Source organism: Micrococcus sp. iso_229 (assembly GCF_058072725.1).
Genome location: NZ_CM176514.1, coordinates 114,199 through 168,332 on the forward strand (window position 1 = coordinate 114,199; position 54,134 = coordinate 168,332).

Here is a 54,134-nt window from a genome sequence, read left to right on the forward strand (position 1 = left end):
ACGCACAACATGCAGCAGGCCGCGCGCGTGGCGGACAAGACCGCGTTCTTCAACATCCAGGGCGTCGGCAAGCCCGGCAAGCTGATCGAGTACGACGACACCAACGTCATCTTCAACAACCCCTCGAGCCAGCAGACCGAGGACTACGTCTCCGGCCGCTTCGGCTGAGCCGCCCCGCGCTCCGTCCCCGACCCCGTCCGGCCCCACGCCGGGCGGGGTCGCTCCGTCTGCGGGGCCGGGCCGCCGTCGTCGGGCGCGGCCTCAGGCCAGCGGGACGAGGGCCAGGGTGCCGAGGAGACCGAGGAGGGCGCAGGCCACCGGCGTGAGCAGCCACCAGCCGACCACGCGCAGCACGGTGGGCCAGCGCACGGACGCGTAGGTCTGCGTCTGGCCGGCACCCACGATGGCCGCCGTCGCCGTGTGGGTGGAGGACAGGGGCAGGTGGAACACCAGGGAGCCGACGAACAGCAGGCCCCCGGGGATGACGGCGGCCACGGACGCCCGCAGGGGGTCGAGGCGCACGAGACGCTCGGTGAGGGTCCAGGCGATCCGCCAGGCGCCGCCCAGCGTGCCGAGCCCGACCGCGAAGGCGAACAGGAACGCGCCCCCCACGAACTCGGCCGTCAGGGCGTCCGGCGCCAGGACGGACCCGGACCCCACCAGCACGGCGGCCCACAGCACCCCCATGCGCTGACCGGCCTGCAGGCCGTGGCCCATGGCCATGGCGCTGGCGGAGATGCCCAACGCGACGCGGGCCCGATGCTGGACGTTGACCGTGGTGCCCCGGGTGGCGAGCCGCATGGCGGGGGCGGTGAGCAGGCGGGCGAGCGCCCACGCGATCAGGGGCGAGAGCAGCAGGCTGAGCAGCACCTCGGCGCGGACGAGGTCGAAGATGGAGTGGGCGACGTCGACGTCCAGACTCAGGCGCACGGCGAGGTGGCTGCCCGCCAGCGCGGAGATCAGCGCGTGCGTGCTGGAGCCGGGCAGGCGTCGCCACCACAGCAGCAGACCCCACACGAGGGTCACCGCGCAGGACACGCCCACAGCCAGGGGGCCGATCTCGCTGCGCACCGCGGGCGAGGTGAAGTAGTGCACGCTCAGCGTGATGAGCCCGATGCCCAGCAGCGCGCCCACGGTGTTGACCGCCCCGGTCAGGAGGAGGGCCCCGCGTGGGGTCAGCGCCCGGTACCGGACAGGCAGCGCCGCGGCGTTGGGGGCGTCGCGGAACCCCATCAGCGCGCCGACGGCGCACAGCAGCACGAGGACGACGGCGAGCCCCGCGGTCACGGCGCCTCCACCGGCTCAGGACTCACGGACGAGCACCATGCCCAGGTCCATGTTCACGCGGGAGAGGGCCTCGAGCGCCGCGTGCAGCGCCCAGGCGACCTCGCGCTGGCGGTTGTAGTCACGCTGCAGCAGGTCCATGCCGAGGTCGGCGAGCCACTCGACCATGATCCGCTCCGTGCGGCGGGAGGCGCGCAGCAGCTGCATCCACGTGGCCTCCAGGGCATCGAGGTCGCGCATCTCGGCGGCGCCGCGGGCGAGCAGCTCGGCCTGCCGGCCCACGGTCTCCAGGACGTCGAGGGCGTGCGTCGGCAGCTCCTCGAGGTCGGCCCGTTGGATCAGCACGCCCGCCGACACGACGCGCCGGGTGGTCGCGTGCACGCCGCTGGCCAGCCGGTAGAGGTCCTGACGGGGCAGCGGAGTCACGTAGGCGCTGCGCAGCGCGGTGAGGAAGGCCATGAGGGTGGCGCTCGAGGACGAGTCGAGCTCCTCAAGCTCACGGGCGGCACGGTCCGCCTCGGGTCCGCGCGTCCCCGCGACCTGGGCCACCAGGTGCACCGCCCGGTGCAGGGCCTCGGCGAGGTCCGCCATGTGGCGCAGCGCCGGGGTGTCGCGCGTGACGAGCCAGGGCATGCGGGGGGACATGGGCAGCGGTCGCTCTCTCGTCGACGGGTGGCGAAGGGGTCGACGACGACGCCGGACCGGGAACGCCTCTCGGCGGAAGGCCGCTCGCAGCGGCTATGTGTTGGAGCCCGGGGTTACCAGCGGCCCGGCGCCGTCCCCATCAGTCTAACGACCCGTCCCGAAACGCTCGACCCGCCGCCTCCAGGGCGTCGGCGGTGCTGACCAGGCGCGCGGCCCGGCGGGTGAGGGCGGCGGCGCGGTCCGGGGCGGCGGCCTCGGAGCCCTCGGCGTGCTCGACCTGGCCCAGGGCCACGACGCGGGCGTAGGCCGCGGCGCGCTCGAACGCGACGTCGATCTCGGAGCGGTAGGCGCCCGTGAGGATCGTGTCCGTGAGGCGGCGCAGCTCGGCCGGCCCCGGCGGCTCGACGGCGCCCGCCACGACGCGCGAGGCGTAGGCGGCGTGCCCGGCGCGGTACCAGGCGGCCCAGCGTTCGCCGTCGCGGGCCGTCGCCTCCTGGAGCGCGTACAGGCGCCACAGGGCGCCGGCGAGCGAGACGGGCGGGGCGTCCGCCCACAGCTCGGCGAGTGTCTCGACGCCGAGCTCGCGGACCAGCCCGACCAGCCGCTCGACGACGGCCGGGTCCTCCTCCGCGCGGCCGCCGGCCACGAGGGCGTGGGCCAGGCGTGAGGCGGCCGCGGCCACCTCCTGCGGGTCTTCGCCGCCGGCGAAGTGCGTGAGCTCCTGCGGTTCCGAGAGGCGGGGCCGGTGGGGGCGCAGCACACCCGAGGCGCTCGAGCTGGCGCCGCGGCCGGCGGGCAGGCGGTGACGTGCCATGGGCGGGCTCCCTTCGAGGGCGCATCGGGGTGAGGATGTGGTCGCCGGAGGCGGCGGCCCCGTCCACGGTAGTGCCCCGGACGCCTGGGCTACCATCGGAGGACGCCCGCGAGGGTCGCCGTCGTCGGCCGCACGCCGTCGTCGCCGGCCGCGGGCGGGGGCCTTTAGCTCAGCTGGCAGAGCATCGGACTTTTAATCCGCCGGTCGCGGGTTCGATCCCCGCAGGGCCCACCCGAGAACGGCCCCTGACTAGGCATGACGCCCGGTCAGGGGCCGTTCTGGTGAGGGTCTGGTGGCCACGATCCACCCTTTACCCACCCGATTCACTCCGTCGATTGGCTGGCCTCGTCGGCATCCGATGGCACGACTTTGTGAGCGACGTACCCGGCCACGCCAGCCCCCTCCAGCGTTCTTGTCGCCAGATTCCATAGCCAGTTCACGAGTGATGGGTCGGGGGCGGTCATGGCGACCGGCAGTGCAACGGCGAACCATGCGATGGTGACCGCCGCGAATATTCCCAGGCGGAGGGCCTCGGGTGATAGGGAGGAGTCCCCCTCAGGCGGAACACTGGCTATGACCAAATTAGCCGCGGCGGAGAGGTCATCACTGCTCGAACCGGCCTGGTTCAACTCGCGGGCGAGGTCGGGCCTGCTGGCGATTTCCTGTCCCACGGCCGCAAGGGCTGAGAGGTCCAAACGCCCTACCAGGATATGAGTCTTTGCCTGAAACTGTGCGAGCACCTCTGCGGCATTGCCCAGCGTCGGCGCGAGTTGCTGATTCAGTTGGGCGGTGACCTCCGCCATGGATGCGAGGCTGGGCGCGAGTTGCTGATTCAGTTGGGCGGTGACCTCCGCCATGGATGCGAGGCTGGGCGCGAGTTGCTGATTCACCTGCGCCATAACTTCAGTCAATTGAACGGTCAGTTTAGGGCTCAGGGATGGCATTGCCGTCGCAAGTGATTTACCCAATGTGGCCGTGGCTTTCAACATTGAATCTTGTAATGGATCAAGCGCCTTGCGCAGTCTTTCCGCCTGCTCAGGTGAGAGTCGGAAATCATCATCATCGGGGGAAAAACCCGTTGTAGTCATGATTGCTCCTCGTCATAGGTCTCCCAGAACCCGGCCAGCGCCGCCGTCATGTCCGCCGCCTCCGGTGCCTTGGCCCGGTAGTGCGTCCGCGTCACAGCCTCCCCGGAGTGGCCCAGGTACGCCGACGCTGCGGCCAGGCCCTCCGCGTCCGCCAGCCGCGTGGCAACCGTCTTGCGGAACGTGTGCGGGGTGACCCACTCGAATCCGATAGCCTCCCGCGCCGTCCGCCACTGCTTCCGGTAGTTCGACGGGTCCCGGACAGTCCCCGTGGACGACGGGAACACCATCGGGGACACCAGGTCCAGGTCCATGGACCGTTCCCACCGGCCGCGGAGCATGTCCGCCGTGTGCGCGTCCACGGTGTAAGTCTGGACGGACCCGGCCGACTTGGGATGATCCTGGCGCACCGCGCCCCCGCGGCCCGCCACGACGACGGCACCCGTGATGGCCACCTTCCGGGCGTCCAAGTCCACGTCCTGCCACCGCAGGGCCAGCGCCTCCGAGATACGGCACCCCGTCGCCAACATGACGTCCACGACGTCCAGCAGATCGTCCGGCCGCCGACGCCTCCCGTTCACCGGTGGCTCCGACTGCCAGGCCGCCAACTTCCGCCGCAGGACCCGGACGTCCGCCGGCGACAGGGCGCGCACCTCCTTCCGTGGGACGGAGATGGGGGACACCTCTCGGAGTGGGTTCCCCTGGATGGCGTCATGCCGGGCAGCCAGACCGAGGACGCCGGACATGACCGTCCGCGCCACCTTGGCCGAGGGTGCCCCGTGGTCCCGCGCGATGCCGCGGAGGAACGCCTCCATCCGGGACGTGGTGCATTCCCTCACCCGGAGTTCCCCGACGCCGCCGCGGGCCTTGCAGACGTGCAGGTCCACGGTGATCCGGTACCGCTTCACGGTGTTGGCCGCCCGGCCGCGGGCCTCCACCTCTGCCAGCCATAGGCGGGCGACGTCGCGGACGCGGGTGTCCGGGGTGACCTCGCCGGCGGGCGGGGCTGTGCGGGCGCGGAGGCGGGCCTCCAGGGCGCGCCGGGCGCGCTCCTTGGAGGACGCCCGGGCCTCCACCTTGCGCGTCACCCCGTCCACGTCCCGGACCTTGGCCATAGCGCGGAATACCCCGGGGGCCACCTCCTTGGGGTCACTGATGCGTCCCCAGGTGCCCACAGCCAACGGCGGGCGCGGCATGATCAGCCCTCCCCGTCTGTGGCGTCGCCCTCGCCCAGGTCCAGAACCTCGTTGAGGGGCCGAAGGGATGCGGGTTCCGGGTGGTCCATGTACCGAACGGCACGGGCATGGACCATCTGAACGACGGGGGTAAGTGGGTGCCTGTCGTCCGCGACCTCCGCGCGGTCCCGCCCGGACAGGGCGCGCCTGGCCTCATCCACCAACCACGTCATGGTCTGCACCCGGGTATTGAACTCCCCCTGGAGGCGGTATAGGCCACGCACGGCCGCGGCGGCCCGCTCCAGGTCCGCCCCTCCGGTGAAGTTGTCCTCACCCGCGTGAATCATCTGATCCACGGTGACGTTGAGGGCCGCCGCGATCCCCTGGGCCTCCCCGAGTCTCACCGGCCGCTCTCCCTTCTCGATCCGGGAAATCGTCGTCTGGTGGAAACCCTTCCACCCCAACTCCGTCATGCGTCGGGCCATCTCCCCTTGTGACCACTCGCTCTCCTCTCGGAGGCGCTTCATGGCGGCCACGAAGCGAGCCTCCGTCTCCGCGCCGGGTGGTTCTGGTGTGTTCGTCATGCCTCCAAGGTGCCACAAATCGTGGTTGACCGTAAAGCACTAGGCGTGGTTACATGGTTTCGTGTTTACAACGGTAGAACACCACGTTGGACCCATTGAGAGGACCGCACCCATGAACACCACCCCCGTCACTGTCACGACGCCGCGCCCCGTCACCCACCTGTCCCCCCAGGACCTTGCCGCCCGCGTGGGCGTCCCGGTCGCCACCGTCTACAACTGGCGATCCACCGGCTACGGCCCCCGCGGGTTCCGCGTCGGGAAGTGCCTCCGGTACCGCCTGGCCGACGTGGAGGCATGGGAGGACGCCCAGGTGGCTGCCGAGGACGACCGATGAGCGCCCCCGACCGCTACTGCCTGGACCCCGCCGTCCTAGACGTGGAGGCCCGCACCCCGGCCGCCGGCGCTCGCCTCCCGTCCGGATGGGTCCGCGCAGCCACAGCAGCCGCCCGCACCATGGGGGAGCCGTTCACCCCGGCCCGCCTCCGCGCCGCGCTCCCGGAGCCGGTTCACCCGGCCCACTTCGGGGCCGTCGTCCGTCACCTCCACGCGGCCCGTGTGATCCGTCCTGCGGGCTTGGCCCTGGAGCGGTCCCCGGACGGGTCCGCGCGCCCTGTCCGCGTCTGGGAGGCCGTCCCCGTGGGGGCCGAGGACCCTGCGGAGGACACCGCCGCTCCCGCCGCATGAGCGGCACACCCACCACCCGCATCACAGGCCTGGAAGGAGGGCACCCATGGGCGCGAGCAACGTCATAGCCGCCTATACCTACTGGCGCGGCCGCCTCTCGCACCGGGACCTCCACGCGCTCGTGTTCATGGCCGTGACCGCCCTCGATTCTGACCGCCCGCCGGTCTACTACGGCGGGTGGGAGGCCGTGGCCCGGGCGCTAGGCCTGGACCTGGAGGGCAACCGCGCCTCTGCCAAGCGGACCACCGTGAAGGCCTTGACCGCGCTCACCGAGGCCGGGGCCATCACCTCCAGCGGTACGGCCCGCGCCGGAATCCGTGCGGAATACGCCCTGAACCTCGCGCCTGGGACCACCTACGTCCCGTCCGGCCGAGGGCGGAACGTCACCTGGACGGCGCGGCCCGCGACTGCCAGGGGGACCGCCATGGACCCCCAGGTAGGGACCGTGGTGGACCCCCAGAGGGGGACCGTCGTGGACCCCCTCCAGGGGGACCGTGGTGGACCTAGGAGGGGGACCGCCGTGGACCCCCCTAAGAGAACCCAGGAACCACACGGAGGAACACGGGAGGAACCACCAGAGGAACCACCCATCACCTCCCAGCCCAACTCCGGTACGCGCGTGCGCGAGTCCGACGCCATGAATGACGACAGGACCCCCTCCAAGGCAGAACAGGAGGCCCGCCTCCTGGCATGGGCCGCCGAGCACTACACCGAGGACCCCGACGCCCTCACCGCCTGACCCTCCCCGCACGACCGCCGCCCCACCTACCACGCACCCCGTGGCCCCGATCCATCCGCCTCTACGCCTGGAGGCCCAGCACCTAGGAACTGACCATGGTCACCACCGCCACCAGACACCACCGCCGCATCCCTGCGGGGACCCTCCGCACCGCAGCCCCGTTCTTCGCTGTCCTGGCCGCCCGCCACGGCATCCCCGCCCCCGATGCCCCCACGCCAGCCAGAACGCCCGCAACGGCCTCGAGCGCGGCGCAGGACGCCCGCCCGACGCTGGACCGCCTCCCCAGCCTGGAGGACCGCCGGTGATCCGCACGCACCCCGCCGAGGACCAGCACGCCAGCGGCCGCTACCTGGACACCGCAGCCAGAAATGCCGAGGACTTGGCAGCCGTCGCCGACGCCGCGGCCAAAGACGCCGAAGCCATGGCCCGCATCGTCGCGGACATCGTGGCGCAGCACGCCGAGGACTTGGCCGGCATCACCGCCACCACGGCCGACGACTCCCAGGCCCACACCTGACCACGCCCACCCTGTTCCACCGCGAGGAGCACACCATGAGCACCACCACCACCCACCCGGCACAACCCACCCCCGCCGACCTCCGCACCATGCTGGCCGTCAACGTCGCCGCCCTGGCCGCCCGCCTGAACCTCGCCGAGGCCGACTGGGAGGACCGCGCATGAGCCGCCAGCCCGCCTCTGTGCCCCTGACCAGTGCCCTTGACGCGGCACCGTTCGGGCGTGAAATGCGCGCACTCCGCCGCGGCGCGGGTCTTACCCAGGCTCAGGCCGCGGACCGGATGGGGGTCTCCCTCCGCTGGCTCAAGTACCTGGAGGCGGGCACCCGGACGCCCCGCTTGCAAGACGTCGGCCGCGTGGCCGTCATGGACCCGCTCACGGGCCGCATGGCCGCCAGTGTCCTCCAGGCCCTCACTCCGGCCGGGAAGATCACCCCGTCTGGCCCGCGGCTATCTCTCGCGCACCTGGCCCGCCTCGCCGGCTGGCCAGTGGAGCCCATGGACCCATCCGTATCCGCTGCCCTCACTCCGGAGGCTCTGGCTGTCGTGGCCGACGTCCTGGATGCCGCGCACGCCCTCCTGGACCAGGCGGACCCGCACATGGAGGACCTGGACGCCTTGGCCGCCACCCGCAACGTCTCCGCCGTGGTTCGCCGCCTGGATCACGTCTACGCCGCTCTCGCTGCCGAGGACGCCCGGTGACTGCGCCGAGCCCCAGTGAACGGGCACCCCCGCGCGGCCCCGTCCCTGCTCCTCACCCCTACTCGAAAGGACCCGCCGGCATGACAACCACACAGACCATCACCGCCAACCTGACCGCAGTCCGTCACGCCTACTACGCGGCCATGCAGACGGCCCGCACCTACCAGGACCCGGACCTCACCCCGGAGGCCCTGACCCGCCAGCGCCAGGACCGCGAGGCCGCCGCCCGTGCGGCCTACGCCCAGGCCCTCCGCCCGATCCGTGACGACTACGAACGGGCGGCCCGCCTGAACGCCATGGCCTTGGCCAAGGTCCCTGGCCCCACCGGCTCCACCGCCGACGTCTGGCGGCGCGTGGAGATGCGCCTGGGCGCGGGGGCTACCCTGGACCAGATCGTGGCCACCGCCGACGTCCCAACCCTCCAGGCGGTCCGTGAGTGGGCACCCACCTACCTGGCCGTGAACGGCGGGGACCCGGCCGCCACCCCCGCGCTGGGGGACCGCCTGGAGCGCGCCACCCTGGCCCGCTACGCCGCGATCACCGAGGACACGGACATGGCCGCCGCCCTGGCCGAGGCCCCCACGCTGGCCGGCCTCGCCGTGACCCTGGACGATGCCGAGGCAGAGGCCCAGGGCATCCCGGGGGCCGGAGGCCTGAACGGTGCTGTGGCCGCTGCCTTGGCCGTCCAGGCCGCCGGGTCCACCACCGTGGACCCCGACACCACCGCCTGACCGACCTACCGGCCACCTGCGGCCCCGTTGCCCCTCACCGGGCGGCGGGGCCGCCGTCGTCCTGGGGCTGATAGCCGTGGACCTAGGAAACTCCGAACAGCGACGGGAGGACGCTTAGGACACCGCCCGAGGAACTCAGGATGAGGCCCCAACTTGTCAGACGCTGGGCCTTGCGCTGAATGTCCGCGCCCTGGCCCGGCTCCATCTCGTTGTGAAATGTCGCGGTGCCATCCCCGTTGTCCTCGAAGTAGACCGGCGGGGCCGCTCTTAGGCCGAGCACACCGAGCACGAGGCCGCCCACGATGAGGAGGATGCTAAGAATCAGTAGCCACATGCGATGAGTATGGGGGCTGGCCGTTGCCGGGTCTGCGGCGGGTCAGCGGTGACGGTTCGGCCCCCACTCGGCCTTGGCCCGGGAGTCTCCATGGGCGGGCGTGTAGGTGCACGTGCGGGTGTAGGACTGGGGGGCCATGCTCTGCGCGTCTCTACTTCCAGTCGGCTGGGTGCTGTAGTCCGCTGTGGCGTTGTAGACGGTCACGGGAGGGTGGCCTGGCGCGTATCCCTCTAGGAATGGCCCCTGGAACTTGACGTCCAGCAATGCGAACTGGCCTGGGCGGCCCGCGCTGTTCCGCTCCTGAGCGCGTAGGAGGTCCATGCACGTAGCCCGGGCGGCCTGTTCCACGGCCGCGGGGGCAGGGGTGGGAGTCGCGGAGGTAGGGGCGGCGGAGCGTGGCCCCGCGTCATCGCCCCCGCACCCGGAGAGGGACAGGGCGGCCAACCAGGCAAGGGCGGTGAGCGTGGCGGAGCGCGGGCGCGTCGTCATACGGGGAGTCTCCCATGGTGCCGCCGAACACCTGTGAACAGCCCACCCTTTACCCACCCTAAACGTCCGGAAACAACGTGTTCCGACAGGGCCAACAGCGGAGGGCGGGGCCGCGGAATCCGCGGAATCGTGCGGGGCACGGGACCCCGTGCGTACTGTCCAGGACCAGGCCTCGAGAATCCGCCGGTCGCGGGTTCGATCCCCGCAGGGCCCACGCGAAAACGGCCCCTGACCAGGCATGACGCCCGGTCGGGGGTCCTCCCTAGGATGGAGCCATGAGCCCCACGCCCCCACCAGTCACCGAGACGATCAGTTCCGGCCACAGCGTGGTGTGGTCGCGCCCGCCGGCGGAGCGCGCGGGCACGGACCTGGTGCTCGTGTTCCACGGCTACGGCTCCAACGAGGTCCGCGCGGCGCGCCGCCACTTCCCGATGCTCCCGGAGCGGTGCACCGGCCTGGCGGTGCGCGGCGGCTTCGAGATCGACGAGACGGCCTCCGAGGGCCCGGGCGACCCCGGCGCGCACGGCTGGTTCCTGCTCGACCTGCTGCTGCAGTCCGACTTCGCCCAGGTGCTCGCCGCCGCCCACCGCGTGTTCGACGTGCTCTCCGCCGAGGAGGTCGTGGCGGCCGGCTTCCGCACGGTCTCGGTGCTCGGCTTCTCCCAGGGCATGGCCATGGCGACGACGGTCCTGCGTCTGCGCCCCGAGGCGTTCACCTGCGGTGTGGGCCTGAGCGGCTTCGCCGTCGACAACGAGCTGCTGGCCATGCTCGACTCCCCGGCCGAGGGACCGGGCCCGCGCCCGTTCTTCTGGGGCCGGGACGCCGAGGATCCCGTGATCCATCCGGACGCCGTCGCCCACACCCGCGCGTGGGCCGAGGAGCACACCCGCCTGACCGTGCGCACCTACCCCGGGATCCTGCACGGGACCGGCCCCGACGAGGTCCGTGACGTGCGCATCTTCCTCGAGCATTCCCTGCGCGCGGCGACGCCCGGGTCCTGACCGCGGGGGTCGCGCGCCGATACTGTGGCGCGCATGGCAAAGAACTCGACGATCGGCCGGTACGCGTCCGGGAAGGTGAAGGACTTCGGGCTGAAGTCGGCACTCGATGAGAACGGCGAGCCCACGGAGGGCTTCGAGAAGGCCCTCTCCACGGTGTTGGCGGTCCAGCGCCCCCTGGTCCTGAAGAACATCCAGCGCTTGACGGCGAAGCACCCGGGGGAGAGCCCGGAGCGTCTCGCCGAGCGGCTCGGGCAGCAGTACCTGACCACCGTCACGGGGGCCGGCGCCGCCGTGGGCGGCACCGCGATCGTCCCGGGCATCGGCACCGTGGCCGCGCTCGGCCTGTCCGGTGCCGCGGTCGTCGGCTTCATGGAGGCCACCGCCCTCTACGCGCAGTCCCTCGCCGAGCTGCACGGCATCACCACGCAGGACCCGCAGCGCGCCCAGGCCCTCGTCATGGGCCTCATGCTCGGCGACGACGCCAAGGAGCTGCTCCGCGAGGCCGCCGCCAAGGCCGGCCGTCCCTACGACCCGCAGTCCAGCCTCAACGCGCTCGCGGGCACCGCATCGGGCACCGGCATCAGCGCGTTCGTGGTGGATCGCCTCAAGAGGACGTTCATGCGCAAGATGCTCCTGCGGCAGGGTGCCGGCTTCGTGGGCCGCGCCGTGCCGTTCGGCGTGGGCGCCGTGATCGGCGGCGTGGGCAACCGCGCCATGGGCAAGGCCGTGATGGAGAACGCCGCGGAGCTCTTCGGCCCCCTGCCGATGGTGATCCCCGGCGAGATCCGTGAGGGCGCCGCGCAGGGGCGCGCCGATGGCACCAAGGACGACGGCGGCGTCTTCGGCGCGATCCGTCGCGCCCTGCCCGGCGGCAAGGACGAGAAAGACGACAGGCAGAAGAAGGGCAAGCCCGCCGCCTGACGGCCCCGCCCCCGCGCGTCCGTCGCCCCCGCCCCCGCGCTGTCGAACGTGAGAGAGGCCCTATCTCACGTTCGAAAGCGCCCATTCGCCCCATGTCACGTTCGAAAGTGCGGGGCAGGGGCCGCGTCTCAGAGGAACAGTGTCGCCACCCCGTGGATCGCCAGGCCCGCGAGCGCGCCGACGACCGAGCCGTTGATGCGGATGAACTGCAGATCCTTGCCCACGAACAGCTCGAGGGTGCGCGCGGTCTGCTCGCCGTCCCAGCGGGCGACCGTCTCCTCGATCACCCCGGTGAGCGCCGGGCCGTAGGAGCTCAGCGCATACGCCGCGGCGCGGCGGGCGTGGCCGTCCACACGGTCGCGCAGCTCGGGGTCCTCCTGCAGGCGGGCGCCGAGGTCGCGCAGGGCGGCCACGAGCGCGCGGTGCAGGTCGGAGGACGGGTCCTCGAGCGCGTCCAGGAGCGAGTCCCGCAGGGAGACCCAGGCCCGCCCGGCCCACGCACGCAGCCGTTCGTCCGCGAACAGGTTCCGCTTGAACCGCTCCACCGAGGCGCGGGTGGCGGGCTCGTTCCGCATCTCGTCGGCGAGGCGGTCGAGCCAATCGTCGACGGCGCGGCGGGCCTCGTGCTGCCGGTCGCGGCGGATGCCGGCGAGATACTTGAGGGTCTCGGCGTGCAGTCTCTCGGCGAGGAGGCGGTCCACGAGGTCCGGGCTCCACTCGGGGGAGCGACGGCGCACCGTCTCGACGAACAGCTCGGGGTGGGCGGCCACCCAGTCCCCGGTGTGGGCGACCACGAGGTCCACCACGCGCTCGTGGTGCCGTCCGGCCACCACGTCCTCCAGCACGCCCGCCAGCGTGGGGGACCAGTCCGGGGCCACCATGTGGCGTTCCATCAGCTGGCGCAGCAGCTCCTGGACGGCGTCGTCGTCGGCCGCGGCCATGGCGCCCCGGGCCGCCGTGGCGATCTCCCGGGCGGTGCGGGCCGCGTTCTCCTCACGGCGCAGCCAGCCGCCGGCGGCCTCGGCCACCTTCAGTCCGTCGACCTTCTCGTGGGCGACCTCCGAGTCCAGGAAGTTCTCCTGCACGAACTCGGTCAGCGCGGCGCCGAGCTGGTCCTTTTTCCGCGGGATCAGGGCGGTATGCGGCACGGGCACCCCCATCGGGTGGCGGAACAGCGCCGTGACCGCGAACCAGTCCGCCAGCGCGCCGACCATGCCGCCCTCCGCGGCGGCGCGCACGTAGCCCCACACCGGGTGGGTGTCCTGCAACGGGAACGCGACCACGAACACCACGGCCAGCAGGATGAGCAGCCCCAGGGCGACGGCCTTCATGCGCCGCAGGCCCGCCGCGCGTTCGAGGGCGCCGGCGCTGAGCAGCTGCTGGGCGGGGTCGGGGGAGAGGGACACGGAAGGCTCCTGATCGCGCGCACCGAATGGTCCCCACCAGTTAACCAGCCGGGCACCCTGCGGTGACGTGGCCGGCACACGCGCTCCCTAGCCTGGCGGCGTGCCCGCCCTCGTGATCGCCCACCGCGGCGCCTCCGCCGCCTTCCCCGAGCACACCCGCGCCGCCATGCTCCACGCCCTCGCCGTGGGCGCGGACGGTCTCGAATGCGACGTCCAGCTCACGCGGGACCGCGAGGTCGTCTGCTGGCACGACCCCACCGTGGACCGCACCTCGGACGGGCGCGGCGCCGTCGCGGAACACACGCTGGATCGTCTGCGCGGCCTCGATGTCGTCTCGTGGCACGCCCGGCGTCCGGGGGCCGAGCCCGCCACGACGACGGCGCCGCCCGCCGTGTACGGCGGCGCGGGGGAGCAGGTGCTCACCCTGGCCGACCTCCTGGCGATCGCGGCGGCCGCGGACCGGCCGCTGCGCCTGGCCGTGGAGCTCAAGCACCCCTCCCCGTTCGGGCATGAGCTCGAGGAGCGGGTGCTGCGGGAGCTGCTGCGGGCCGGCTGGGACCCGGAGACCGGCCGACTGGGTCAGGTGCAGGTGTCCCTCATGAGCTTCCATCCGGACGCGCTGCGCCACGTGGCGCCGCTGGCCGGCACGGACCCCCTCTGCCCCCTGATGGACCTCATGCCGACGGAGCTGCCGACCCGGCTCGCGCGGGGGCCGCTGAGCCGGGCGGCGGTGCGTGCGGCGGCGCGTCAGTCGCTGGCCGGGTCCGAGGCGCTCGTCTGGCGCGGCCGGGCCGGGATGGCGGGGCCCTCCGTGGCCTACGTGCGGGAGCACCTGGCGGACGTGAAGGCGTGGCTGGCGGCGGGGCGGCGGCTGCGGGTGTGGACCGTCGACGAGCGCGAGGACGCCGATTTCCTCCTCGCCCAGGGGGTGCAGGAGCTCACCACCAACCGTCCGGAGGACGTGCTGCGCTGGGTCCGCGAGCGGGCCGCCGCGCGTCGGGAGCGGATGCCCACCGGGGCCTGAGGGCGCCGTGCCGCACGCGCAGACGCGGCCTGCGTTGCGTTCCTGCCCGCGCTTGTGGCTATAGTCACGTCCAGGAGCGTGCCCGAGGTCACACCCGACGGCGCGGTCCCCTCGCACCCGCGTCTCGGCTGAGACCTCTCCCGGAGGAGCCCCCATGGCCACCCGTCTGCGTCACCGACTCCTGTCCGCCGCCGCGCTCACCGCGGCCGGCGCCCTGCTCGTCACCGGCTGCGCCCAGAGCCAGCGCGACGACGGCGGCTCCGGCGGCTCGGGCGGGGGCGACGCCGCCCAGGTGGACGGCTCGTTCATCTTCGCCGCGTCCTCGGACCCGAAGACCCTGGACCCGGCCTTCGCCTCCGACGGCGAGACCTTCCGGGTCTCCCGCCAGATCTTCGAGGGCCTCGTGGGCACGAAGCCGGGCACCGCGGACCCCGCGCCGCTGCTGGCCGAGTCCTGGGAGTCCTCAGAGGACGGCCTGACCCACACGTTCCAGCTGAAGGAGGGCGTGACCTTCCACGACGGCGAGCCGTTCAACGGGGAGGCCGTGTGCGCCAACTTCGACCGCTGGTACAACTTCACGGGCATCCAGCAGTCGGAGACCCTCTCGTACTACTACGGCAAGCTGTTCCGCGGCTTCGCGGACAAGCCCGAGGACGCCGTCTACCAGGAGTGCGAGGCCACCGGCGAGCACGAGGCGAAGATCACGCTGGCGCAGCCGTTCGCGGGCTTCATCTCCTCCCTGTCCCTGCCGGCCTTCGCCATGCAGTCGCCGAAGGCGCTCGAGGAGTACAAGGCGGACGAGGTGGGCGGCACCGCCGAGTCGCCGCAGATGTCCGAGTACGCCCGGGCCCACCCCACCGGCACCGGCCCCTACACGTTCGAGTCCTGGAGCGTGGGCGAGGACATCAAGCTCACCGCCAACGAGGACTACTGGGGCGAGGGCGGCGAGGTCACGGACATCACCTTCCGCGTGATCGACGACCCGGTGGCCCGCCGTCAGGCGCTCGAGGCCGGGGACATCGACGGCTATGACCTCGTGGCCCCCGCGGACACCGCGGCCCTGTCCGAGGCCGGCTTCAACGTGGTGGCCCGCGACCCGTTCACCATCCTCTACCTGGGCCTGAACCAGGAGAAGGAGGAGCTCCAGGACGTCCGGGTGCGACAGGCGATCGCCCACGCGATCGACAAGGACGCCCTGATCGCGCAGACCCTCCCCGAGGGCACGGAGCCCGCCACCCAGTTCATCCCGAAGTCCGTGAACGGGTACAGCGAGGACGTCACCACGTACGAGCACGACCCCGCCAAGGCCAAGGCGCTGCTCGCCGAGGCCGGCTACCCGGACGGCTTCACGATCGACTTCAACTACCCCACGGGCGTCTCGCGCCCGTACATGCCGACCCCCGAGCAGGCGTTCTCCAACCTCTCGAGCCAGCTGGCCGAGGTGGGCATCACGGTGAACGCGAAGCCGGCCAAGTGGAGCCCGGACTACCTCGACCAGGTGCAGGGCTCCGCGGACCACGGCATCCACCTGCTCGGCTGGACCGGCGACTACAACGACACGGACAACTTCGTGGGCGTGTTCTTCGGCCAGGAGAAGCCCGAGTTCGGCTTCACCGACGAGGAGCTGTTCTCCGCCCTCGAGGAGGCCCGCCAGATCCCGACGCTCGAGGAGCAGACGCCGAAGTACCAGGAGATCAACGAGCAGATCTCCGAGATCGTCCCGGCGGTCCCGCTCGCCCACCCGGCCCCGTCGCTGGCCTTCGACAAGCGCGTGGCCTCCTACCCGGCGAGCCCGGTCAACGACGAGGTCTTCAACGAGATCGACCTGACCGAGTGAGCCCGCCGGGCCGGGGACGACCCGCCCCACCGGCGACGACGGCGCCGCGCCCCGGCGCCGTCGTCGCGGGCCCGCCCGCCACCGCCCGTCCCTCGCACCGACCGGCCCGGCCCCCGCGCCGGCATGGAGGCCCCTCGTGCTCAGACTCATCGGCAAGCGCCTGCTGCTGCTGATCCCCACCCTGTTCGGACTGTCCGTCCTGCTGTTCGTGTGGGTCCGCAGCCTGCCCGGCGGCCCCGCCACCGCCCTGCTCGGCGACCGCGCCACCCCCGAGGCCGTGGCCCGGGTGAACGCGGCGTACGGCTTCGACAAGCCCCTGCTCGAGCAGTACGTCACCTACATGGGGCGGCTGCTGCGCGGCGACTTCGGCACCTCGATCATGACGAATCGGTCCGTGGTCGAGGAGTTCGCGGACCGCTTCCCGGCCACGCTGGAGCTCTCGATCTTCGCGATCGTGTTCGCGGTGGTCATCGGCATCCCGCTCGGCTACTGGGCCGCCCGCCATGTGGGCCGGTGGCAGGACGACGTCGCCGTCGTGCTGTCCCTGATCGGCGTGGTGGTGCCCGTGTTCTTCCTGGCGTTCATCCTCAAGTGGGTGTTCGCGGTGAAGCTGGGCTGGCTGCCCACGGACGGCCGGCAGGACCCGCGGATCGACGCCACCCACTACACGAACTTCTACGTGTGGGACGGCATCATCACCGCCGAGTGGGACGCGGCCCTGAACGCGTTGACCCACCTGGTGCTGCCCGGCATCGCGCTGGGCACCATCCCGCTGGCGATCATCGCGCGCATCACCCGCGCCTCCGTGCTGGACGTGCAGGACGCGGACTTCGTGCGCACGGCCCGCGCCAAGGGCCTGGCCCCGCGCCTGATCCGGGACCGGTTCATCATGCGCAACGCCCTGCTGCCGGTGAGCACCACGCTCGGCCTGCAGCTGGGCCTGCTGATCTCCGGGGCGGTGCTCACCGAGACGGTGTTCGCGTTCAACGGGATCGGCCGGTTCCTCGCCCAGGCGATCTTCCAGCTCGACTTCCCGGTGCTGCAGGGCTTCATCATCTTCATCGCCCTGCTCTACTCGCTGATCAACCTGGTCGTGGACGTCTCCTACGGCCTCATCGACCCGAGGGTGCGTGTCTCATGAGCGTGAACCTGCCCCCCAGCCCCGGCGGCGGACCCACCGAGCACGCCGTCGACCACGCGCTGGCGCCCGTTGAGGCCGGGGCCACCCAGGCGACCACCGAGGCCGCCGCGGACGCGCGCGGCACCTCCGTGTGGGGCGCCGCGTTCCAGCGGCTGCGCCGCAACCCGGCGGCGATCGCCGGCGCCGTGATCGTGCTGCTCTTCGTGCTCGTGGCCGTCCTCGCCCCGGTGCTGGCCCCGTACGCGGGCACGGCCACGCCCGGCATGCGCGAGATCCGCCCCACCCACGTGCCCGGCCCCGGCGAGGTGGCCGGCTACCCGCTGGGCCTGGACCGCTTCGGCGGGGACGTGCTCTCCAAGCTGATCTGGGGCGCGCAGGCCTCGCTGCTCATCGGCGTCATCTCGACGGCGTTCGGCCTGGTCGGTGGCATGCTGCTCGGCCTGCTGGCCGGCACGTTCGGCGGCTGGGTGGACTCCGTGGTGATGCGCGTGGTGGACATCCTGCTCTCGGTGCCGAATCTGCTGCTGGCGGTGTCCATCGCGGCGATCCTCGGGCAGACCCCGTTCGCGGTGATGATCGCGATCGGGGTGGCGCAGGTGCCCGTGTTCGCGCGGCTGCTGCGGTCCTCGATGCTCACGCAGAAGGGGTCGGACTACGTGCTCGCGGCGCAGACCCTCGGCCTCTCGCGCGGGCGGATCACGATGTCCCACGTGCTGCCGAACTCGCTGGGCCCCGTGATCGTGCAGGCCACGCTCACCCTGGCCACGGCCGTGATCGACGCGGCCGCCCTGTCCTTCCTCGGCCTCGGCGGCGGCCGCCCCGAGACCGCCGAGTGGGGCCGCATGCTCACCTACGCGCAGGCCGAGCTGGGCATCAACCCGTGGCTCGCGTTCCTGCCCGGCCTGTGCATCGCCATCACCGCGCTCGGCTTCACCCTGCTGGGCGAGTCCCTGCGCGAGGCCCTCGACCCGACCTCCCGGAGGCGCTGACCATGGACCCCAAGCACGACGACGGCGCGCCCGGCCCCGGCGCGGCGCCCGCGGTCCCCGCGGCCGGCGCCCCGCTGCTGGAGATCCGCGACCTGGACGTGGAGTTCACCACCCAGCAGGGCACCGTGCAGGCCGTGGAGGGCGCGTCCCTCACGCTCCCGGCCGGGGGCACGCTGGCGATCGTGGGCGAGTCCGGCTCGGGCAAGTCCACCACCGCGATGGCCGCGATCGGCCTGCTGCCCGGCAACGGCCGGGTCACGGCAGGCTCCGTCCGCTTCGCGGGCGAGGAGCTCGTGGGCCTGCCCGAGTCGCGGATGCGCGGCATCCGCGGCCGCCGGATCGGGCTGGTGCCGCAGGACCCGATGTCCAACCTCAACCCCGTGACCCGGGTGGGGCAGCAGATCGGGGAGACCCTGCTGACCCACGGCATGGCGACGAAGAAGGACGTGGGGGCCGCCGTCGTCGAGGTGATGGAGCGCGCCGGCATCCCCGAGCCGGCGCGGCGGGCCAAGCAGTACCCGCACGAGCTCTCGGGCGGCCTGCGTCAGCGCGTGCTGATCGCCATCGGCCTGGCGTGCCGGCCGCAGCTGCTGATCGCGGACGAGCCGACCTCCGCCCTGGACGTGACGGTGCAGCAGGTGATCCTGGACCAGATCGACGAGATGACCCGCGAGCTCGGCAGCTCCGTGCTGCTGATCACCCATGACCTCGGCCTCGCCGCCGAGCGGGCGCAGCAGCTCGTGGTGATGCACCGCGGACGCGTGGTGGAGTCCGGCGACGCGCGGGCCATCCTCGAGGACCCGCAGCACGCCTACACGCGCTCGCTCGTGGCGGCCGCGCCGTCGGTGGCGGCGGCCCGCCTGCTGCCCGAGGCCTTCGATCCCGCCCCGGCCGACCTGGCCGAGGACGACACCGCGGCTCTGACCACGGTGGCCCTGGCGAAGCAGGACCTCACCCCGCTGGTGGAGATCCGCGACCTCACGAAGGTCTACCCCGTGCGCGGGCACGAGGACTTCACCGCCGCGAAGGACGTCTCCCTGAAGATCCCGCGCGGCAAGACCGTCTCGATTGTCGGCGAGTCCGGCTCCGGCAAGACGACGACGGCGCGCATGCTGCTCAAGCTGATCGAGCCGACCTCGGGCGAGATCAGCTTCGAGGGCAAGGACGTGCTGGCGCTGAAGGGGGAGGGGCTCAAGGACTTCCGGCAGCGTGTGCAGGCCGTGTTCCAGGACCCCTTCTCCTCGCTCAACCCCTCGTTCACGGTGGGCCGGATCATCGAGGAGCCGCTGCAGACGTACCGGCGGGGCAACGCCAGGCAGCGGCGGGCGCGCGTGCTCGAGCTCATGGACCAGGTCGCCCTGCCCTCCCACTTCCACCGCCGGTACCCGGCCGAACTCTCGGGCGGACAGCGCCAGCGCGTGGCGATCGCCCGCGCGCTCGCGCTGAACCCCGAGCTGATCGTGTGCGACGAGCCGGTCTCCGCGCTGGACGTGCTCGTGCAGGACCAGATCCTCACGCTGCTGCGCCGCCTGCAGGACGAGCTGGGGCTGAGCTACCTGTTCATCTCGCACGACCTGGCGGTGGTGCGGCTCATCTCCGACTACGTGTGCGTCATGAAGGACGGCCAGGTGGTGGAGGCGGCCAGCTCCGAGGAGGTCTTCACCAACCCCCGGCACCCGTACACGCGGCGGCTGCTCGCCTCGATCCCGGGCAACGAGCTGGGGATCGCGGTGGAGGCGGACGGGACGCACGTGTGAAGCACCGCGGAAGGATGTGAGCGGCGTCGCTTCCATGCGTGATACTTATTGCACCACTCGCATCACTCGCATCACTCGCATCCCCGATCGCAGGAGCATCCCATGGCCCACGCCGTCGACCCCGGGCGCCCCGTGCACAACCCGGACATCGTCGGGTTCACCGACGCCGAACTGAACGAGACGCCGATCCGCCCGCGCTGGAACTCCCTCGGCCCGGGCATCGTCGCCGCGGCCACGGGCGTGGGCGCGGCGGACCTGGTGGCCACCCTGACCGCCGGCTCCCGCTACGGCTACATGCTGCTGTGGGCCGTGGTGCTGGGCGTGATCTTCAAGATCGTGCTCGTGGAGGGCGTGGGCCGCTACTACCTCTCCACCGGCAAGACGATCTTCCAGGGCTGGCGCACCCTCGGGGCCTGGACGTCCTGGTACTTCGGCCCGTACATCCTCATCTGGGGCATCGTGTACGGGGCGACGGCGATGTCCTCCACCGCCCTGCCGCTCGCGGCGCTGTTCCCCGGGGTGGACAGCAAGGTGTTCGCGATCGCCGCGGGCCTGATCGGCCTGGGGCTGGTCTGGCTGGACAGGTACCGCCTCATCGAGTGGCTCATGACGGTGCTGATCGGCGTCATGTTCGTGACCGTGCTGCTCTCCGCGGCCCTGACAGCCCCGAACCTGGGCGCGATCCTGGCCGGTCTCGTGCCGCAGCTGCCCTCCGGCGACCCGGACGTCATGTTCTACGTGCTCGGCCTCGCCGGCGGCGTCGGCGGCACCATCACGCTCGCCGCCTACGGCTACTGGCTGCGCGAGAAGGGCTGGAACGTCCCGAAGTACCTGAAGGTCATGCGGTTCGACAACGCGACCTCGTACATCCTCACGGGCATCTTCGTGATCGCCACCATGATCATGGGCGTCGAGCTGCTGCACTCGGCGGGGTTGGCGATCTCCTCGGGTGACAAGGGCCTGCTCGACGTCGGCGACGTGCTGGCCGAGCGCTACGGCTCGGCGTGGTCCACGGTGTTCCTCGTCGGATTCTTCGCCGCGTCCTTCTCCTCCCTGCTGGGCGTGTGGCACGGCGTCTCGCTGATGTTCGCGGACTTCTGGACGAACTTCCGCCGGCCCGCCGAGGAGCTGGACCAGGACGACGCGCCGTCGCTGTCCTCGAAGCCCGGCCGCTTCTTCCTGCTGTGGCTGACCCTGCCGCCCATGGCGCTGCTGTTCCTGGACCGGCCGATCTTCCTGATCCTGCTCTACGGCACGCTCGGCGCCCTGTTCATGCCGTTCCTGGCCGTGACCCTGCTGTTCCTCAACAACACGAAGGACGTGCCGCGGCAGTTCCGCAACGGCTGGGTCCGCAACACCCTGCTGGGCCTGACCGCGGCCGTGTTCGTGGCGATCGGCGTGAACGAGCTGCTCAAGGCCCTGCAGCCGGTGCTCGGGGGGTGAGCCGGCGGCGGGAGCGAGGCACACTGGTGCCATGATCGTCGCCTTCTCCGTCGCCCCCTCCGGCCAGCCCGCCGACGCCGAGCACCTGCCCGGTGACGCGGACACCGCGTCCGTGCACCGGGCGGTCGCGGCCGCCGTCGCCGTGGTGCGCGCCTCCGGCCTGCCGCACCGCACCTCCTCGATGTTCACCGAGATCGAGGGGGACTGGGACGAGGTGATGGAGGTCGTGCGTGCCGCCGTGGACGCCGTGTCCCCGTACGGCTCCCGCGTCTCGCTCGTGCTGAAGGCGGACATCCGCCCCGGCCACACCGGCGAGCTGGACGGCAAGCTCGAGCGCCTCGAGTCGGCCCTCGCCGAGGATGAGGAACGGCGCGCCGCCCCGGCCCCGCGCGACGGCGACGCCGGGTGACCCCCGGACGCTTTCGTTCGAGAAACGGCGGCGTGTCGAGACGCTTTCGTTCGAGAAATGGTCGCCGCGCCGGCGGCCCAGAGGAGCAGTCCGTGCCTGAGTCCGTGACCGTGCGCCCCGCCGCCCCCGGGGACGTCGAGGCGCTGCTGCGCGTCAAGGCGCGGTCGTGGCGGGAGGCCTACGGCGCGCTCCTGCCGTCCGCGTACCTGGACGCGGTCGAGGCCCGGATCCCGGAGGACGTGCCCGCGTGGACCGCGCTGATCGGATCGGACCGGGACCTCTGGGTCGCCGACGACGGCGGCCGGCTGCTCGGCGTGGCGCTCGCGGGCCCGCGTCGCTCGGCGGCGGAGACGGGCCGGACGGGTGCGGACGACGCGGCCGCATCGCCCGCCGACCTGCCCGAGGTGGAGCTCATGGTGCTCTACGTCCTGGCCGAGGCGTACGGGACCGGCCTGGGAGCGCGCCTGCTGGACGCCGTCGTCGGGGACCGCCCCGCGATGCTGCGCGTCCTCGCCGAGAATCCGCGGGCCGTGGCGTTCTACGCCAAGCACGGGTTCGCGGCCGTGGGGGCGCCGGAGCCGATGACCGGCCCGTGGGCCGGCCTGCACGAACAGCTGATGGTGCGCCGTCTCCCGCACGACGGCGGTGCGGCGTGAGCCGCCGGTCGTCGGCGCGCCGGGGCCGGGTCGCGGGAGGATCCGCCGGCCCCGCTGGGATCGAGCCGGGCGTCCACGCGATCACCCACGGCACCGCCGAGATCCGTGAGGACGCCTTCGAGCCGGGCGCGTTCATCCTCTACGTCAACGGCGTCGAGTCCTCCCCGCTGGACCCCGAGCGCCCCGAGCGCATGGCCTTCGAGTACATGCGCTGGGCTGCCGCGGCCGTCCGGGCGCACTGGCCGGAGCCCACGCCGCTGCGGGCCCTGCACCTGGGCGGCGCGGGCTGCGCGCTCGCCCGCTGGGTGGACCACGCGTACCCGGGCTCCCACCAGACCGCGGTGGAGATCGACGCCGGCCTGGCCGCCCTCGCCCGCGAGCGCTTCGGCCTGCCCCGCGCCCCGGCCCTGCGCATCCGCGTGGCCGACGCCGCCGAGGTCCTGGCCACGGCCCACCCGGCCAGCCGCGACCTGATCATCCGCGACGTCTTCGCCCCGGACCCCACGGACCTGACCGGCGCCCGCCACATCACCCCGCCGGGCCTCACCGGCCTGGACGCGGCCCGCGCCGCCGCGCGGGTCCTCGCCCCGGGCGGGCTGTACGTGCTCAACGTGGGCGGCGGGCCGGACCTGACGTCGGTGCGGGCGGACGTGGCCGCCGTCGTCGCCGCGTTCGAGCACGTCGAGGTGATCGCGGATCCGCCCATGCTCAAGGGGCGGCGCCGCGGCAACGTCATCGTGGCGGCCTCGAACGCCCCCGTGGCCCGCCCCACCGCGGATGCCCCACCCGGCGCCGACCCCCGCGACCGCCTGGCCCGCGCCCTGCGCATGGACGCCTTCCCGGCCCGGCTCGCGGAGGATCCACGCGGCTTCCCCGCGGGCGTCGCGCCCGGGATCACGGGACTCGTCCCGGGCCCCGAGGCGTAGACTGGAGGCACTCGGCCGGGTCCGCCCGGGGCCCGTCGAGTCCGACTCGAGGAGGTCGCCATGTCCGCCCAGACCCAGCCCGCCGCCCCCCGCCGTGAGGACGCACCGCTCGGCGTCCTGGTGGGTGTGGACGGCTCCGACCAGTCCGTCTCCGCCGCCCGCTGGGCCCAGCGCGAGGCCGGCCTGCGCGGCGAGCCGCTGACCCTCGTCACCGCCTACTCGATCCCCGCGTACTGGGGCTACGGCGCGGACGCCGGCGGCGCCGTCCTGGACGACTCCCGCCTCCGCGAGGGCGTGCAGGCCCTCCTGGAGGAGGTCGCCGGCAAGCTCGACGCCGATGGGGTGCGTCCGGAGCTGCGCGTGGAGATCGGCGACGCGGCCGGCGTCCTCGTGGAGCTCTCCGCCGACGCCTCCCTGCTCGTCTCGGGCGCGCGCGGCCGCGGCGGCTTCATGGGTCGCCTGCTCGGCTCGGTGGCCGCCGCGCTGCCCGGCCACGCGCACTGCCCGGTGGCCCTCATCCCCGCCGGGGTCGAGGCCAGCCGCGCGGGGGACAGGACCGCCGTCGTGGTGGGCGTCGACGGTTCCGAGCAGGGCCGTGCCGCCGCTCTCGAGGCCGCCGAGGAGGCCCGCCTCCGCCAGGCCCCGCTGAAGCTCGTGTGCGCCGTCCCGCCCCTGGGCGCGAACGCCGCGTGGCTGGCCGTCAGCCTGGACGAGGAGGCCCGCGAGCGGGAGCTGCGCGAGCGTCTCGACGCCGGCGCCGCGTGGATCAGCTCCGAGTTCCCCGGCCTCGAGGTCCTCACCGAGCTCGTGGACGGCACCCCCGTGGACGTGTTGGTGGACCAGACCGCCACCGCCCGCCTCACCGTGGTGGGCACGCGCGGCCTGGGCGGCTTCGCCGGTGCGATCGTCGGCTCCACCAGCCGCGGCGTCGCGGACCACGCCAAGGGCCCGGTGCTCGTCGTCCCGTTCCGCGAGGACGTCCGCCTCGGCCGCCGCGCCTCGTTCGGCCCGGTCCACGACCAGCCGGAGTCCTGACCGGCGCTCAGCCCCAGCCGAGCTCGTGGAGACGCTCCTCGGAGATGCCGAAGAAATGCCCCACCTCGTGCATGACGGTGACGGTGATCTCGTCCTCGAGCTCGGCGCGGGAGGTGCAGTGGCGGGTGAGCGGGCCGCGGAACACCACGATCCGGTCCGGCATCTGCCACGCGAACTCGGCGCGCTCGGTCAGCGGCACGCCCTCGTAGAGGCCGAACAGCTCGGTGGCCGGGTCCTCCCAGCGCTGCGGCTCGTACTCGTCCTCCACCACCACGACGACGTTCGTCAGCAGCCGTGCCAGCTCGTCCGGGATGCGGGTGAGGGCCGCGGAGACGGCGTCGTCGAACTCCTGCTCGCTCATCCACGTGGCGGCGGGCTGCTCGGGCGACGGACGGTGGTCCACGGCGGCTCCTGGGGGTGCGGGGCTCCGCGGTGCGGAGGGCGGCCGGCCGGCGGCCGGACTTGCCGGAGGGTGTGCGGCCACCATAGACTCCCAGGGTCCACCTCGGGAATCTCGACACCGGACCTGCCCCTATCGTCTAGAGGCCTAGGACACCGCCCTTTCACGGCGGCGACACGGGTTCGAATCCCGTTGGGGGTACGCAGAACGGCCGCCCTCGGCGGCCGGAACGGCACGTGGAGCGTGAATTTGCACGACGCTCGGAGGCTCTGCTAGAGTTTCCACTCGTTGCGAAAGCAGCGAGAACAACAGAACATGGCCCTGTAGCGCAGTTGGTTAGCGCGCCGCCCTGTCACGGCGGAGGTCGCGGGTTCAAGTCCCGTCAGGGTCGCTCGGATCGTCCGATCACCGGCATTCGGAAACGGAGTCCGGTGACGCATGGTCCTGGTGACGAAGGTCGCCGGGCTCTGTAGCTCAGTTGGTAGAGCGTACGACTGAAAATCGTAAGGTCACCGGATCGACGCCGGTCGGAGCCACCACTTCGAGAAGGCCCCCCACAGACGCGGGGGGCCTTCGTCGTCCGGGACGACGGGCCGCTGACAGGCGGCGACGCGGTGGGCACACTGGGTCGATGCCCGATTCCCACTCCCCCCGCGCGACCGGCGGCGAGACCGCGCTCGTGGTGATCGACGTCCAGCACAGCTACTTCGAGCATCCCGCGCTGGCCGCCCGTCAGGCCGAGCTGACGGCGGCGGTCGTGGAACTGCTCCGGGCCGCGCACGAGGCCGGCCGTCCCGTCTTCCTGGTGCGGACCGAGCACGCGCGGGACCGCTCCACGTGGACGTTGAACATGCTGGCCGACGGCGAGGGCTTCGCCTTCCCGGGCACCCGGCAGGCCGCTCTGCTCAACGGGGTCGCGGCGGCCGCCCCGGACGCCGTCGAGGTCGTGAAGACCCGGGACTCCGCCTTCCACGGCACCGGACTGGCGGCCGAGCTGCGGGGCCGCGGGGTTGATCGGCTCCTGCTGTGCGGTGTGTCCACCCACGGCTGCATCGCCGAGACCGCCACGGCCGCGTTCGCCCTCGACTTCCACGTCGCGATCGCGACGGACGCGATCGCCTCCGAAGAGCCGGCGCTGGCCGCGGCGATGCTCGACTACCTCCGCGCCGAGATGCGTCAGCCGCTCCTCGGGCAGGACGCGGCACTCACCCTCCTGCGCACCGGCCTCGTCCCCGACCGGGGCTGAGGGGCGTTCACAGGATCTCGACGTCGCCCTCGTCTGCACGCGTGCGGTCCTGGGCGTCCTCCTCGATGTGCATGGCGGCGGACTCCGCATTGCGCAGGGAGTCCGGGGCACGTCCCTCCCCGGCCCAGTGCTGCGGGTCGTCCGAGCCGCCGCGCACGGGCTGGCCGTCGCGGCCGTCCTCCGGCTCCGGGTCGCCGGCGGCGTTGGGATCGGCGAGCAGGTCCGTCTCGAGCTCTCGTTCGTCCTCGCGGTCCTCGAAGGGGACGTCGGTCATGGTGCGGGTCCTTCCTCTCACGGGCGGGCCCGTCCGGCGCCGCCGTCGTCGTGGTGTCCCACACCCTAGTGAGGCCGCCCACGCCTCACCAGGGGGCGCCTGCGCCGGGACCGTGGGCGCGGTCACCCCACCGGGTGAGACCGTCCACTCGGCCGCGTCTCAGGCAGGGAGGCGGCAGGCGGGACCACGTAGGGTCGGGAGGATGAGCGATTCGACACCGCCCTCGACCGAGCCCAGGAGTCCCGAGCGACCCGGGTACCATCCGTCCCCGGCGACCGACCCGGACGCCGGCGTCACCCCAGACACCTCCGCCGCGGCCGCCCGTGACCGCGTCCTGCTGCCGTGGGTGTTCTGGCCCTCGGCGGTCATCGTGCTCTCCTTCGTGGTGGCCACGCTACTCGCCCCCGAGCAGATGACCGTGGGCATCGGCCTGGTCCAGCAGGCCATCATCACGAACTTCTCGTGGTGGTACGCCCTCGTCGCCCTGTTCTTCGTGCTGTTCTGCGGCTACCTCGCGTTCTCCCGCAAGGGCGAGATCACGCTGGGCAAGCCCGATGAGAAGCCCGAGTTCACCACGCTGTCCTGGTTCTCCCTGCTCTTCGCGGCGGGCATGGGCATCGGCCTCGTGTTCTTCGGCATGACCGAGCCGCTCATGCACTTCACCTCGCCGCGGCCCGACCTGGCGGCCGCCAACCCCACCCAGGCAGAGGCCGCCCAGTCGGCGCTGGCCACCACGTTCCTGCACTGGGGCCTGCAGCCCTGGGCGATCTACGCGGTGGTCGGCGTAGCGGTCGCGCTGGCCATCCACCGGCGTGGCCGTCCCCTCGCGCTGCGCTGGGCCTTCGAGCCGCTGATCGGCGAGCGCCGCGTGCGCGGCGGCTGGGGCCACCTGATCGACAACATCGCCCTCATCGGCACCGTCTTCGGCGTGGCCACCTCGCTGGGCCTCGGCGTCACCCAGATGTCCGCGGGCCTGCGCGCGCTGGGCATCGTGCCCGAGGACAGCCCCTGGCTCGAGTACGCCATGATCGGCGCGGTCACCTGCGTGGTGCTCTACACCGTGGTCTCCGGCGTGGAGCGCGGCATGAAGTGGCTGTCCAACATCAACCTGATCCTGGCCGCCGGCCTGCTGCTGTTCATCGCGATCGTGGGGCCCACCGCGTTCCTGTTCAAGGAGATGGTGCAGTCCCTCGGCTCGTACATGCAGTACTTCTTCGCGAACTCGCTCAACGTCTCCGCGTTCTACGGCGCCGAGGGCGACGCGTGGCAGGCCGGCTGGAGCGCGTACTACTGGGGCTGGTGGATGTCCTGGACGCCGTTCGTCGGCATCTTCATCGCCCGCATCTCGCGCGGCCGCACCGTGCGCGAGTTCATCGCCGGCGTGCTGCTGGTGCCCACCCTGGTCTGCGTGGTCTGGTTCGGCATCCTGGGCGGCACCGCCGTCTTCCTCGAGACCACCCGCCCCGCCGGATACACCTCCGTGGTGGGCGCGGACGGCGCCATCGACTCCAACACCGCACTGTTCCAGGTGCTCGAGCAGCTGCCCGCGGGCACGATGCTCGTGGTCGGCGCCATCATCCTCTCGGGCATCTTCTTCATCACCTCCGCCGACTCGGGCTCGCTCGTGATGGGCATGCTCGCCACCGGCGGCGACGTGAACCCGAAGGCCACGGTGAAGATCTTCTTCGCCATCGCCACCTCGCTCATGGCCGCGGCCCTGCTGGCCGCCGGCGGCCTGTCCGCGATCCAGGTCCTGGCCATCACCATCGGCCTGCCGTTCTCCGTGATGATGCTGCTGATCTGCCTGGCCACGTTCCGCTCGCTCGGCTACTCCGTGGCGCGGGTGGAGGCGGTGCGCCGCCAGGCCATGCTGGCCTCCATCAAGGACCGCCTGGGCCTCGAGTCCGACGACGACGAGGTGGTCGACGCCGGCCCCGTGGCGGCCTCGCAGTGGTGGGCCTCGCTCAGCCGGGACCACCGGCAGCGGATCGCCGATGCGGCCGCCGGCGTCCCGGCCTCGGAGGGGCCTCGCCGCACCCGGCTGCGCCGCGACGAGCACTGACCTCCGGCCCCGGGCGCCCTCCCGGCCCCGACGAGAACGGCCCCTGTCCCGCGCGGGACAGGGGCCGTTCTCGTCCGGGGGGTCAGTCCTCGTGGGACTGGCGGGTGCGGACCACCGGCAGGGTGCCGGTGCGGTTGTGGGCCGCGGCCGACGCGCGGGTGCCCGTGACGAACCAGGCGAGGGTCAGGACGGCGACCCAGACGAGGCCGATGATGAGCGCCTGGCGCGAATCCGGGATGGTGGCCATGGTGATCACCACGGTGGCCACGAACGCCAGGCCCAGGTAGGTGCCGACGTCGCCCAGCGGCATGGGGAAGGGGGACGGCTCCGCGCCCTGCTCCGCGACGCGCCTGCGCATGGCGCGGTGGGACAGGAAGATCATGGCCCAGGTCAGCACCACGGCGAACGAGGCGACGCCGGCCACCAGGCTGAAGGCGTTCGGGTCCACGGTGATCAGCACCGCGCCGAGCACCATCACGCCCAGCATCACGGCCACGGACAGCCACGGCACGCCGCCGCGGTTGGTGTGGGTGAAGGCCCGGGGTGCCTGGCCGTCGTGGGCCATCGAGTAGAGCAGGCGACCGGACGCGTAGATGCAGGCGTTGATCGCGGAGACGGCGGCCGTGAGCACCACGAAGTTCAGCAGGTGCGGGGCGAAGGGGACGCCGAGGCCCTCGAAGATCTGCACGAACGGGCTGGCCTTGCCGTCCACCTGGTTCCAGGGGACGAGGGCCATGATGACCGCCATCGTCAGCACGTAGAACAACAGGATGCGGATCGGCACCGTGTTGATGGCCTTGGGCAGCACCTTCTCCGGGTTCTTGGCCTCGCCCGCGGCCACGCCGAGGGTCTCGATGCCGCCGAAGGAGAAGGTCACGATGGTGAGCGCGGTCAGCACGCCCAGGATGCCGTGCGGCAGGAATCCGCCGTGGTCCACGAGGTTCGCCAGGCTGGCCTGGGTGCCGTCCGCGGTGGAGGCGCCGGTGAAGAGCAGGATCACACCGCCGAAGATCATCGCCACGATGGCCCCGACCTTCACGAGCGTCAGCCAGAACTCGGCCTCACCGAAGTTGCCGACGTGCGTGAAGTTGATCAGGCCGACCACGAGGATCGTGGCCGCGACCCAGGCCCAGGCCGGGACCCCCGGGAACCAGAACGCCATGTACGTGGTGATGGCGGCGGTGTCCGCGACGATCACGACGGCCAGCTCGAAGACGAAGGTCCAGCCGGTCACGTAGCCGGCGAAGGGGCCCAGATAACGGGAGGCGTAGGCGGCGAAGGACCCGGAGACGGGCTCACGGAGCGTCATCTCCCCGAGGGCGCGCATCACGAGGAACACGGCGGCGCCGGCGACGAGGAAGGACAGGATCACGCCCGGCCCGGCGGCCTGGATGCCGCCGGCCGAGCCGTAGAAGAGGCCGGTGCCCACCGCCGTGCCCAGGGCGATGAACATGATGTGCCGCTGGCTCAGGCCGCGGTGCAGCTGCCCGCGATCCGCGGTGGCCGCGCCGGGCTCGGCGACGCGGGAGCCGGAGGGGGAGGTGCTCACGTGAAGTCTCCGCTCGAAGGGGGGTGGATCAGGACACGCCATGGTGACTCGTGACACAGGGTTCATGCCACTTTGTCCGGTGTGATGCGAGTCATCGTGGACGTTACGCCGCGTTCGTCCGGCCTGGCCGGATGATGTGACCTCAGCCACCGCCGATTCCCCGCGGAAGGTCTGTGGCGCCCCGGCGGGTCCCGGGGCGCGTCCGGCTCAGTCCATGAGCAGCCACGCGGCGGCATCGTGCGCGAGCCGCCCGTCCTGCACGGCCTCCGCCTCCTCGAGGGAGAACAGGGCCCGGGAATGGCCCGCGGGCAGATCGACGGGATCGGTCGACAGGTTCGCCATCACGAGCACGGTGCGCGCCGGGATCGGCTCGCCCGAGCCCAGGTGCCGGCCACCGCCCGAGGTGACCGTGAACGCCAGCACGCCGCGTGCGGGGTCGTGGTGCTCGGACCACGCGAACGTGCCCGTGCCCAGGTCGAGCTCGCCGCGGATCTGCAGCAGACGCCGGTACAGCTCGAACACGGAGCCCTCGACGCCGACCTGCCGGTCCGCCGCCAGCGCCCGGAAGGACGCGGGCTGGGGCAGCCACGGTGCGGCGACGCCCTCGGCGGCGGGCGCGGGGCCGTCGTCGTCCGCGGGGGTCGAGAAGCCGTAGGACGGCTCGTCCGCGGCCCACGGCAGCGGGATGCGGCTGCCGTCGCGGCCGGGCTCCTTGCCGTCCGTGCGGAAGAAGTACGGGTCCTGGCGGTGCTCGGCGGCCAGGGTGGTGTGCTCGGGCAGGCCCAGCTCGTCGCCCTGGTAGATGTACGCGGAGCCGGGCAGGCCCAGCTCCACCATCGCGGCCGCGCGGGCCCGACGGCGACCGACCGCCTCGTCCGGCTGCTCGTCCTCGGCCGTGATGCCGGCGGGGTAGGAGCTCGGGTCCGCGAGGCCGTAGCGGGAGGCGTGGCGCACCGTGTCGTGGTTCGAGAGCACCCAGGTGTTCGGTGCGCCGACCCGTCCGGCCTGCTCGAAGGACCGGTCGATCGCGTGGGTCAGCGAGGCGGCGTCCCAGCCGGCCATGAGGTAGGTGAAGTTGAAGGTCTGGTGCATCTCGCCGGGGCGGACGTACCGGAACATGCGCGAGAGCGGGGCCACCCACGCCTCGGCCACCATCATCGGCTCGTGGTCGTAGGAGTCCAGGACCCGCCGCCAGTCCCGGTAGACCTCGTGGACGCGGTCCTGGTCCATGAACGGGGTGAGCGGCTCGAAGGTGTCCGGGTCGAACGTGGGGTCGGCGTCCTCGCCCGCGTCCGTGACCATGCCCATGCGGGAGTGCTCGGTGTCCGGGTAGCCGGGCTGCTTGATGAGCCCGTGGGCCACGTCCACCCGGAAGCCGTCCACGCCGCGGTCCAGCCAGAACCGCAGGATGGAGCGGAACTCCTCGCGCACCTCCTCGTTCTCCCAGTTCAGGTCCGGCTGCGTGGTGTCGAACAGGTGCAGGTACCACTGGCCCGGGGTGCCGTCCGCCTCGGTCACGCGGGTCCAGGCCCCGCCGCCGAACGTGGACTCCCAGTTGTTGGGGGGCAGCTCGCCGTGCTCGCCGCGGCCCTCGGCGAAGTGGTAGCGGGCGCGCTCGGGGGAGCCGGGGCCGGCGGCCAGGGCGGCCTGGAACCACGCGTGCTCGGACGAGGTGTGGTTCGGCACGAGGTCCACGACCACGCGGATGCCGGCCTCGTGCGCGGCGGCGATCATCTCGTCCGCGTCCGCGAGCGTGCCGAACCGCGGGTCCACGGCGCGGTAGTCCGCGACGTCGTAGCCGGCGTCGTGCTGCGGGGAGAGGTAGAAGGGCGAGAGCCAGATCGCGTCCACGCCGAGCTGGGCCAGGTAGTCGAGGCGCGAGGTGACGCCGCGCAGGTCGCCCATGCCGTCCCCGTCCGCGTCCGCGAAGGAGCGCGGATACACCTGGTAGATCACGGCGTCCACCCACCATGGCGTGACGGGCCGGTTCCGGGCTTCCGAGGGCGGGGTGCTCAGGTGCTGCGTGGTCATGGGATCCACCCTAGGCCCGACGCCGGAGTGCGCGCCCCGCGTGAGCGGCGTCGGCGGCGTGGTGTGCGTCTCGGGCGCCCGGCGCGGTCGGACGCAACGGCCGGCTCAGGTCAGCCGGGCCAGCATCCCGACGGCGGCCCAGCGGCGGTTCAGCCGCTCCTGCGCGACGCCGGCGGTCGCCTCGTCACCCTCCTCGAGGGCGTCGATGAGCGTCCACAGGTCGAAGACGGAGTCGTCCGGCCACACGTGCCGCGTGAGGCCGCCGTAGTCCAGCTCGGCCCACGAGTCGGGGTGGAACGCGCCGAGCCACTCCACCATCACCGTGAGCTCACCGATCAGCTCCGCATCCGGGGCGTGCCGCGCGAGCACCGCCGCCGCGTGCCCGGCCCGCTCCCGGGCGGCCACGATCGGGGCGCGCCGGTACGCCGTGCGCTCCCCGTCCACGAGGCGCTGCACGGGCTCCTCGGGGTCGAACACCATGAGCCAGCCGTGCGGCACACCCCATGTGGCCGTGCGCGTCTGCACGCGGTGGTGGTCCGGCGCACCGTCCTCGTCCTGCGGGTCCTCGCCCGCCGCGTCCGGGTCGGGGGAGAGGCCCCACTCCTCCTCGAGCGCCACGAGGGCGCGGCCGCGGTTCATGGCCCGCGCCGCCGGCGGGATGGCGGCCTCGTGCAGCCGCGGCAGCATGGTCTCCTCGAGCATGGCCGCGGCCATCTCGGCGCGCAGGCCCCGCTCGTCCGGGCAGTAGAAGGCGGAGCGGTGCTCGTCCTGGAGGACCCGCACCAGGTCGTCCTCGCCGGGCTCCGGGAACGGGTCGGCCACGGGCCGGGCCAGGCGGCGCCGGGCCCGTTCGGCCGCCTCGGCCTCCACCTCGGCGCGCGTGCGGTGGCCGCCGGCGATCAGTCGCGCCTGGACCGCGTCCGGGAACGCGGCCAGCGGCTGGAAGACGCGCAGGTGCGCGGTGCCGCGCGCGACACCCGGGGGCGGGCCGTCGTCGTCGTGGGTCATCGCAGGTTCGTCCGTGGTTCAGCCCAGCTCGACGACCACGGGCGCGTGGTCCGAGGCGCCCTTGCCCTTGCGCTCCTCGCGGTCGATCCAGGCGTCCGTGACCGTCTGTGCGAGGGCGGGGGAGCACAACTGGAAGTCGATGCGCATGCCCTTCTTCTTGGGGAAGGCCAGACCCGTGTAGTCCCAGTACGTGTACACGCCGGGGCCGGGGTGGCGCGGGCGCACCACGTCCACCAGCCCGGCGTCTTCGAACGCGTGGAACGCCGCGCGCTCGGGCGGGGAGACGTGCGTGTAGCCCTCGCGCTGGAACAGCTCGATGTCCCACACGTCCTCGTCCTGCGGAGCGATGTTCCAGTCGCCGGCCAGGGCGAGCCGGGTGTCCGGGTCCTCGGCGAGGCGAGCGGCCGCGTGCTCCTGGAGCACGCGCAGCCACTCGAGCTTGTAGCCCATGTGCTCGTCCTCCAGGCCGCGCCCGTTGGGCACGTACAGGCTCCACAGGCGCACCGGGGCGACGCCGTCGGCAGTCTCGGCGCCCACGGTCGCCCCGATGGCGCGGGACTCCTCCTGCGGGTCCACACCGCCCTTGCCGAAGTGCGGCTGTCCGGGGAAGCCGCGCTGCACGTCGCTCAGGCCGACGCGGGAGGCGATGGCCACGCCGTTCCACTGCGAGGTGCCGTTGTGCACCACCTCGTAGCCGGCGCGCTCGAAGAGCTCCCAGGGGAAGTTCTCGTCCCGGCACTTGGTCTCCTGGATGGCCAGGACGTCGATGTCATGGCGCTCGAGGAAGGCCTCGACGCGGTCGGCGCGGGCACGGAGGGAGTTGACGTTCCAGGTGGCGATCTTCACCCGGCCAGGCTATCGAAGGGCGCGGACACCGTGGGATCGGCGCCTCAGCGCCACCAGTCGTCGTGGATCGTCACCGGCATGGTGCGCTTGTGGCGGCTGCGGAGCCAGATGCCCTCGAGCTTCTCCGCGACCTCGGTGGGGACGTCCTTGCCCTCGAGGTAGTCGTCGATGTCCTCGTACGTCATCCCGAGTTCGGCCTCGTCCGTCTGGCCCGGCGTGCCGTCCAGCAGGTCCGCGGTGGGCACCTTGTTCCACAGGGGCTCGGGGGCGCCGAGCTCGCGGCCCAGCGCCCGCACCTGCCGCTTGTTCAGGCCGGCCAGCGGCAGGACGTCCGCGCCGCCGTCGCCGAACTTCGTGTAGAACCCGGTGACAGCCTCGGCCGCGTGGTCCGTGCCGATCACCAGCTGCCCGTGGGCGCCGGCCACCGCGTACTGGGCCGTCATGCGGATGCGGGCCTTCACGTTGCCCTGGTTGTAGTCCGAGATCGGCTCCCCCACGGCCTCGGCGAAGGCGGCGGCCAGACCCTGCACGGGCTCCGCGATGTTCAGGGTGACGTCCTGATCCGCGCCCACGAAGTCCATGGCCGCCCGGGCATCCGCCTCGTCGTGCTGCACCTTGTAGGGCAGGCGCACGGCGGTGAACCGGGGGTTCTCGCGGGAGGGCACGACGTCGGCGCCCACCCCCGCCTCACCCGGCGGGGTGGTGCCGGGGCCGCCCAGGGCGACGGCGTCCGTGACGCCGAGCTGGGCGCGGCGACGCTCGACGGCGAGCTGGGCCAGCCGGCCGCCCACGGAGGAGTCCACGCCGCCGGAGATGCCCAGGACGAAGCCGGACGCACCCGTGGCCGCGAGGTAGTCGACGAGGAAGGCCACGCGCCGTTCGACTTCGGCCGCCGGGTCGATCTCGGGGAGGACGCCCTGCTGGGCGATGATCCGCTGCTGGAGTTCACGCATGCCGGTCAGCGTAGGACCGGCCCCGCGCACGGGGACAGGGGCGGTCGGCGACGGCGGCTCACGCGTCCGGGTGCCCCAGGTTGCGGGCGATGCGGCGCAGGACGCGGACGGCGTCGTCGATCTGGTCCCGCGGGACGTCCGCCGTCGCCTCGGCACGCAGGGCCTCGACCGCCTCGCCCACGCGGGCGCCCGCGGTGCGTCCCGTGGCGGTGAGGGTGTAGAGGTCGCCCTCGACCGTCACCCAGTGGGACTCGACCAGCTCCTCCATCTGACCGGGCACCGCGCCGCGCTGCTCCTCCTCGAAGCCGGCCTCGAGCTCGGCGCGGGACTGCGGGGCCACCGTGAGGGTGTTCAGCAGCTGCCACTGGGCGCGGGTGAGGCCGTGCTCCTCGAGGCTCTCGGCCACGCGCGCCGCGATCAGGCCCTCGGTGAGGGTGAGCCAGTGCGCCAGGGGCAGGCCGGAGGGGTGCTGGACGGGGGCGTCGTCGTGCGGGATCTCGCTCATGGCCCGAGCCTAGCCAGGCCGGGACGGAAGCGGCAGGGGTGGCCGGGCCCGCACTAGCATGGGCGGCATGACCGACGCGCAGACCCCCACCGTTCCCACGCCCGAGCAGGACCGCGAGCGGCTCAAGCAGCTCATCCAGGAGCTCGCCGTGGTGCACGGCCGGGTGACCCTGTCCTCCGGCAAGGAGGCGGACTACTACGTGGACCTGCGTCGTGTCACCCTGCACCACGAGGCCGCCCCGCTGATCGGCCGCGTGATGCTGCGCCTGCTCGAGGAGAACGGGATCGAGTTCGACGCGGTGGGCGGCCTGACCATGGGCGCCGACCCCGTGGCCACCGCGATGATGCATCAGGCCGGCGCCGCGGGCCGCGCGCTCGACGCGTTCGTGGTGCGCAAGGCGCAGAAGTCATACGGCATGGGCCGGCAGGTGGAGGGCCCGGGCGTGGACGGGCGCCGCGTCGTCGTGCTGGAGGACACCTCGACGACGGGCGGCTCCGCGCTGACCGCCGTCGAGGGCGTGCGCAACGCGGGCGGCGACGTCCAGGCCGTGGCCGTGATCGTGGACCGTGCGACCGGCGCCGCCGAGCGCGTGGCCGAGGAGGCGGACGTGCCGTACCTGTACGCGTTCGGCAAGGACGAGCTCGGCCTCGACTGAGCCTCGGACTGCCCCGCGCGCCGCCCGCCTAGAGCCAGTCCGCGCGCTTGAACAGCACGAACAGCGTGAGGGCCACCGCCAGCATGAGTCCCAGGGCGAACGGATAGCCGAACGCCCAGTGCAGCTCGGGCATGTCGTCGAAGTTCATGCCGTAGACCGAGCCCACCAGCTGCGGCGCGAAGATGATCGCCGCCCAGGACGAGATCTGCTTGACCTGCTCGTTCTGGGCGATCGACTGCTCGGACAGCCGCTTCGACGCCAGCGTCGAGTCCAGCTCGAGGGCGCTGTGGAGCATCTGGCGCATGGTCGTCACGCGCTCGTTGATCTGGACGGCGTGGTCGTGGACGTCACGCAGGCGGCGCAGGTTCTCCACCTCGAGGCGCGCCTGATCGCTGAGCTCCTCGTCCTCCCAGGCGTGGGCGTCGTCGCGCCGGGGCAGGCCGTCGGCGTCGAGGTGGCGGGTGTCCTCGTGCAGGCGGGTGCGCACCTCCTCCTGGAGCTGCTCCACGATGGACGGCAGCGCGCGGATGGCGTGCTGGAAGTTCAGCACCTCGCGGGAGAGCTGGTAGATGCGCCGGGAGACGTGCCCGTCGCCGGCGAAGACCTGGTCCTCGATCTCCTCGATGTCCTGTTCGAGGCCGTCGGCCACGGGGAAGTAGTCGTCCACGACCCGGTCCAGGATCTCCAGGGTGACCTGCCACGGCCCCATCGCGAGGCGCTCGCGGCCCTCCGTCTCCAGGGATCGACGCACGGCGGCCAGGTCCGGCTCCTCCGCGTGACGCACCGTCACCACGTAGTGCTCGCCGGTGAAGACGCCCAGCTCGCCGAACTCCACGGTCTCGGTGCGGTCGATGTAGCGGGCCGGGTGCAGGACCATGAACGAGTCCTCGCCGTAGCGGTCCAGCTTGGCGCGCTCGCCCCCGGCGAGGGCGTCCTCCACGGCGAGCGGGTGCAGGCGCAGCTCCTCCGCGACCGCTTGGAGCTCGGCCACGTCCGGGCGGTACAGGCCCAGCCAGGCCATGCCGCCGGTGCGCTCGCACTCCTCCCAGGTGTCCTCGAGGGTGGAGGGGGCGTGGACGCGCCGCCCGTCCACGTACACGGCGTTGTCGATCATGCTCACTCGGACATTCTCCCCGACGGTGGCCCCCGGCGTATTCCAGGATGCGCGCGCTACGGTGGCGCCATGAAGACTCCGCGCCATGCCCCGCCCGTCGTCCGTGACGGCAAGACCCTGCTCCCCGCCCACGCCGTCTCCACGGCCCCGGTCACCGCGTTCGGTCTGATCGGCGGCTACCTGACCGCCCGGGAGACCGGCATCCGCCCGCTCGGCGGCGTCGTGCTGGCCGCCGCCGGCCTGTACGCCGGCCGGACGTGGCTGGCCACGCGGGGGCCGGCCGTCGCCGGAGGCCTGGCCGCCCTGTACCTCGGCGGCTTCGGCGCCTCCCACCCGCTGGCCAAGAAGATCGGTGCGTGGCCGGCCGTGCTCTCCGTGGCCGCCGTGTCCGCCGGGGCCGCCTGGGCCGCCGTCGACCGGTCCGAGGCCGGCCGCTGAGCGAGCCCGCGCCGGCCGAGGACGGCGCCGCGCCCCGCGAGGTCGGTGTCGGGCCGTGGCTCGGCCCGTGGCCGGAGGACCCCCGCTACGACCCGGAGCTGCTCGCGCACGGCGACCGCCGCAACGTCCTCGACCGCTACCGCTATTGGCGCCTCGAGGCGATCGTCGCGGACCTCGACGCGCGGCGGCACCCGTTCCACGTGGCCATCGAGAACTGGCAGCACGACCTGAACATCGGCACCGTCGTGCGCACCGCCAACGCGTTCAACGCCGCCGGGGTGCACATCATCGGGCGGCGCCGCTGGAACCGGCGCGGCGCCATGGTCACCGACCGCTACCTGCACGTGCACCACCACGAGACGGTGGAAGCGTTCACGGAGTGGGCGGCGGGGGAGGGGCTGCCCGTGCTCGGGGTGGACCTGTTCCCCGAGTCGGTGCCGGTGGAGACCTTCGACTTCCCGCGCGCCTGCGTGCTCGTCTTCGGGCAGGAGGGGCCGGGGCTCTCGGCGGAGGTGCGCGCGGCGTCGAGCGCGGTGCTGTCCATCGCGCAGTACGGCTCCACCCGCTCGATCAACGCGGGCGTGGCCGCCGGCATCGCGATGCACGCGTGGATCCGGCAGCACGCGGCGTCCCCTGAGTCCGGCGCGAGCCAGACGATTCCAGGCGCGAGCCAGACGATTCCGCGCTGAAAGGAGCCTTTGGGCCGCAGATTCGTCTGGCTCGCGGCGCAGGACCGCGCCGACGACGCGGGACCGCGCCGACGACGCAGGACGACGCAGGACGACGCAGGACGACGCGCGGTATCGGGCGCGGAGCGCCGTCAGCCCGCGAAGGGACGGGCCGGCAGGCCCGTCACCCCCGGACGGACGGCGAACAGGGCCCCGGCCAGCGGGTCCTCGCCGCGCTCCAGGTTCTCCCAGGAGGTGGTGATGTAGAGGGTGCCGAGGTCGTCGCCGCCGAAGGTACAGGCCGTGGTCTTCTGCACGGGCACCTCGATCACCTCGTCGAGCGCCCCCTCGGGCGTGTACCGGTGGATCTGCCCGTGGCTGATCACGGCCACCCAGATCCCGCCCTCGGCGTCCACAGTGAGTCCGTCCGGCTTGCCCTCGCCGTCGAGAACGTCCACGAGCACGCGGCGGTTCGTCAGGCCCTCCTCGCGGGAGTAGTCGAACACGGCCACCTGCCGCGTGGGGGTGTCGTTGTAGTAGGCCCGTGTGCCGTCCGGGCTCCACTCGAGGCCGTTGGACGTCGTCGCGCCGGTCAGCACGACGTCCACCTCGCCGGCGCCGCCGTCGGGCCCGGGGGCGAGCCGGTAGAGGTTCGCGGCGCCGGGGGTCTTGGCGTACGCCATGGTGCCGCAGTGGAACCGGCCGTCCGGGTCGCAGCCGCCCTCGTTCATGCGGATCCCGGCGTCCGCGCCCCACAGCTCGGGCAGCGTCGTCAGCGCGCCCTCGGGCGAGATCAGGGCGAAGCCCCGCTCCACCGCGACGACGGCGCCGCCCCCCGCACGCGGGCGCAGCGCGGCGGCCACGTCGCCGACGTGCGTGCGGTCCACCGTGCCGTCGGCGCGCAGGGACAGGACGTCCCCGGCGAGCATGTCCACCCAGCGCAGGCCGCCGCCGGCGGTCACGCCCTCGGCGGCGCTGCCCCACGAGGCGGCCCAGACGGGGCCCTCGCCGTGGTAGGTGATGGGATCGGTGACCTGCTCGGCGCGCATGACTGCTCCTTCGGTGGGCGGGACGGTCCTGGCCCCGACGCTAGCCGAGGCTCAGAACCACCCGCACGAGTCGGCGGTCCAGCGGTCGGCGAGGGTCGCGTCCAGGAACGCCCCCATCCGCGGCAGCGCGGCCACGTGGCCGCCCACGTGGGTCGGGGTGAGGAGCGGGTCGAAGCGCACCCGCGCACCCTCCGCGCACCAGCGGCGGCCCAGGTCGCGGCCGGCGCGGTACGGGATGACGTCGTCCGTGACGGAGTGCGCGATCATCACCGGCACATCGGGACGGCGGCCCTGCGCGCCGATCCGCTGCTCGGCGAGGATCCCGGCCAGCTCGGCGTCGGAGCGGACGAGCTCAGGGAAGTCCTGCCCCGTGTGGGTCAGCGTGGCGGAGTCGAGGTGCGCGTAGGCGAGGCTGCCTGCCATGCAGGTCTCGGCCGCGCCGGTGAGGGCCGCCAGGCCGGTCTCGTTGAGGTGCGTGGCCGGGTCCACGTCGTACGCGGCGAGCTGCCCTGCCATCGCGTAGAGCAGGAAGGCCGCGTAGAGGCCGCCGTCGATCCGGCCCGCGACCTGCACGAGGTCGGCCGGCGGGGCGCCCGCGTAGGCGCCCTTGAGGTCCAGCTCCGGGGCGTAGTCGGGCGCGAGCTCGGCGGCGGCCGCGCTCGCCCCGCCGCCCTGCGAGTAGCCCGCGAGCGCGACCGGCGCGGTCGCGGTGACGCCCGACCCCGCCACCTGGGCGGCCGCGCGCACCGCGTCGAGGACGGCGTGTGCCTGGGCCTCCCGGACCATGTAGGTGTGCGTGCCCGGGGTGCCCAGGCCCTCGTAGTCGGTGACCACCACGGCGTGGCCGCGGCTCAGCAGGGACGTGATCCCCACGCCTTCGTACTGCGCGCCGGTGGAGAGGGTGCGGGACGGGGCGCAGCGGTCCGCCGCCCCCTGGGTCCCCACCGCGTAGCCGATCACGGGGCGCTCGCCGCCGCCCGTCCACGGGGCGGTGGGGGTCAGCACGGTGCCGGTCACGGCGATGGGTCGGCCCTGGGCGTCCTGCGAGGCGTACATGATGCGCGTGGCGTGCGCCGGCACCTGCACCAGCCGCACCGGGTCCAGGTAGAAGGCGGTGGGCTCGGTGCGGATCAGGGCGCCGGGGGTCGCGGGCACGGTGGCGGGCGGCAGGTAGAAGGGGTCGTCGGCCGAGGCGGCCGCCAGGGCGTCCCGGGCCGCGTTCCAGCGGGCGTCCTCGGCCGTCGTGGCCGGCTGCGAGAGGTCCTCGGCGGCGGAGCTCACCTCCGGCGCGTCGGGGGCCGGGGCGGACTCCTGGGCCAGGGCAGCGTGCGGCGCGCCGAACCCGGCGACGACGGCCACGGCGGCGGCCAGGGCGAGGGGGCGGGAGGGGCGGCGTGCGGGGGCCATGGTGGTCTCCGGTCTCTCGGATGCGATGTGACGCAGCTCACCCTAGGCCAGCGACGGGGCCGTGCCCAGGTCGGCGTCGCCGTCGGGCCCGGGGCCCTGGGGCGGGTCCGGCCGCGCGGATAGGATGAGCCCGAGGGTGTCGCGCCCGCCGCGCTCCCCCGCCTGCCCGAGTCGACGACGCCTAGGAGCTGCAGCATGCCCATCGCATCCCCGGAGAAGTACGCCGAGATGATCGACGCCGCCAAGAACGGCGCCTTCGCCTACCCGGCGATCAACGTCACCAGCTCCCAGACCCTGAACGCCGCCATCCGCGGCTTCGCCGAGGCCGGCTCGGACGGCATCATCCAGGTCTCCACCGGCGGTGCCGCCTACTTCTCCGGCTCCTCCGTGAAGGACATGGTCGCCGGCTCGCTGGCCTTCGCCGCGTTCGCGCGCGAGGTCGCCAAGAAGTACTCCGTGAACATCGCCCTGCACACGGACCACTGCCCCCAGGACAAGCTCGAGGGCTTCGTCCTGCCCCTGCTGGACGCCTCCGAGGCCGAGGTGAAGGCCGGGCGCGACCCGATCTTCAACTCCCACATGTGGGACGGCTCCGCCGAGACCCTCGAGGAGAACCTGCGGATCGGCCGCGAGCTGCTCGCGCGCACCCACGCCAACAAGCAGATCCTCGAGGTGGAGATCGGCGTCGTGGGCGGCGAGGAGGACGGCGTGGCCCACGAGATCAACGAGAAGCTCTACACCACCGTCCAGGACGGCATCGCCACCGTGGAGGCCCTCGGCCTCGGCGAGCACGGCCGCTACCTCACCGCGCTGACCTTCGGCAACGTGCACGGCGTCTACAAGCCGGGCAACGTGAAGCTGCGTCCGGAGATCCTGCAGGAGATCCAGCAGGCCGTGGGCGAGAAGTTCGGCAGGGAGCGCCCGTTCGACCTCGTGTTCCACGGCGGCTCCGGCTCCGCCGCCCAGGAGATCGCCGACTCGGTGGAGTACGGCGTCGTGAAGATGAACGTGGACACGGACACCCAGTACGCGTTCACCCGCCCCGTGGCCGGGCACATGTTCGCGAACTACGACGGCGTCCTGAAGGTCGACGGCGAGGTCGGCGACAAGAAGCAGTACGACCCCCGCGTGTGGGGTGCCAAGGCCGAGGAGGCCATGGCCGCCCGCGTGGTCCAGGCCTGCACCGAGCTGAACTCGGCCGGCAAGAGCATCGGCTGACCCCGCCGTCCGCCGCACCGGCCCGCACCCTGGCGTGAGGGTGCGGGCCGGCGTCGTCCTCAGCCCTCCCGCTCCTCCTGGGCCTGGAGGAACTCGAAGACCTCGCGCTCGTCCACACCGGGGAAGGTCTGCGTGGGCATGGCCGCCAGGAGGTGCGCGTGCATGCGGGCCGCGGGCCACACGTGCCCGCCCCACGCGGCCTCGAGCTCGGGGTCGGGGCGGCGGCAGCAGCGCGGATCGGGGCAGGTGGAGGTGACCCGGTGGCGGGTGTCCGCGCCGCGGAAGTGCCGGGCATGCTCGAACGGGGTGCCCACGGAGAGGGCGAACTGCCCGTCGGGGCCGTTCTCGATCATCGAGGTGCACCAGAACGTCCCGTTGGGCGAGTCCGTGTACTGCGTGTGGGCGCGGAACCGGTCGTTGCGGGAGAACGCCTGCCGCGCGCCCCACTTCCGGCACGCCTGCTGGCCCTCGATCGCACCGGTGTGGTCGGCGGGGAACACGATCCCGTCGTTCTCGTAGGCCTTGTGGATCACCCCGGTCTCGTGGACCTTCTGGAAGTGGCAGCGGATGCCCAGGTCCACGGTGGCCAGGTTGGTGAACCGGTGCGCGGCGGCCTCGTAGGAGACGCCGAACGCGTCCTTCAGGTCGTCCACGGAGAGGTCCCGGCGCTTCTGGGCGGCCCGCAGCAGCGACGATGCCGCCCGCTGCGGCATGAGCAGCGCGCCCGCCAGGTAGTTCACCGCCACACGCTGGGCGAGGAAGTCCTCGTAGTCTCGCGGCTCGCCGTGGCCCAGGACGGCGGCGGCGAGGGCCTGGAGCACCACGGTGCGGCGGTCGTGGTCCGAGGAGCGGGAGCCGCTGATGTGGATGCGCCCGTGCTTGAGGTCCGTGACGGAGCGCGTGGAGTGCGGCAGGTCCGGGACGAAGCGCAGGGTGAAGCCGAGGTGCTCGGCCAGCTCCGAGACCGCATGCAGGCCCAGCGGCCCGCCCGTGTGGCCGATCGCGTCGAGCAGCCGATGCGCCTCGGCCTCGAGGTCGGGGTAGTGGTTGTCCACCGCGCGCATCTGGGCGCGCAGCTGGGCGTTGGCGCGGCGCGCCTCCTCGGGGGTGGCGGCCTGCTCCTCCAGGCGACGGCGCAGCTCGGCCTCCAGCCCCGCGATCACCTCGAGGACCTCGGTGGGGGTGCGGGGCCCGATGCGCAGCGGCGGCAGGCCGAGGGAGGCGTAGTGCTCCGAGCGCGCGAACCGTTCGACCTCGATCTCCAGTTCGGCCCGACGGGTGGGGGCCCGGCCGGTGAGCAGGTCCTCGACCGGCACGCCCAGGACCTCCGCGATCCGCTGGACCAGCGAGAGCCGCGGCTCGCGGCGGGCGTTCTCCACGAGGGACAGGTGCGAACCGCTCACGCCCGTGCGCTCCGCGAGCTGGTCCAGGGTGAGGCCGGCCTGCTTGCGCAGGTGCCGGACTCGGCGGCCCAGTGCGACGGCGTCCACGGTCGCGCTGTCCTCGGGAAGCGGGCGGGTCATCATGCGCGGAACTGTAGACGGATCCGGGGCAGGAGATCACGTGTGACGGAAAGAAAGTCACATTCTTGACAAGCGGGGGGCTGTTGTCGTGATCCAGACCACACCGGGGCGCAAGGACGGTCACGTTCTGACCCAGCGGCAGGAACGGCCGGAGTTTCCACCGATTTTGTGCTCCAGAGGGCCTTGTCCGGGGCCAGAGTGGAGGTCAACGGCAGCGACGGACACGTCGCACCGAACCCCTCACCGAACCGGACCGATCCCCAGGAGGACGTCATGACCACCCAGCCCCACCACTCCACTCCCGCCTCCGCCGAGCAGCTCCAGCATGACTGGGAGCACAACCCCCGCTGGGCCGGCGTCGAGCGCAGCTTCACCGCCGAGGACGTCGTCCGTCTCCGCGGCCGGATCCAGGAGGAGCACACGCTGGCCCGCCGCGGCGCCGAGAAGCTGTGGACCCAGCTGAAGGACGAGAACGCCCGCGGTGAGTTCACCAACGCCCTCGGCGCCCTCACCGGCAACCAGGCGGTCCAGCAGGTCAAGGCCGGGCTGCGCGCCATCTACCTCTCCGGCTGGCAGGTCGCCGCGGACGCCAACCTCTCCGGCCACACGTACCCGGACCAGTCCCTGTACCCGGCCAACTCCGTGCCGCAGGTGGTGCGCCGCATCAACAACGCCCTGCTGCGCGCGGACCAGATCGAGCACGCCGAGGGCGTCAGCAGCGTCGAGGACTGGCTCGTGCCGATCGTGGCCGACGCCGAGGCCGGCTTCGGCGGCCCGCTCAACGCCTACGAGCTCATGAAGTCGATGATCACCGCCGGCGCCTCCGGCGTGCACTGGGAGGACCAGCTGGCCTCCGAGAAGAAGTGCGGCCACCTCGGCGGCAAGGTGCTCATCCCCACCGGCCAGCACATCCGCACGCTCAACGCCGCCCGCCTGGCCGCCGACGTCGCCGACGTGCCCAGCGTGATCATCGCCCGCACCGACGCCGAGGCGGCCACCCTGATCACCTCGGACGTGGACGAGCGCGACGCCGAGTTCATCACCGGTGAGCGCACCGCGGAGGGCTTCTACAAGGTCCGCAACGGCGTCGAGCCCTGCATCGCCCGCGCCAAGGCCTACGCCCCGCACGCGGACCTGATCTGGATGGAGACCGGCACCCCGGACCTCGAGCTGGCCCGGAAGTTCGCCGAGGCCGTCAAGGCCGAGTTCCCGGACCAGATGCTGGCCTACAACTGCTCGCCGTCCTTCAACTGGAAGAAGAACCTCGACGACGACACCATCGCCAAGTTCCAGCGCGAGCTGGGCGCCATGGGCTACACCTTCCAGTTCATCACGCTGGCCGGCTTCCACGCCCTGAACCACTCGATGTTCGACCTGGCCAAGGGCTACCACGAGCGCCAGATGTCCGCGTACGTCGAGCTGCAGGAGCGCGAGTTCGCCGACGAGGCCCGCGGCTACACCGCGACCAAGCACCAGCGCGAGGTCGGCACCGGCTACTTCGACGCCGTGTCCACCGCCATCAACCCGGACAGCTCCACGGTGGCCCTGGCGGGCTCCACGGAGTCCGGCCAGTTCCACTGAACCGCTCAGCCGAGACCGCGAGGAGGCAGTCCCATGAGCCCGCAGACCATGACCCCCACCCTGCACGAGATCCATGCCGACGACGCTCGGGAGCACACGCCCCTGCCGCATGACGTGAGCACCCAGGCCATCCCCGTCGTCATCCCCGAGGGCGCCGCCCCCGTGGTGACCGTCCACGGGCCGGTCGACGGGCGTCAGGCTGAGATCCTCACGGACGAGGCGCTGGCGTTCCTCGGCCGCCTGCACCGGCTGGCCGAGGACCGCCGCCGGCGGCTGCTCGAGGAGCGGGAGTACACCCGGCGCCGCATCACCGACGGCTGGAACCCGCACTACCTGCGGTCCACCCGCCGGGTCCGCGAGGACGACTCCTGGCGGGTGGCGCCGCTGGCCCCCGGCCTGCACGACCGCCGCGTGGAGATCACCGGCCCCGTGGATCGGAAGATGACCATCAACGCCCTCAACTCGGGCGCCTCGGGCTGGCTCGCCGACTTCGAGGACTCCTCGACGCCGTCCTGGGACCGGATGCTGGACGGGCAGGTCAACCTGTTCGACGCGATCCGCGACCAGATCGACTTCACCTCCCCCGAGGGCAAGGAGTACCGGCTGCGCGAGCGCGAGCTCACGGACCGGCCGACCATCATCGTCCGCCCGCGCGGCTGGCACCTCGTCGAGGACCACATCCGCGTGGACGGCGAGCCGATGGCCGGCGCCCTCGTGGACTTCGGCCTGTACTTCTTCCATAACGCCGACGAGCTGATCCGCCGCGGCCACGGCCCGTACTTCTACCTGCCCAAGCTCGAGTCCCATCTCGAGGCGCGGCTGTGGAACTGCGTGTTCGTGGCGGCGCAGGACGAGCTGGGCATCCCCCAGGGCACCATCCGGGCCACCGTGCTGATCGAGACGATCACCGCGGCGTTCCAGATGGAGGAGATCCTGTACCAGCTGCGCAACCACGCCGCTGGCCTGAACGCCGGCCGCTGGGACTACATCTTCTCCATCATCAAGAACTTCCGGGACCGCGGGGCCGAGTTCGTCCTCCCGGACCGCTCGGAGGTGACCATGACCCAGCCGATGATGCGGGCCTACACCGAGCAGCTGGTCCGGGCCTGCCACCGGCGCGGCGCCTCGGCGATCGGCGGCATGTCCGCCGTGATCCCGGACCGCCGGAACGAGGAGGCCAACGCCGCCGCGCTGGAGAAGGTGCGCGCGGACAAGGCCCGCGAGGCCGGCGACGGCTTCGACGGCTCGTGGGTGGCGCACCCGGACCTCGTGCCGGTCGCCCGGAAGGAGTTCGACGCCGTGCTCGGCGAGGCCCCGAACCAGATCCGCACCCGCCGCCGCGAGGACGTGGAGCCGGACGAGGCCGCCCTGCTCGACGTCGCCGCGACCACGGGCTCGGTGACCGAGGCCGGCGTGCGGATGAACATCGAGGTCGGGATCCGCTACATCGAGTCCTGGCTGCGGGGGAACGGCGCCGCCGCGATCCACGGACTCATGGAGGACGCCGCCACGGCGGAGATCTCCCGGTCCCAGATCTGGCAGTGGGCCCACAACGGCACCGGTGTGCAGCTGACCGAGGGCGGCGTGCGGACCGCCAACCGCGGCTGGATGGAGCAGCTGATCCGCGAGGAGCACGCTCGGATCCTCGCCGGCCCGCTGCCCGAGGGCCACCGGTTCGAGGACGCGGTGCGCGTGTTCTGCGAGTCGGCTCTGCCGCCGGAGTACCCGGCGTTCCTCACCCTGGGCGCGTACCGCCGGCACTTCGCCGGCCAGGACGACGCCGCGGCGAAGGCCTGATCCGCCGGGTCACACGACGACGGCCGGTCACCTCACGAGGTGACCGGCCGTCGTCGTGCCGGGTGTCAGTCCCCGGACGTGGAGGGGGACGGCGAGGCCGAGGCCGACTTCGTCGGTGACGGGCTGGCCGACGCCGAGGCGGACGCCTCCGCGGCCCGCTGGGATTCTGCGGCCTCCCGCGCGGCACCCTGGAACGGCCGCGGCGGCTGGCCCGGGGCCACGGGGCCGGGGGCGCCCTCGGGGCGGTCGATCGTGGACTGGTTGTTCAGCAGCTCGTCGGGCACGCGACCGGTGGGGATCTCCCGGGCCTGGGCCAGGGTCTCCTCGTCCATCTGCGCGTTCAGGAAGAACGGCGAGCTGAGCTTGATGACCTCCTGGAACTCCCCGGCGTCCTTCAGCACGGTGTCCGCGAGGTGGTCGCGGGTCTCGGTGACGAGGGTGGTGCTCTGTGCGACCGGCGAATTCTTCACCTGGGTGAGGCCGCCGTTGGCGTCACCGAAGCCCTCCATGGAGCCCATGGTCACGGAGACCATCTCGCTGCCGTCCTCGGAGCAGGCCCACGCGGTGCGCTGGGGCAGCAGGGGGGCGCCGTCCTGGCCGCCGACCATGCCGGGGCGCAGCAGGGCGAGCAGCCCCTTGCCGGTCTTCGGGTCGAACGTGTACTCGTCCGCCACGGCGGCGGGCTCCTCCTGGCACCACTCCAGGCGGGAGCCGTCCAGGTTGTGCTGGTAATGGACCTGCGCCAGGGGCATGCCGGGGCTGTACTCGAAGTAGCCGTTGTAGACGCAGGTGAGGAACTCGTGGGTCTCGTCCTGCGAGGCGAACAGCTGCACGATCTCGATGTTCGAGCTGTCCGGGATGTGCGTGGCGACAGCGTCCAGGGTGCGCTGGTCCAGGACGTCGCGCGTGCAGTCCATCACGGAGACGGTGTCGTTGCGGACCGCGGCCGTGTTCTTCCAGGCCTCGGTGGCGGCGCCGTCCTTGATGCCCGGGCCGACGGTCTCGAACGCCTGACGCGGCTCGGCGCGCGGGGTGCCCTCGGCGGACTCCGACGCGCGGGCCTCACGGACGCGGGACGCCGCGGCGGACGCCGGGTCGGTGGGGCTCTCCGTGGCCGAGCCGGCCGCGGCCGAGGCCGCCGATCCGCTGGGCGCCGCGGCAGTCGACGAGGCGGGCTCACCGGACTGGCCGGCCGAGCCGCAGCCGGCCAGGGCGAGGGCGAGGGCGGCGACGCCGACGGCCAGCGGGGCACGGCGGCGGGCGGGCGCGGGGTGGGTCATGGAGGCTCCTTCGACGGCATCGGCGGCCCGGCCCCGGGAGCGTGGGGCGGCGGACGGACGCTGCGCCTACGGTACCGGACCGTCCTGGACGCAGGGACGGCCATCCGTCCGGCGTCCGGCGCCGTCGATAGACTCGGCCGCGACCGCATCGTCCGCGAGGAGAAGAGGCATCCCATGTCCGAGTCCCTGATCGGCAAGAACCTGATGGAGCCGCCGGCCACGCGCCTGCCGGAGGAGCCGGAGGTGCTGGCCCGGCTCGAGGCCGGTGACCTGCCCGAGGACATCGTGCCGGTGGCGCCCGAGTCCTCCCTGGTGTGGGCGCTCATGGCGGAGGACGCGTGGGCCGAGGGCCGGACCGTGGACTCCTATGCGTACGCCCGCGTCGGCTACCACCGGGGCCTGGACGCGCTGCGCCGGGCGGGGTGGCGCGGCGCCGGCCCGGTGCCGTACACCCACGAGCCCAACCGCGGCTTCCTGCGCGCCCTGTACGCGTTGGGCCGCGCGGCCGCCGGGATCGGGGAGTCCGAGGAGGTCGAGCGCATCCGCACCTTCCTGCGGGACTCGGACCCCACGGCCGAGGAGCAGATCGAGGCCGACCAGGGCCGCGCCCGGGGCTGAGCGGAGCCGTGGCCAAGCTCTACTTCCGCTACGGGGCCATGAACTCCGGCAAGTCCACGGGCCTGCTGCAGGCCGCCTTCAACTACGAGGAGCGCGGCCAGCGGGTGCTGCTGGCCAAGCCGGAGGTGGACGTGAAGGGGGAGGGCGACGTCGTCTCCCGCCTCGGTGTGACCCGCGCCGTGGACCTCCTCGTCCCGGCGGGAGCGGACGTGCGGGAGCTGTTCCGCCGGCACGCCACCGGTGACGACCCGGACGCCCTCGTGGGGCACGTGGAGGCCCCGCCCGTGGCGTGTCTGCTCGTGGACGAGGCGCAGTTCCTCGAGCCGGCGCAGGTGGACGACCTGCTGCGCATCGCCGTGCTCGACGGCGTCCCCGTGATCGCCTACGGGCTGCGCACCGACTTCCGCACCCGCTCCTTCCCGGGCTCCGCGCGGCTGCTGGAGCTGGCGCACTCCCTCGAGGAGCTGAAGACCATCTGCCGGTGCGGCCGGAAGGCGGTGTTCAACACGCGCAAGGTCGTGGACCCGGCCACGGGCGCCGAGCACTTCGTGTTCGAGGGGGACCAGGTGGCGATCGACGGTGTCCAGGTGACCTACGAATCCCTGTGCGGCACGTGCTACCTGGCCGAGTCCGGCGGCGCCCTGGGCTGAGGCGACCATTGCCAGGCAACTGCCAGGCTGCATGACGGCTGCGCCCATGCTCGGTTCGTACGGTAGAACCACTTCATCGAGGTGCGAGTGATGAAGGTGCGAGTGATGACAGGCGAAGGGCCCCGGTGATCCCGGGGCCCTTCGTCTGTCCTGGCCCGGCCCGCATCGGCCGGCCGGTCAGAGCGAGACGAGCAGGAGCGTGCCGCCGAAGACGAGCCCCGACGCGAGCAGCACGACCGTGGTGTACCCCAGGATGTCGCGCATCTTCAGGCCGGCGATCGCCAGAAGGGGGATCGCCCAGAACGGCTGGATCATGTTGGTCCACTGGTCGCCGTAGGAGACGGCCATGATGGTGATGGCCGGATCCACGCCGAGCGCGTCGCCCGCCTGGAGCATGATCGGGCCCTGCACGGCGAACTGTCCGCCGCCGGAGGGGACGAAGAAGTTCACGAGGCCCGCGGCCAGGAACGCCAGCAGGCCGAACGTCACCGGGTTCGAGATCGCCACGAAGGCGTCCGAGAGCACCGCCACCAGGCCGGTGGACGTCATCATGCCGAGGATGCCCGCGTAGAGGGGAAACTGCAGCAGGATCTCGCCCACGTTGGACGCGGCCGACTGGGTGAGGCCGATCAGCTCGTGCGGGCTGCGCACCAGCAGCAGGATCAGCGCGAGGAAGGACCAGTTGACGATGTCCAGGGTGAGGGTGCCGCCGCCGACGAAGTGCATCACCAGATAGACCACAAGCATGGCGCCGACGAGGAGCGTGGGGACACGGGAGGCGTCGAGGCGGTCCGCCGGCGTCTCGATCTCCGGTGCGGACACGGCGTCCTGGTCCCGCGCGTCGATCTCCAGCTCCACGATCCGGTCCCCGGCGCGCGGGGCGACGAGGAACAGGGCCAGGGCCACGACGAGCACGGTCACCACGGCGGCGGTGATGTTCCACCAGGAGAAGGTGGTCTCCGAGACCGGGACCGTCCGGCCGTCCAGGCTTTCCGTGAGGAACGAACCGGGGGTGGCGGCCGTCAGCGGGCCGGAGCCGGAGTACCCCATGTGCCACACCACGAACCCGGAGAACCTGGCGGCCACCAGCATCGGGAAGTGCAGGGCCAGCCCGCGCTCACGGGCCTGCGCCGCGACCTCCTTGGCCAGCAGCGCACCGACCACCAGGCCCAGGCCCCACGTGATGAGGGAGGCCGCTGCCGCCACCACGAACACGAAGATGTAGGCGGCCAGGGGCGTGCGGGGGATGCTGGCGAGCCGGGCGAGCAGGCGGCGCACCGGACCGGTGTTCGCCAGGATGTGGCCGAGCATGAGCACCAGCGCCATCTGCGTGATGAACGCCAGCAGCCCGGACAGGCCGTCACCCCAGCCCACGACGACGTCGGCCGGCCCGGCCGGAGTGAGCAGCAGGCACAGGGCTGCCACCGCGAACGTGAGCACGATGGTGAACACGAGCGAGGACGGGATGAACCGCTCCATCGTCGTGTTCAGCGGGCGCATGGCGCGACTGAAGAACGTGCCCTCACGGACGGCGCGGCCCGAGGGGCCGGGTGTGGGCGGACGTGTGGACGTGGCGGACATGAGGCTCCTGTTCAGGACGAGAGGTCGAGGCGAGAGTGATGTGGATCACTCTAGGCGCTCGATCGTCGTGGGCAGGGCCTGGTTCACGTCCATGGCCGGGCGCTAGCTGACGAGGGCGCCGGCACGGTCGATCCCCCATCAGTCGAAGACGTCGCGGCCCGGCTCCGCGGCGAGCACCCGGCCGCCGCGGGTGAGCTGAAAGGTGCCCATCCTGGGGAGGAAGTACGAGGAGACGGCTGAGGTGATCATGGGCCACATGCCCGCAGAACCGGCCTGAGGAAGACTGTCACCTATGCGTGCGCCAGTCCCTCCCGCCGGCCTCACTGGCCCCGGTACGTGTCAACAACGTCATGCCCTCCTACACCTAGGGCGCGTCTGAGGATGGATCCAGGGATCGCTGAGACCCGGGGAGGCATGTCCCGGTTCCAGGTCGTCCCCGACGCCCGATGAGAGCTGATCGCCCCGCTGCCCCAGACCGCACGGGCCGGCAGGGCCGACCCTTCTCGGAGGCCTGCACGATGGTCGAAGCGGTCGTCCACCGATGCAGGTGGGGGATTCCGTGGTGGGATCTGCCGGAGGTCTACGGGCCCTGACCGGCCGCGTGGACCCGGCATCGACGCAGGGTGTGGAGACGGGTCTGCCCGGGGGCTGACTCGAGGACTTCTGTTCGTACCCTGTCTGTCATGGCCACCCCTCTCCTGGAGCTCGCCGCGAGTCGAGGCGTCTGCTTCCCGCTGCGAGCCCGCCGGCTGACCCTCACCCCGTTCCGGGGTCTCGATGCACCCGCCGTGTGGGGCTTCTGCCGACTCGAGCAGGTGTGGTCGTGGACCTCCGGCCGCCCGGAGAGTGAGGGCGCGCTGCGAGAGTCCTATCTCGCGGCGGGGGACCGCCTCACCGTGCGGGTCGGAGACGTCATCGTCGGTGTCGGGAAGGCCGCGGTGCAGGACGCGTGGAGTCAGGGCGGCCTGCGGGAGGAAGCCCGGGACGCCCAGGCCGAGATCGGCTGGACGATCGATCCGCGCCAGGCGGGGCAGGGCTATGGCACGGAGCTTGCTCGAGCCCTGCTGGGCTTCACATTCGACGATCTGGGTGTGCGACGCGTGGAGGCTCATGCCTTCGCGGACAACGCCCCGAGTCTGCGCATCATGGAGAAGGTGGGGATGCGTCACGAGGGCACGTTCAAGGAGGAGTCTCTGCATCTCACGCGCGGCTGGGTGGATGGTGCCACCTACGCGATGCTCGCCTCCGAGTTCCCTTCGTCCCTCACGCGGGAGTGATCCCTCCGGCCACGACCGCATCATCTGCCGCTCCACCGCCGAGGGCCGTGTGGCAGCAAGGGGGCTGTGAGCAGGGTGGGGAATGAGCGTGAGTGGCGGTGGCGCATCGGTGTGGCGTCCGCCCTGGTGGGTTCGGCCGGTGTGCTCGCGGGGCTGCGGCAGGACCTGGGACTGGGGTGGGGTCTGACGCTGGTGGCCGTCACGGCCCTCGGAGCGATGCTCGCCTTGCGAGGGGTGCATCACCGGGTCGAGGCGGAGCGGGCTCGCCGCAACGTGTTCGACGCCGGAGCCGGCTCCACCGCGTGGGTGATGCTGCTGATGGGGGCCGCGGTCGTTCCGGGGCTGGTGCTGAACGTGATCGACGACGCCGGCGTCCGGGCGGTTGTAGAGATGCAGCCAAGATTTCACACGACACGCGGTGGACACTTCCGGCATCCGGTGAGGATGAATCGCTCCGGGTCTGGTGGAGGCTCTGATCCAACGGAAGGATGCAGAGCATGCCCGCACCACGGAAGTACCCCGACGAGCTCCGCGAACGCGCCACGCGGATGACTCTGGAAGCCCGTCAAGACCCCGCCACGAGGACCGGAGCGTTCCGCCGCGTAGGAGAACAGCTCGGGATCAATCCCGAGACGCTGCGCAACTGGGTCCGCCAAACCGAGATCGACCACGGCCACCGCCCCGGAATCACGACCAGCGAAGCCGCCCGGGTGGCCGAGCTGGAGAAGGAGAACCGTGAACTACGGCGGGCGAACGCGATCCTGCGCTCGGCGTCGGCTTTCTTCGCGGCGGATGCTCGAGACGCCCACAGCGCTGATCGTGGACTACATCGACGAACACAAGCACGAGTTCGGTGTCGAGCCGATCTGCGCCACGCTGTCCGCGGCAGGCACACAGATCGCACCGAGCACGTACTACGCGGCCAAGACGCGCCCTCCTTCAGTGCGCAGCCTGCGCGATGAGCAGGTGCTCGTGGAAATCCGGCGGGTGCATGAGGCCAACTACGGGGTCTACGGGGCCCGGAAGGTCCACGCGCAACTGCGGAGGGAGGGCCTGCAGGTGGCCAGGTGCACGGTGGAGCGGCTCATGCGAGCCGCAGGCCTGCGCGGGATCAGCCGCGCGAAGGGACCGAGGACCACGGTCCCAGGCCGCGGCCCGGATGAGCGTCAAGACCTGGTCCAGCGAGACTTCACCGCGGCGGCTCCGAACCAGCTGTGGGTCGCTGACATCACCTACTGCCGCACTTTCAGCGGATGGGTGTACGCCGCGTTCATCATCGACGTGTTCTCCCGACGGGTGCTGGGCTGGCAGCTGTCGAAGTCGCTGCGCACGGACCTGGCCCTGGACGCCCTCGAGATGGCGTTCTGGACGCGTCAGCGTGCAGGCCAAGACGTGGCCGGGCTACGGCATCACAGCGATAAAGGAGTCCAGTACGTCGCCGTGCGATACACCCAGCGGCTCGCCCAGGCCGGCGCAGTCGCCTCAGTCGGCACGACGGGGGACTCGTATGACAATGCCCTCGCGGAGGCGTTCAACTCGCTGTTCAAGGCGGAGCTGATCCGGAACAAGGGGCCATTCAAGTCCATCGAGGACCTGGAGATCGCGGTCGCGGAGTACATCGACTGGTTCAACCATCGTCGTGCGCACGGCGAGATCAGGCTGGTCCCTCCGGTCGAGTTCGAGGACGTCTACCATCATGAGAACCCCGTGCCGGCGCCCGCCGGGACGGCACTTACGAGCCTCTAACAAACCCGGGGCGATTCACACGGTGAAGCCGCGGCCCTCGTGCTCGAACCGGCCGACCGGCTCCCCGCCCAGCCGGGTGTGCGCGGCCATGGAGGCGGTGTTCTCGTCCTCCACGAAGGCGACGGCGGCGCGGTGGGCAGCAGCCGTGGCGGTGAGCACGTGCTCGGCCACGGCCCGCAGCACCCCGCGTCCCCGGGCGCTCTCGGCGGGCGAGGTGAGCAGCACCCCGGCAGGGCGGCCGTCCACCTCGGCGACGACGCTGCCGGGACCGTCCAGCCGGGCGCGCAGGGCCTGCGCGCTCATCCGGCCCTGGACGAAGCCGTGCTCGGCGC

57 protein-coding genes, 4 tRNA genes and 1 pseudogene (2 of these 62 only partly in view) are annotated in these 54,134 nt (G+C 72.4%); 38 read left to right on the forward strand and 24 right to left on the reverse strand.

Annotated features, from left to right (window positions below; genetic code table 11):
* Positions 1-168, forward strand: the 3' portion of a protein-coding gene (gene pstB, locus AC3RKA_RS00525) for a phosphate ABC transporter ATP-binding protein PstB (protein ID WP_489727318.1). Its footprint begins 612 nt before the window's first position; 168 of the gene's 780 nt are visible here — the last part of the coding sequence; the start codon falls outside the window, past its left edge; its stop codon occupies positions 166-168.
* A 93-nt stretch (positions 169-261) separates the two neighbouring features.
* Here pstB and AC3RKA_RS00530 read toward each other — a convergent pair whose 3' ends face one another.
* The 3 genes from AC3RKA_RS00530 to AC3RKA_RS00540 form a co-directional block, all read right to left on the reverse strand.
* Entirely contained in the window at positions 262-1,287 is a 1,026-nt protein-coding gene (locus tag AC3RKA_RS00530) for an inorganic phosphate transporter (RefSeq protein ID WP_489727319.1), read from the reverse strand.
* A 15-nt stretch (positions 1,288-1,302) separates the two neighbouring features.
* A complete protein-coding gene (locus AC3RKA_RS00535) occupies positions 1,303-1,929 on the reverse strand; it encodes a hypothetical protein (protein ID WP_044658636.1) in 627 nt (208 codons plus the stop codon).
* A 139-nt stretch (positions 1,930-2,068) separates the two neighbouring features.
* The gene (locus AC3RKA_RS00540) at positions 2,069-2,743 is read right to left on the reverse strand and encodes a hypothetical protein (protein WP_256837066.1); all 675 of its coding nucleotides are present in this window, start codon (positions 2,741-2,743) and stop codon (positions 2,069-2,071) included.
* Positions 2,744-2,901: 158 nt separating this feature from the next.
* On the opposite strand from AC3RKA_RS00540, the gene AC3RKA_RS00545 reads away from it, so the two are divergent.
* Positions 2,902-2,974, forward strand: a tRNA-Lys gene (locus tag AC3RKA_RS00545).
* 92 nt (positions 2,975-3,066) lie between these two features.
* On the opposite strand, the gene AC3RKA_RS00550 is transcribed toward AC3RKA_RS00545, so the two are convergent.
* From AC3RKA_RS00550 to AC3RKA_RS00560, 3 genes are all read right to left on the reverse strand, one after another.
* Positions 3,067-3,831, reverse strand: a complete 765-nt coding sequence (locus AC3RKA_RS00550) for a hypothetical protein (RefSeq protein ID WP_134417039.1) — start codon at positions 3,829-3,831, stop codon at positions 3,067-3,069.
* Positions 3,828-4,943: a tyrosine-type recombinase/integrase gene (locus tag AC3RKA_RS00555; protein WP_489727320.1), complete on the reverse strand. Its 1,116-nt coding sequence runs from the start codon at positions 4,941-4,943 to the stop codon at positions 3,828-3,830. The genes AC3RKA_RS00550 and AC3RKA_RS00555 overlap by 4 nt, the downstream gene beginning before the upstream one ends.
* Before the next feature lie 83 nt (positions 4,944-5,026).
* Entirely contained in the window at positions 5,027-5,530 is a 504-nt protein-coding gene (locus AC3RKA_RS00560; protein ID WP_241246541.1) for a helix-turn-helix domain-containing protein, read from the reverse strand.
* Positions 5,531-5,699: 169 nt separating this feature from the next.
* On the opposite strand from AC3RKA_RS00560, the gene AC3RKA_RS00565 reads away from it, so the two are divergent.
* From AC3RKA_RS00565 to AC3RKA_RS00600, 8 genes are all read left to right on the forward strand, one after another.
* The gene (locus AC3RKA_RS00565) at positions 5,700-5,921 is read left to right on the forward strand and encodes a helix-turn-helix transcriptional regulator (RefSeq protein WP_489727321.1); all 222 of its coding nucleotides are present in this window, start codon (positions 5,700-5,702) and stop codon (positions 5,919-5,921) included.
* Positions 5,918-6,271, forward strand: a complete 354-nt coding sequence (locus AC3RKA_RS00570) for a hypothetical protein (RefSeq protein WP_069941082.1) — start codon at positions 5,918-5,920, stop codon at positions 6,269-6,271. Before AC3RKA_RS00565 ends, AC3RKA_RS00570 begins: the two co-directional genes overlap by 4 nt.
* A gap of 46 nt (positions 6,272-6,317) precedes the next feature.
* Positions 6,318-7,010 carry a hypothetical protein gene (locus AC3RKA_RS00575; protein WP_134417036.1) on the forward strand — a complete coding sequence of 231 codons (693 nt, stop codon included), beginning with the start codon at positions 6,318-6,320 and terminating at the stop codon, positions 7,008-7,010.
* Between the two features lie 95 nt (positions 7,011-7,105).
* The gene (locus AC3RKA_RS00580) at positions 7,106-7,315 is read left to right on the forward strand and encodes a hypothetical protein (protein ID WP_069941080.1); all 210 of its coding nucleotides are present in this window, start codon (positions 7,106-7,108) and stop codon (positions 7,313-7,315) included.
* On the forward strand, positions 7,312-7,527 hold the full coding sequence (locus AC3RKA_RS00585; RefSeq protein WP_069941079.1) for a hypothetical protein: 216 nt from the start codon (positions 7,312-7,314) through the stop codon (positions 7,525-7,527). Before AC3RKA_RS00580 ends, AC3RKA_RS00585 begins: the two co-directional genes overlap by 4 nt.
* 35 nt (positions 7,528-7,562) lie before the next feature.
* Entirely contained in the window at positions 7,563-7,691 is a 129-nt protein-coding gene (locus AC3RKA_RS00590) for a hypothetical protein (RefSeq protein ID WP_256093403.1), read from the forward strand.
* A 62-nt stretch (positions 7,692-7,753) separates the two neighbouring features.
* The gene (locus AC3RKA_RS00595) at positions 7,754-8,227 is read left to right on the forward strand and encodes a helix-turn-helix transcriptional regulator (RefSeq protein ID WP_166795280.1); all 474 of its coding nucleotides are present in this window, start codon (positions 7,754-7,756) and stop codon (positions 8,225-8,227) included.
* A gap of 80 nt (positions 8,228-8,307) precedes the next feature.
* Positions 8,308-8,958 carry a hypothetical protein gene (locus AC3RKA_RS00600; RefSeq protein ID WP_489727322.1) on the forward strand — a complete coding sequence of 217 codons (651 nt, stop codon included), beginning with the start codon at positions 8,308-8,310 and terminating at the stop codon, positions 8,956-8,958.
* 82 nt (positions 8,959-9,040) lie between these two features.
* Here AC3RKA_RS00600 and AC3RKA_RS00605 read toward each other — a convergent pair whose 3' ends face one another.
* Both AC3RKA_RS00605 and AC3RKA_RS00610 read right to left on the reverse strand, forming a co-directional pair.
* Entirely contained in the window at positions 9,041-9,292 is a 252-nt protein-coding gene (locus tag AC3RKA_RS00605; RefSeq protein ID WP_069941076.1) for a hypothetical protein, read from the reverse strand.
* A gap of 42 nt (positions 9,293-9,334) precedes the next feature.
* Positions 9,335-9,496 (reverse strand): hypothetical protein, encoded by a 162-nt coding sequence (locus AC3RKA_RS00610; RefSeq protein ID WP_166795279.1) that lies wholly within the window; start codon positions 9,494-9,496, stop codon positions 9,335-9,337.
* Positions 9,497-10,056: 560 nt separating this feature from the next.
* Between AC3RKA_RS00610 and AC3RKA_RS00615 the strand changes: the two genes are divergently transcribed.
* Entirely contained in the window at positions 10,057-10,782 is a 726-nt protein-coding gene (locus AC3RKA_RS00615; RefSeq protein WP_041103593.1) for an alpha/beta hydrolase, read from the forward strand.
* Positions 10,783-10,815: 33 nt separating this feature from the next.
* Positions 10,816-11,703: a hypothetical protein gene (locus AC3RKA_RS00620; RefSeq protein ID WP_489727323.1), complete on the forward strand. Its 888-nt coding sequence runs from the start codon at positions 10,816-10,818 to the stop codon at positions 11,701-11,703.
* 128 nt (positions 11,704-11,831) lie between these two features.
* Here the strand turns inward: AC3RKA_RS00620 and AC3RKA_RS00625 are convergent, their stop codons facing one another.
* A complete protein-coding gene (locus tag AC3RKA_RS00625; protein ID WP_002856110.1) occupies positions 11,832-13,109 on the reverse strand; it encodes a DUF445 domain-containing protein in 1,278 nt (425 codons plus the stop codon).
* A gap of 100 nt (positions 13,110-13,209) precedes the next feature.
* Here AC3RKA_RS00625 and AC3RKA_RS00630 point away from each other — a divergent pair, with 100 nt between their 5' ends.
* From AC3RKA_RS00630 to AC3RKA_RS00675, 10 genes are all read left to right on the forward strand, one after another.
* Positions 13,210-14,133 (forward strand): glycerophosphodiester phosphodiesterase family protein, encoded by a 924-nt coding sequence (locus AC3RKA_RS00630; RefSeq protein ID WP_144879341.1) that lies wholly within the window; start codon positions 13,210-13,212, stop codon positions 14,131-14,133.
* 154 nt (positions 14,134-14,287) lie between these two features.
* Complete coding sequence (locus tag AC3RKA_RS00635; protein ID WP_489727324.1) at positions 14,288-15,970, forward strand: ABC transporter substrate-binding protein; 1,683 nt, start codon at positions 14,288-14,290, stop codon at positions 15,968-15,970.
* Positions 15,971-16,106: 136 nt separating this feature from the next.
* On the forward strand, positions 16,107-17,111 hold the full coding sequence (locus AC3RKA_RS00640; RefSeq protein ID WP_002856116.1) for an ABC transporter permease: 1,005 nt from the start codon (positions 16,107-16,109) through the stop codon (positions 17,109-17,111).
* On the forward strand, positions 17,108-18,100 hold the full coding sequence (locus AC3RKA_RS00645; protein ID WP_049158139.1) for an ABC transporter permease: 993 nt from the start codon (positions 17,108-17,110) through the stop codon (positions 18,098-18,100). The genes AC3RKA_RS00640 and AC3RKA_RS00645 overlap by 4 nt, the downstream gene beginning before the upstream one ends.
* A 2-nt stretch (positions 18,101-18,102) precedes the next feature.
* A complete protein-coding gene (locus AC3RKA_RS00650) occupies positions 18,103-19,857 on the forward strand; it encodes a dipeptide ABC transporter ATP-binding protein (RefSeq protein ID WP_256835928.1) in 1,755 nt (584 codons plus the stop codon).
* A gap of 102 nt (positions 19,858-19,959) precedes the next feature.
* On the forward strand, positions 19,960-21,300 hold the full coding sequence (locus AC3RKA_RS00655; RefSeq protein ID WP_065572811.1) for an Nramp family divalent metal transporter: 1,341 nt from the start codon (positions 19,960-19,962) through the stop codon (positions 21,298-21,300).
* 31 nt (positions 21,301-21,331) lie between these two features.
* Positions 21,332-21,709 carry a thiamine-binding protein gene (locus AC3RKA_RS00660; RefSeq protein WP_049158136.1) on the forward strand — a complete coding sequence of 126 codons (378 nt, stop codon included), beginning with the start codon at positions 21,332-21,334 and terminating at the stop codon, positions 21,707-21,709.
* Positions 21,710-21,801: 92 nt separating this feature from the next.
* Entirely contained in the window at positions 21,802-22,365 is a 564-nt protein-coding gene (locus AC3RKA_RS00665) for a GNAT family N-acetyltransferase (RefSeq protein ID WP_049158135.1), read from the forward strand.
* Positions 22,362-23,291: a spermidine synthase gene (locus tag AC3RKA_RS00670; protein ID WP_489727325.1), complete on the forward strand. Its 930-nt coding sequence runs from the start codon at positions 22,362-22,364 to the stop codon at positions 23,289-23,291. Before AC3RKA_RS00665 ends, AC3RKA_RS00670 begins: the two co-directional genes overlap by 4 nt.
* Before the next feature lie 60 nt (positions 23,292-23,351).
* Positions 23,352-24,326 carry a universal stress protein gene (locus AC3RKA_RS00675; RefSeq protein ID WP_049158133.1) on the forward strand — a complete coding sequence of 325 codons (975 nt, stop codon included), beginning with the start codon at positions 23,352-23,354 and terminating at the stop codon, positions 24,324-24,326.
* 7 nt (positions 24,327-24,333) lie between these two features.
* Here the strand turns inward: AC3RKA_RS00675 and AC3RKA_RS00680 are convergent, their stop codons facing one another.
* The gene (locus AC3RKA_RS00680) at positions 24,334-24,729 is read right to left on the reverse strand and encodes a metallopeptidase family protein (RefSeq protein ID WP_002856128.1); all 396 of its coding nucleotides are present in this window, start codon (positions 24,727-24,729) and stop codon (positions 24,334-24,336) included.
* 125 nt (positions 24,730-24,854) lie between these two features.
* Between AC3RKA_RS00680 and AC3RKA_RS00685 the strand changes: the two genes are divergently transcribed.
* From AC3RKA_RS00685 to AC3RKA_RS00700, 4 genes are all read left to right on the forward strand, one after another.
* Positions 24,855-24,927 (forward strand) — tRNA-Glu (locus tag AC3RKA_RS00685).
* A gap of 116 nt (positions 24,928-25,043) precedes the next feature.
* Positions 25,044-25,117: transfer RNA gene (locus AC3RKA_RS00690), tRNA-Asp, on the forward strand.
* 72 nt (positions 25,118-25,189) lie between these two features.
* A tRNA-Phe gene (locus AC3RKA_RS00695) sits at positions 25,190-25,265 on the forward strand.
* Between the two features lie 92 nt (positions 25,266-25,357).
* Positions 25,358-25,972, forward strand: coding sequence for a cysteine hydrolase family protein (locus AC3RKA_RS00700; protein WP_489727326.1), 615 nt, complete (start codon positions 25,358-25,360; stop codon positions 25,970-25,972).
* Between the two features lie 7 nt (positions 25,973-25,979).
* Here AC3RKA_RS00700 and AC3RKA_RS00705 read toward each other — a convergent pair whose 3' ends face one another.
* Positions 25,980-26,246 carry a hypothetical protein gene (locus tag AC3RKA_RS00705; RefSeq protein WP_002856131.1) on the reverse strand — a complete coding sequence of 89 codons (267 nt, stop codon included), beginning with the start codon at positions 26,244-26,246 and terminating at the stop codon, positions 25,980-25,982.
* Positions 26,247-26,448: 202 nt separating this feature from the next.
* Between AC3RKA_RS00705 and AC3RKA_RS00710 the strand changes: the two genes are divergently transcribed.
* A complete protein-coding gene (locus tag AC3RKA_RS00710; RefSeq protein ID WP_227448983.1) occupies positions 26,449-28,308 on the forward strand; it encodes a BCCT family transporter in 1,860 nt (619 codons plus the stop codon).
* Between the two features lie 82 nt (positions 28,309-28,390).
* On the opposite strand, the gene AC3RKA_RS00715 is transcribed toward AC3RKA_RS00710, so the two are convergent.
* From AC3RKA_RS00715 to AC3RKA_RS00740, 6 genes are all read right to left on the reverse strand, one after another.
* Positions 28,391-29,857 carry an amino acid permease gene (locus tag AC3RKA_RS00715; RefSeq protein WP_489727327.1) on the reverse strand — a complete coding sequence of 489 codons (1,467 nt, stop codon included), beginning with the start codon at positions 29,855-29,857 and terminating at the stop codon, positions 28,391-28,393.
* Positions 29,858-30,064: 207 nt separating this feature from the next.
* On the reverse strand, positions 30,065-31,888 hold the full coding sequence (locus AC3RKA_RS00720; RefSeq protein WP_002856140.1) for a glycoside hydrolase family 13 protein: 1,824 nt from the start codon (positions 31,886-31,888) through the stop codon (positions 30,065-30,067).
* A 105-nt stretch (positions 31,889-31,993) separates the two neighbouring features.
* The gene (locus AC3RKA_RS00725) at positions 31,994-32,896 is read right to left on the reverse strand and encodes a DUF8083 family protein (RefSeq protein WP_489727328.1); all 903 of its coding nucleotides are present in this window, start codon (positions 32,894-32,896) and stop codon (positions 31,994-31,996) included.
* A gap of 18 nt (positions 32,897-32,914) precedes the next feature.
* Positions 32,915-33,742 carry an exodeoxyribonuclease III gene (locus AC3RKA_RS00730; protein ID WP_227448986.1) on the reverse strand — a complete coding sequence of 276 codons (828 nt, stop codon included), beginning with the start codon at positions 33,740-33,742 and terminating at the stop codon, positions 32,915-32,917.
* Between the two features lie 44 nt (positions 33,743-33,786).
* Complete coding sequence (nadE, locus tag AC3RKA_RS00735) at positions 33,787-34,695, reverse strand: NAD(+) synthase (protein ID WP_410992177.1); 909 nt, start codon at positions 34,693-34,695, stop codon at positions 33,787-33,789.
* A gap of 58 nt (positions 34,696-34,753) precedes the next feature.
* Complete coding sequence (locus tag AC3RKA_RS00740; RefSeq protein WP_002856148.1) at positions 34,754-35,200, reverse strand: MarR family winged helix-turn-helix transcriptional regulator; 447 nt, start codon at positions 35,198-35,200, stop codon at positions 34,754-34,756.
* 58 nt (positions 35,201-35,258) lie between these two features.
* Between AC3RKA_RS00740 and pyrE the strand changes: the two genes are divergently transcribed.
* Complete coding sequence (gene pyrE, locus AC3RKA_RS00745; RefSeq protein ID WP_002856150.1) at positions 35,259-35,855, forward strand: orotate phosphoribosyltransferase; 597 nt, start codon at positions 35,259-35,261, stop codon at positions 35,853-35,855.
* Positions 35,856-35,883: 28 nt separating this feature from the next.
* Here pyrE and AC3RKA_RS00750 read toward each other — a convergent pair whose 3' ends face one another.
* Positions 35,884-36,969, reverse strand: coding sequence for a magnesium and cobalt transport protein CorA (locus AC3RKA_RS00750; RefSeq protein ID WP_036334642.1), 1,086 nt, complete (start codon positions 36,967-36,969; stop codon positions 35,884-35,886).
* A gap of 69 nt (positions 36,970-37,038) precedes the next feature.
* Between AC3RKA_RS00750 and AC3RKA_RS00755 the strand changes: the two genes are divergently transcribed.
* Both AC3RKA_RS00755 and AC3RKA_RS00760 read left to right on the forward strand, forming a co-directional pair.
* Positions 37,039-37,407, forward strand: coding sequence for a hypothetical protein (locus AC3RKA_RS00755; protein WP_036334633.1), 369 nt, complete (start codon positions 37,039-37,041; stop codon positions 37,405-37,407).
* Entirely contained in the window at positions 37,371-38,096 is a 726-nt protein-coding gene (locus AC3RKA_RS00760) for a TrmH family RNA methyltransferase (protein WP_036334645.1), read from the forward strand. Before AC3RKA_RS00755 ends, AC3RKA_RS00760 begins: the two co-directional genes overlap by 37 nt.
* A gap of 131 nt (positions 38,097-38,227) precedes the next feature.
* On the opposite strand, the gene AC3RKA_RS00765 is transcribed toward AC3RKA_RS00760, so the two are convergent.
* A complete protein-coding gene (locus tag AC3RKA_RS00765; RefSeq protein WP_049158128.1) occupies positions 38,228-39,124 on the reverse strand; it encodes an SMP-30/gluconolactonase/LRE family protein in 897 nt (298 codons plus the stop codon).
* Between the two features lie 51 nt (positions 39,125-39,175).
* Entirely contained in the window at positions 39,176-40,531 is a 1,356-nt protein-coding gene (locus AC3RKA_RS00770; protein ID WP_489727329.1) for a lipase family protein, read from the reverse strand.
* A 195-nt stretch (positions 40,532-40,726) separates the two neighbouring features.
* On the opposite strand from AC3RKA_RS00770, the gene fbaA reads away from it, so the two are divergent.
* Positions 40,727-41,749, forward strand: a complete 1,023-nt coding sequence (gene fbaA / locus AC3RKA_RS00775) for a class II fructose-bisphosphate aldolase (RefSeq protein WP_060774572.1) — start codon at positions 40,727-40,729, stop codon at positions 41,747-41,749.
* A gap of 59 nt (positions 41,750-41,808) precedes the next feature.
* On the opposite strand, the gene AC3RKA_RS00780 is transcribed toward fbaA, so the two are convergent.
* Positions 41,809-43,275: a helix-turn-helix domain-containing protein gene (locus tag AC3RKA_RS00780; RefSeq protein WP_036334635.1), complete on the reverse strand. Its 1,467-nt coding sequence runs from the start codon at positions 43,273-43,275 to the stop codon at positions 41,809-41,811.
* Positions 43,276-43,545: 270 nt separating this feature from the next.
* Here AC3RKA_RS00780 and aceA point away from each other — a divergent pair, with 270 nt between their 5' ends.
* The gene (gene aceA, locus AC3RKA_RS00785; RefSeq protein WP_002856164.1) at positions 43,546-44,853 is read left to right on the forward strand and encodes an isocitrate lyase; all 1,308 of its coding nucleotides are present in this window, start codon (positions 43,546-43,548) and stop codon (positions 44,851-44,853) included.
* Between the two features lie 33 nt (positions 44,854-44,886).
* Positions 44,887-46,650, forward strand: a complete 1,764-nt coding sequence (aceB, locus tag AC3RKA_RS00790; RefSeq protein WP_080983856.1) for a malate synthase A — start codon at positions 44,887-44,889, stop codon at positions 46,648-46,650.
* A gap of 65 nt (positions 46,651-46,715) precedes the next feature.
* Here the strand turns inward: aceB and AC3RKA_RS00795 are convergent, their stop codons facing one another.
* Positions 46,716-47,930, reverse strand: a complete 1,215-nt coding sequence (locus tag AC3RKA_RS00795) for a hypothetical protein (protein ID WP_002856168.1) — start codon at positions 47,928-47,930, stop codon at positions 46,716-46,718.
* A 174-nt stretch (positions 47,931-48,104) separates the two neighbouring features.
* On the opposite strand from AC3RKA_RS00795, the gene AC3RKA_RS00800 reads away from it, so the two are divergent.
* Entirely contained in the window at positions 48,105-48,548 is a 444-nt protein-coding gene (locus AC3RKA_RS00800) for a DUF3151 domain-containing protein (protein ID WP_036334637.1), read from the forward strand.
* An 8-nt stretch (positions 48,549-48,556) separates the two neighbouring features.
* Entirely contained in the window at positions 48,557-49,198 is a 642-nt protein-coding gene (locus AC3RKA_RS00805) for a thymidine kinase (protein ID WP_002856172.1), read from the forward strand.
* A gap of 177 nt (positions 49,199-49,375) precedes the next feature.
* Here AC3RKA_RS00805 and AC3RKA_RS00810 read toward each other — a convergent pair whose 3' ends face one another.
* A complete protein-coding gene (locus AC3RKA_RS00810; RefSeq protein ID WP_489727330.1) occupies positions 49,376-50,698 on the reverse strand; it encodes a short-chain fatty acid transporter in 1,323 nt (440 codons plus the stop codon).
* A 534-nt stretch (positions 50,699-51,232) separates the two neighbouring features.
* On the opposite strand from AC3RKA_RS00810, the pseudogene AC3RKA_RS00815 reads away from it, so the two are divergent.
* The 3 genes and pseudogenes from AC3RKA_RS00815 to AC3RKA_RS00825 form a co-directional block, all read left to right on the forward strand.
* Positions 51,233-51,369, forward strand: a pseudogene (locus AC3RKA_RS00815) (IS5/IS1182 family transposase); the annotation flags it as partial.
* A 93-nt stretch (positions 51,370-51,462) separates the two neighbouring features.
* Positions 51,463-52,056, forward strand: coding sequence for a GNAT family N-acetyltransferase (locus AC3RKA_RS00820; protein WP_050773825.1), 594 nt, complete (start codon positions 51,463-51,465; stop codon positions 52,054-52,056).
* Positions 52,057-52,553: 497 nt separating this feature from the next.
* Positions 52,554-53,802 (forward strand): IS3 family transposase gene (locus AC3RKA_RS00825; protein ID WP_396831660.1). Its coding sequence is split into 2 segments (ribosomal slippage): positions 52,554-52,855 and positions 52,854-53,802, totalling 1,251 coding nucleotides; the frame shifts between segments, so codons are not numbered across the junction.
* Positions 53,803-53,817: 15 nt separating this feature from the next.
* Here the strand turns inward: AC3RKA_RS00825 and AC3RKA_RS00830 are convergent.
* Positions 53,818-54,134, reverse strand: the 3' portion of a protein-coding gene (locus AC3RKA_RS00830) for a GNAT family N-acetyltransferase (RefSeq protein ID WP_136940443.1). Its footprint extends 112 nt past the window's final position; 317 of the gene's 429 nt are visible here — the last part of the coding sequence; the start codon falls outside the window, past its right edge; its stop codon occupies positions 53,818-53,820.

Coding starts and splice junctions, on each gene's coding strand:
- AC3RKA_RS00780 (WP_036334635.1), bottom strand. CDS start 43,275: ATGATGACCCGCCCGCTTCCCGAGGACAGCGCGACCGTGGACGCCGTC.
- AC3RKA_RS00675 (WP_049158133.1), top strand. CDS start 23,352: ATGTCCGCCCAGACCCAGCCCGCCGCCCCCCGCCGTGAGGACGCACCG.
- AC3RKA_RS00720 (WP_002856140.1), bottom strand. CDS start 31,888: ATGACCACGCAGCACCTGAGCACCCCGCCCTCGGAAGCCCGGAACCGG.
- AC3RKA_RS00655 (WP_065572811.1), top strand. CDS start 19,960: ATGGCCCACGCCGTCGACCCCGGGCGCCCCGTGCACAACCCGGACATC.
- fbaA (WP_060774572.1), top strand. CDS start 40,727: ATGCCCATCGCATCCCCGGAGAAGTACGCCGAGATGATCGACGCCGCC.
- AC3RKA_RS00650 (WP_256835928.1), top strand. CDS start 18,103: ATGGACCCCAAGCACGACGACGGCGCGCCCGGCCCCGGCGCGGCGCCC.
- AC3RKA_RS00765 (WP_049158128.1), bottom strand. CDS start 39,124: ATGCGCGCCGAGCAGGTCACCGATCCCATCACCTACCACGGCGAGGGC.
- AC3RKA_RS00555 (WP_489727320.1), bottom strand. CDS start 4,943: ATGGCCAAGGTCCGGGACGTGGACGGGGTGACGCGCAAGGTGGAGGCC.
- AC3RKA_RS00575 (WP_134417036.1), top strand. CDS start 6,318: ATGGGCGCGAGCAACGTCATAGCCGCCTATACCTACTGGCGCGGCCGC.
- AC3RKA_RS00540 (WP_256837066.1), bottom strand. CDS start 2,743: ATGGCACGTCACCGCCTGCCCGCCGGCCGCGGCGCCAGCTCGAGCGCC.
- AC3RKA_RS00535 (WP_044658636.1), bottom strand. CDS start 1,929: ATGTCCCCCCGCATGCCCTGGCTCGTCACGCGCGACACCCCGGCGCTG.
- AC3RKA_RS00725 (WP_489727328.1), bottom strand. CDS start 32,896: ATGACCCACGACGACGACGGCCCGCCCCCGGGTGTCGCGCGCGGCACC.
- AC3RKA_RS00795 (WP_002856168.1), bottom strand. CDS start 47,930: ATGACCCACCCCGCGCCCGCCCGCCGCCGTGCCCCGCTGGCCGTCGGC.
- AC3RKA_RS00615 (WP_041103593.1), top strand. CDS start 10,057: ATGAGCCCCACGCCCCCACCAGTCACCGAGACGATCAGTTCCGGCCAC.
- AC3RKA_RS00590 (WP_256093403.1), top strand. CDS start 7,563: ATGAGCACCACCACCACCCACCCGGCACAACCCACCCCCGCCGACCTC.
- AC3RKA_RS00605 (WP_069941076.1), bottom strand. CDS start 9,292: ATGTGGCTACTGATTCTTAGCATCCTCCTCATCGTGGGCGGCCTCGTG.
- AC3RKA_RS00645 (WP_049158139.1), top strand. CDS start 17,108: ATGAGCGTGAACCTGCCCCCCAGCCCCGGCGGCGGACCCACCGAGCAC.
- AC3RKA_RS00595 (WP_166795280.1), top strand. CDS start 7,754: ATGCGCGCACTCCGCCGCGGCGCGGGTCTTACCCAGGCTCAGGCCGCG.
- AC3RKA_RS00565 (WP_489727321.1), top strand. CDS start 5,700: ATGAACACCACCCCCGTCACTGTCACGACGCCGCGCCCCGTCACCCAC.
- AC3RKA_RS00705 (WP_002856131.1), bottom strand. CDS start 26,246: ATGACCGACGTCCCCTTCGAGGACCGCGAGGACGAACGAGAGCTCGAG.
- AC3RKA_RS00620 (WP_489727323.1), top strand. CDS start 10,816: ATGGCAAAGAACTCGACGATCGGCCGGTACGCGTCCGGGAAGGTGAAG.
- AC3RKA_RS00560 (WP_241246541.1), bottom strand. CDS start 5,530: ATGAAGCGCCTCCGAGAGGAGAGCGAGTGGTCACAAGGGGAGATGGCC.
- AC3RKA_RS00810 (WP_489727330.1), bottom strand. CDS start 50,698: ATGCGCCCGCTGAACACGACGATGGAGCGGTTCATCCCGTCCTCGCTC.
- aceB (WP_080983856.1), top strand. CDS start 44,887: ATGAGCCCGCAGACCATGACCCCCACCCTGCACGAGATCCATGCCGAC.
- AC3RKA_RS00750 (WP_036334642.1), bottom strand. CDS start 36,969: ATGATCGACAACGCCGTGTACGTGGACGGGCGGCGCGTCCACGCCCCC.
- AC3RKA_RS00770 (WP_489727329.1), bottom strand. CDS start 40,531: ATGGCCCCCGCACGCCGCCCCTCCCGCCCCCTCGCCCTGGCCGCCGCC.
- aceA (WP_002856164.1), top strand. CDS start 43,546: ATGACCACCCAGCCCCACCACTCCACTCCCGCCTCCGCCGAGCAGCTC.
- AC3RKA_RS00710 (WP_227448983.1), top strand. CDS start 26,449: ATGAGCGATTCGACACCGCCCTCGACCGAGCCCAGGAGTCCCGAGCGA.
- AC3RKA_RS00580 (WP_069941080.1), top strand. CDS start 7,106: ATGGTCACCACCGCCACCAGACACCACCGCCGCATCCCTGCGGGGACC.
- AC3RKA_RS00700 (WP_489727326.1), top strand. CDS start 25,358: ATGCCCGATTCCCACTCCCCCCGCGCGACCGGCGGCGAGACCGCGCTC.
- AC3RKA_RS00740 (WP_002856148.1), bottom strand. CDS start 35,200: ATGAGCGAGATCCCGCACGACGACGCCCCCGTCCAGCACCCCTCCGGC.
- AC3RKA_RS00570 (WP_069941082.1), top strand. CDS start 5,918: ATGAGCGCCCCCGACCGCTACTGCCTGGACCCCGCCGTCCTAGACGTG.
- AC3RKA_RS00660 (WP_049158136.1), top strand. CDS start 21,332: ATGATCGTCGCCTTCTCCGTCGCCCCCTCCGGCCAGCCCGCCGACGCC.
- AC3RKA_RS00800 (WP_036334637.1), top strand. CDS start 48,105: ATGTCCGAGTCCCTGATCGGCAAGAACCTGATGGAGCCGCCGGCCACG.
- AC3RKA_RS00755 (WP_036334633.1), top strand. CDS start 37,039: ATGAAGACTCCGCGCCATGCCCCGCCCGTCGTCCGTGACGGCAAGACC.
- AC3RKA_RS00550 (WP_134417039.1), bottom strand. CDS start 3,831: ATGACTACAACGGGTTTTTCCCCCGATGATGATGATTTCCGACTCTCA.
- pyrE (WP_002856150.1), top strand. CDS start 35,259: ATGGGCGGCATGACCGACGCGCAGACCCCCACCGTTCCCACGCCCGAG.
- AC3RKA_RS00635 (WP_489727324.1), top strand. CDS start 14,288: ATGGCCACCCGTCTGCGTCACCGACTCCTGTCCGCCGCCGCGCTCACC.
- AC3RKA_RS00600 (WP_489727322.1), top strand. CDS start 8,308: ATGACAACCACACAGACCATCACCGCCAACCTGACCGCAGTCCGTCAC.
- AC3RKA_RS00820 (WP_050773825.1), top strand. CDS start 51,463: ATGGCCACCCCTCTCCTGGAGCTCGCCGCGAGTCGAGGCGTCTGCTTC.
- nadE (WP_410992177.1), bottom strand. CDS start 34,695: ATGCGTGAACTCCAGCAGCGGATCATCGCCCAGCAGGGCGTCCTCCCC.